This window comes from Pseudomonas sp. UV AK001 (genome assembly GCF_046097675.1).
GTDB lineage: Bacteria > Pseudomonadota > Gammaproteobacteria > Pseudomonadales > Pseudomonadaceae > Aquipseudomonas > Aquipseudomonas kribbensis.
Genome location: NZ_JBJUVZ010000012.1, coordinates 54,988 through 109,477, shown reverse-complemented (window position 1 = coordinate 109,477; position 54,490 = coordinate 54,988). Strand labels below are relative to the sequence as shown.

The 54,490-nt window shown below is 60.6% G+C and carries 57 protein-coding genes and 1 pseudogene (2 of these 58 running past the window's edge); 29 read left to right on the top strand and 29 right to left on the bottom strand.

Features of this window, described 5'->3' with window-relative positions; all coding sequences use genetic code 11:
- Positions 1 to 904 carry the 5' portion of an NnrS family protein gene (locus tag ACKLNA_RS26600; protein WP_408987613.1) on the bottom strand. The gene continues 251 nt to the left of window position 1, outside the view, so 904 of the gene's 1,155 nt are visible here — the first part of the coding sequence; it begins with the start codon at positions 902 to 904; its stop codon lies off the left edge, out of view.
- Between the two features lies 1 nt (position 905).
- On the bottom strand, positions 906 to 1,154 hold the full coding sequence (locus ACKLNA_RS26595) for a transmembrane sensor/regulator PpyR (protein ID WP_408987612.1): 249 nt from the start codon (positions 1,152 to 1,154) through the stop codon (positions 906 to 908).
- Positions 1,155 to 1,416: 262 nt separating this feature from the next.
- Here ACKLNA_RS26595 and ACKLNA_RS26590 point away from each other — a divergent pair, with 262 nt between their 5' ends.
- Together ACKLNA_RS26590 and ACKLNA_RS26585 are read left to right on the top strand one after the other, a co-directional pair.
- On the top strand, positions 1,417 to 1,920 hold the full coding sequence (locus ACKLNA_RS26590) for a VOC family protein (RefSeq protein WP_408987611.1): 504 nt from the start codon (positions 1,417 to 1,419) through the stop codon (positions 1,918 to 1,920).
- A 35-nt stretch (positions 1,921 to 1,955) separates the two neighbouring features.
- Positions 1,956 to 2,786: a helix-turn-helix domain-containing protein gene (locus ACKLNA_RS26585; RefSeq protein ID WP_408987610.1), complete on the top strand. Its 831-nt coding sequence runs from the start codon at positions 1,956 to 1,958 to the stop codon at positions 2,784 to 2,786.
- Between the two features lie 142 nt (positions 2,787 to 2,928).
- Here the strand turns inward: ACKLNA_RS26585 and ACKLNA_RS26580 are convergent, their stop codons facing one another.
- The 3 genes from ACKLNA_RS26580 to ACKLNA_RS26570 all read right to left on the bottom strand — a co-directional run bounded on the left by ACKLNA_RS26580 (position 2,929) and on the right by ACKLNA_RS26570 (position 6,713).
- Positions 2,929 to 5,214 carry an Ig-like domain-containing protein gene (locus ACKLNA_RS26580; RefSeq protein ID WP_408987609.1) on the bottom strand — a complete coding sequence of 762 codons (2,286 nt, stop codon included), beginning with the start codon at positions 5,212 to 5,214 and terminating at the stop codon, positions 2,929 to 2,931.
- Between the two features lie 185 nt (positions 5,215 to 5,399).
- The gene (locus ACKLNA_RS26575; protein ID WP_408987608.1) at positions 5,400 to 5,771 is read right to left on the bottom strand and encodes a DUF6124 family protein; all 372 of its coding nucleotides are present in this window, start codon (positions 5,769 to 5,771) and stop codon (positions 5,400 to 5,402) included.
- Between the two features lie 354 nt (positions 5,772 to 6,125).
- The gene (locus ACKLNA_RS26570) at positions 6,126 to 6,713 is read right to left on the bottom strand and encodes a LysE family translocator (RefSeq protein WP_408987607.1); all 588 of its coding nucleotides are present in this window, start codon (positions 6,711 to 6,713) and stop codon (positions 6,126 to 6,128) included.
- 141 nt (positions 6,714 to 6,854) lie between these two features.
- Here ACKLNA_RS26570 and ACKLNA_RS26565 point away from each other — a divergent pair, with 141 nt between their 5' ends.
- On the top strand, positions 6,855 to 7,640 hold the full coding sequence (locus ACKLNA_RS26565; RefSeq protein ID WP_408987606.1) for a type 1 glutamine amidotransferase domain-containing protein: 786 nt from the start codon (positions 6,855 to 6,857) through the stop codon (positions 7,638 to 7,640).
- Here ACKLNA_RS26565 and ACKLNA_RS26560 read toward each other — a convergent pair.
- The gene (locus ACKLNA_RS26560) at positions 7,618 to 9,855 is read right to left on the bottom strand and encodes an ATP-binding protein (protein ID WP_408987605.1); all 2,238 of its coding nucleotides are present in this window, start codon (positions 9,853 to 9,855) and stop codon (positions 7,618 to 7,620) included. The genes ACKLNA_RS26565 and ACKLNA_RS26560 overlap by 23 nt on opposite strands.
- Positions 9,852 to 10,457: a biliverdin-producing heme oxygenase gene (locus ACKLNA_RS26555; protein ID WP_408987604.1), complete on the bottom strand. Its 606-nt coding sequence runs from the start codon at positions 10,455 to 10,457 to the stop codon at positions 9,852 to 9,854. Before ACKLNA_RS26555 ends, ACKLNA_RS26560 begins: the two co-directional genes overlap by 4 nt.
- A 273-nt stretch (positions 10,458 to 10,730) precedes the next feature.
- Between ACKLNA_RS26555 and ACKLNA_RS26550 the strand changes: the two genes are divergently transcribed.
- The gene (locus ACKLNA_RS26550; protein ID WP_134022866.1) at positions 10,731 to 11,351 is read left to right on the top strand and encodes a LysE family translocator; all 621 of its coding nucleotides are present in this window, start codon (positions 10,731 to 10,733) and stop codon (positions 11,349 to 11,351) included.
- On the opposite strand, the gene ACKLNA_RS26545 is transcribed toward ACKLNA_RS26550, so the two are convergent.
- Positions 11,348 to 11,761: a VOC family protein gene (locus tag ACKLNA_RS26545; RefSeq protein ID WP_085733099.1), complete on the bottom strand. Its 414-nt coding sequence runs from the start codon at positions 11,759 to 11,761 to the stop codon at positions 11,348 to 11,350. The two genes, ACKLNA_RS26550 and ACKLNA_RS26545, sit on opposite strands and share 4 nt — an antisense overlap.
- A gap of 109 nt (positions 11,762 to 11,870) precedes the next feature.
- Between ACKLNA_RS26545 and ACKLNA_RS26540 the strand changes: the two genes are divergently transcribed.
- Together ACKLNA_RS26540 and ACKLNA_RS26535 are read left to right on the top strand one after the other, a co-directional pair.
- Positions 11,871 to 12,953 (top strand): bifunctional transcriptional activator/DNA repair enzyme AdaA, encoded by a 1,083-nt coding sequence (locus ACKLNA_RS26540; RefSeq protein ID WP_408987603.1) that lies wholly within the window; start codon positions 11,871 to 11,873, stop codon positions 12,951 to 12,953.
- Between the two features lie 56 nt (positions 12,954 to 13,009).
- Positions 13,010 to 13,627 (top strand): DNA-3-methyladenine glycosylase family protein, encoded by a 618-nt coding sequence (locus tag ACKLNA_RS26535; protein ID WP_408987602.1) that lies wholly within the window; start codon positions 13,010 to 13,012, stop codon positions 13,625 to 13,627.
- A gap of 105 nt (positions 13,628 to 13,732) precedes the next feature.
- On the opposite strand, the gene ACKLNA_RS26530 is transcribed toward ACKLNA_RS26535, so the two are convergent.
- The 3 genes from ACKLNA_RS26530 to ACKLNA_RS26520 all read right to left on the bottom strand — a co-directional run bounded on the left by ACKLNA_RS26530 (position 13,733) and on the right by ACKLNA_RS26520 (position 16,932).
- Entirely contained in the window at positions 13,733 to 14,830 is a 1,098-nt protein-coding gene (locus tag ACKLNA_RS26530) for an extracellular solute-binding protein (protein WP_102687391.1), read from the bottom strand.
- A 2-nt stretch (positions 14,831 to 14,832) separates the two neighbouring features.
- On the bottom strand, positions 14,833 to 15,948 hold the full coding sequence (aguA, locus tag ACKLNA_RS26525; protein WP_273537208.1) for an agmatine deiminase: 1,116 nt from the start codon (positions 15,946 to 15,948) through the stop codon (positions 14,833 to 14,835).
- 99 nt (positions 15,949 to 16,047) lie between these two features.
- On the bottom strand, positions 16,048 to 16,932 hold the full coding sequence (locus ACKLNA_RS26520; protein ID WP_408987601.1) for a LysR substrate-binding domain-containing protein: 885 nt from the start codon (positions 16,930 to 16,932) through the stop codon (positions 16,048 to 16,050).
- Positions 16,933 to 17,071: 139 nt separating this feature from the next.
- On the opposite strand from ACKLNA_RS26520, the gene ACKLNA_RS26515 reads away from it, so the two are divergent.
- Complete coding sequence (locus ACKLNA_RS26515; protein WP_408987600.1) at positions 17,072 to 17,560, top strand: GFA family protein; 489 nt, start codon at positions 17,072 to 17,074, stop codon at positions 17,558 to 17,560.
- A gap of 99 nt (positions 17,561 to 17,659) precedes the next feature.
- Positions 17,660 to 18,457, top strand: coding sequence for a MipA/OmpV family protein (locus ACKLNA_RS26510; protein ID WP_408987599.1), 798 nt, complete (start codon positions 17,660 to 17,662; stop codon positions 18,455 to 18,457).
- 6 nt (positions 18,458 to 18,463) lie between these two features.
- On the opposite strand, the gene glp is transcribed toward ACKLNA_RS26510, so the two are convergent.
- Both glp and moaB read right to left on the bottom strand, forming a co-directional pair.
- Positions 18,464 to 19,669 carry a gephyrin-like molybdotransferase Glp gene (gene glp, locus ACKLNA_RS26505; protein WP_408987598.1) on the bottom strand — a complete coding sequence of 402 codons (1,206 nt, stop codon included), beginning with the start codon at positions 19,667 to 19,669 and terminating at the stop codon, positions 18,464 to 18,466.
- Positions 19,666 to 20,205 (bottom strand): molybdenum cofactor biosynthesis protein B, encoded by a 540-nt coding sequence (gene moaB, locus ACKLNA_RS26500; protein ID WP_085733108.1) that lies wholly within the window; start codon positions 20,203 to 20,205, stop codon positions 19,666 to 19,668. The genes glp and moaB overlap by 4 nt, the downstream gene beginning before the upstream one ends.
- 298 nt (positions 20,206 to 20,503) lie before the next feature.
- Here moaB and ACKLNA_RS26495 point away from each other — a divergent pair, with 298 nt between their 5' ends.
- The 8 genes from ACKLNA_RS26495 to ACKLNA_RS26460 all read left to right on the top strand — a co-directional run bounded on the left by ACKLNA_RS26495 (position 20,504) and on the right by ACKLNA_RS26460 (position 28,073).
- A complete protein-coding gene (locus ACKLNA_RS26495) occupies positions 20,504 to 21,403 on the top strand; it encodes a LysR family transcriptional regulator (protein ID WP_085708636.1) in 900 nt (299 codons plus the stop codon).
- 108 nt (positions 21,404 to 21,511) lie between these two features.
- Complete coding sequence (gene fdhD, locus ACKLNA_RS26490) at positions 21,512 to 22,354, top strand: formate dehydrogenase accessory sulfurtransferase FdhD (protein ID WP_408987597.1); 843 nt, start codon at positions 21,512 to 21,514, stop codon at positions 22,352 to 22,354.
- Positions 22,351 to 22,836 (top strand): cyclic pyranopterin monophosphate synthase MoaC, encoded by a 486-nt coding sequence (gene moaC / locus ACKLNA_RS26485; RefSeq protein ID WP_408987596.1) that lies wholly within the window; start codon positions 22,351 to 22,353, stop codon positions 22,834 to 22,836. Before fdhD ends, moaC begins: the two co-directional genes overlap by 4 nt.
- Complete coding sequence (locus tag ACKLNA_RS26480) at positions 22,833 to 23,084, top strand: MoaD/ThiS family protein (protein WP_408987595.1); 252 nt, start codon at positions 22,833 to 22,835, stop codon at positions 23,082 to 23,084. Before moaC ends, ACKLNA_RS26480 begins: the two co-directional genes overlap by 4 nt.
- A gap of 3 nt (positions 23,085 to 23,087) precedes the next feature.
- A complete protein-coding gene (gene moaE / locus ACKLNA_RS26475) occupies positions 23,088 to 23,549 on the top strand; it encodes a molybdopterin synthase catalytic subunit MoaE (RefSeq protein WP_408987594.1) in 462 nt (153 codons plus the stop codon).
- Positions 23,550 to 23,620: 71 nt separating this feature from the next.
- Positions 23,621 to 24,967: a chromate efflux transporter gene (gene chrA / locus ACKLNA_RS26470; RefSeq protein WP_408987593.1), complete on the top strand. Its 1,347-nt coding sequence runs from the start codon at positions 23,621 to 23,623 to the stop codon at positions 24,965 to 24,967.
- A 423-nt stretch (positions 24,968 to 25,390) separates the two neighbouring features.
- Complete coding sequence (locus ACKLNA_RS26465; protein WP_408987592.1) at positions 25,391 to 26,755, top strand: glutamine synthetase family protein; 1,365 nt, start codon at positions 25,391 to 25,393, stop codon at positions 26,753 to 26,755.
- Positions 26,756 to 26,789: 34 nt separating this feature from the next.
- Entirely contained in the window at positions 26,790 to 28,073 is a 1,284-nt protein-coding gene (locus ACKLNA_RS26460; RefSeq protein WP_408987591.1) for an NAD(P)/FAD-dependent oxidoreductase, read from the top strand.
- Between the two features lie 59 nt (positions 28,074 to 28,132).
- Here ACKLNA_RS26460 and ACKLNA_RS26455 read toward each other — a convergent pair whose 3' ends face one another.
- From ACKLNA_RS26455 to ACKLNA_RS26435, 5 genes are all read right to left on the bottom strand, one after another.
- Positions 28,133 to 28,918 (bottom strand): DeoR/GlpR family DNA-binding transcription regulator, encoded by a 786-nt coding sequence (locus ACKLNA_RS26455; protein WP_408987590.1) that lies wholly within the window; start codon positions 28,916 to 28,918, stop codon positions 28,133 to 28,135.
- Between the two features lie 292 nt (positions 28,919 to 29,210).
- On the bottom strand, positions 29,211 to 30,230 hold the full coding sequence (locus tag ACKLNA_RS26450; protein WP_408987589.1) for an AbrB family transcriptional regulator: 1,020 nt from the start codon (positions 30,228 to 30,230) through the stop codon (positions 29,211 to 29,213).
- Positions 30,231 to 30,258: 28 nt separating this feature from the next.
- Positions 30,259 to 30,681 carry an HD domain-containing protein gene (locus ACKLNA_RS26445; RefSeq protein WP_408987588.1) on the bottom strand — a complete coding sequence of 141 codons (423 nt, stop codon included), beginning with the start codon at positions 30,679 to 30,681 and terminating at the stop codon, positions 30,259 to 30,261.
- 15 nt (positions 30,682 to 30,696) lie between these two features.
- Positions 30,697 to 31,086, bottom strand: a complete 390-nt coding sequence (locus ACKLNA_RS26440; protein WP_408987587.1) for a hypothetical protein — start codon at positions 31,084 to 31,086, stop codon at positions 30,697 to 30,699.
- Between the two features lie 200 nt (positions 31,087 to 31,286).
- The gene (locus ACKLNA_RS26435; RefSeq protein WP_408987586.1) at positions 31,287 to 31,712 is read right to left on the bottom strand and encodes a hypothetical protein; all 426 of its coding nucleotides are present in this window, start codon (positions 31,710 to 31,712) and stop codon (positions 31,287 to 31,289) included.
- Positions 31,713 to 32,300: 588 nt separating this feature from the next.
- Between ACKLNA_RS26435 and ACKLNA_RS26430 the strand changes: the two genes are divergently transcribed.
- Positions 32,301 to 32,588 carry a fructose-bisphosphate aldolase gene (locus ACKLNA_RS26430; RefSeq protein WP_408987585.1) on the top strand — a complete coding sequence of 96 codons (288 nt, stop codon included), beginning with the start codon at positions 32,301 to 32,303 and terminating at the stop codon, positions 32,586 to 32,588.
- Between the two features lie 176 nt (positions 32,589 to 32,764).
- Here ACKLNA_RS26430 and ACKLNA_RS26425 read toward each other — a convergent pair whose 3' ends face one another.
- Entirely contained in the window at positions 32,765 to 33,691 is a 927-nt protein-coding gene (locus ACKLNA_RS26425) for a hypothetical protein (RefSeq protein WP_408987584.1), read from the bottom strand.
- A gap of 191 nt (positions 33,692 to 33,882) precedes the next feature.
- On the opposite strand from ACKLNA_RS26425, the pseudogene ACKLNA_RS26420 reads away from it, so the two are divergent.
- A pseudogene (locus ACKLNA_RS26420) lies at positions 33,883 to 34,137 on the top strand (hypothetical protein); the annotation flags it as partial.
- Between the two features lie 189 nt (positions 34,138 to 34,326).
- Here the strand turns inward: ACKLNA_RS26420 and ACKLNA_RS26415 are convergent.
- The 5 genes from ACKLNA_RS26415 to ACKLNA_RS26395 all read right to left on the bottom strand — a co-directional run bounded on the left by ACKLNA_RS26415 (position 34,327) and on the right by ACKLNA_RS26395 (position 40,336).
- Positions 34,327 to 34,644, bottom strand: a complete 318-nt coding sequence (locus tag ACKLNA_RS26415) for a hypothetical protein (protein ID WP_408987583.1) — start codon at positions 34,642 to 34,644, stop codon at positions 34,327 to 34,329.
- Between the two features lie 656 nt (positions 34,645 to 35,300).
- Positions 35,301 to 35,849: a cupin domain-containing protein gene (locus tag ACKLNA_RS26410; RefSeq protein ID WP_011333561.1), complete on the bottom strand. Its 549-nt coding sequence runs from the start codon at positions 35,847 to 35,849 to the stop codon at positions 35,301 to 35,303.
- 205 nt (positions 35,850 to 36,054) lie between these two features.
- Positions 36,055 to 37,338: an FAD-binding oxidoreductase gene (locus tag ACKLNA_RS26405; protein WP_096822853.1), complete on the bottom strand. Its 1,284-nt coding sequence runs from the start codon at positions 37,336 to 37,338 to the stop codon at positions 36,055 to 36,057.
- A gap of 52 nt (positions 37,339 to 37,390) precedes the next feature.
- A complete protein-coding gene (locus ACKLNA_RS26400; RefSeq protein ID WP_408987582.1) occupies positions 37,391 to 38,881 on the bottom strand; it encodes an aldehyde dehydrogenase in 1,491 nt (496 codons plus the stop codon).
- A 78-nt stretch (positions 38,882 to 38,959) separates the two neighbouring features.
- Positions 38,960 to 40,336 (bottom strand): glutamine synthetase family protein, encoded by a 1,377-nt coding sequence (locus ACKLNA_RS26395; protein WP_085708652.1) that lies wholly within the window; start codon positions 40,334 to 40,336, stop codon positions 38,960 to 38,962.
- A gap of 282 nt (positions 40,337 to 40,618) precedes the next feature.
- On the opposite strand from ACKLNA_RS26395, the gene ACKLNA_RS26390 reads away from it, so the two are divergent.
- From ACKLNA_RS26390 to ACKLNA_RS26370, 5 genes are all read left to right on the top strand, one after another.
- Positions 40,619 to 41,380: a gamma-glutamyl-gamma-aminobutyrate hydrolase family protein gene (locus ACKLNA_RS26390; RefSeq protein WP_114882239.1), complete on the top strand. Its 762-nt coding sequence runs from the start codon at positions 40,619 to 40,621 to the stop codon at positions 41,378 to 41,380.
- Between the two features lie 219 nt (positions 41,381 to 41,599).
- On the top strand, positions 41,600 to 42,742 hold the full coding sequence (gene potA, locus ACKLNA_RS26385) for a polyamine ABC transporter ATP-binding protein (protein ID WP_007957110.1): 1,143 nt from the start codon (positions 41,600 to 41,602) through the stop codon (positions 42,740 to 42,742).
- A 29-nt stretch (positions 42,743 to 42,771) separates the two neighbouring features.
- The gene (locus tag ACKLNA_RS26380) at positions 42,772 to 43,653 is read left to right on the top strand and encodes an ABC transporter permease subunit (RefSeq protein WP_371321054.1); all 882 of its coding nucleotides are present in this window, start codon (positions 42,772 to 42,774) and stop codon (positions 43,651 to 43,653) included.
- Entirely contained in the window at positions 43,650 to 44,534 is an 885-nt protein-coding gene (locus ACKLNA_RS26375; RefSeq protein ID WP_085708655.1) for an ABC transporter permease subunit, read from the top strand. Before ACKLNA_RS26380 ends, ACKLNA_RS26375 begins: the two co-directional genes overlap by 4 nt.
- A 101-nt stretch (positions 44,535 to 44,635) precedes the next feature.
- The gene (locus ACKLNA_RS26370) at positions 44,636 to 45,733 is read left to right on the top strand and encodes a polyamine ABC transporter substrate-binding protein (protein WP_085708656.1); all 1,098 of its coding nucleotides are present in this window, start codon (positions 44,636 to 44,638) and stop codon (positions 45,731 to 45,733) included.
- A 124-nt stretch (positions 45,734 to 45,857) separates the two neighbouring features.
- Here the strand turns inward: ACKLNA_RS26370 and thpR are convergent, their stop codons facing one another.
- Positions 45,858 to 46,397 (bottom strand): RNA 2',3'-cyclic phosphodiesterase, encoded by a 540-nt coding sequence (thpR, locus tag ACKLNA_RS26365; protein ID WP_408987581.1) that lies wholly within the window; start codon positions 46,395 to 46,397, stop codon positions 45,858 to 45,860.
- Between the two features lie 107 nt (positions 46,398 to 46,504).
- On the opposite strand from thpR, the gene ACKLNA_RS26360 reads away from it, so the two are divergent.
- Entirely contained in the window at positions 46,505 to 46,699 is a 195-nt protein-coding gene (locus ACKLNA_RS26360) for a hypothetical protein (protein WP_007957125.1), read from the top strand.
- Between the two features lie 15 nt (positions 46,700 to 46,714).
- Here ACKLNA_RS26360 and ACKLNA_RS26355 read toward each other — a convergent pair whose 3' ends face one another.
- Both ACKLNA_RS26355 and ACKLNA_RS26350 read right to left on the bottom strand, forming a co-directional pair.
- Positions 46,715 to 47,068: a DUF1428 domain-containing protein gene (locus ACKLNA_RS26355; protein ID WP_408987580.1), complete on the bottom strand. Its 354-nt coding sequence runs from the start codon at positions 47,066 to 47,068 to the stop codon at positions 46,715 to 46,717.
- An 18-nt stretch (positions 47,069 to 47,086) separates the two neighbouring features.
- The gene (locus ACKLNA_RS26350) at positions 47,087 to 48,151 is read right to left on the bottom strand and encodes a hypothetical protein (protein WP_408987579.1); all 1,065 of its coding nucleotides are present in this window, start codon (positions 48,149 to 48,151) and stop codon (positions 47,087 to 47,089) included.
- A gap of 230 nt (positions 48,152 to 48,381) precedes the next feature.
- On the opposite strand from ACKLNA_RS26350, the gene ACKLNA_RS26345 reads away from it, so the two are divergent.
- Positions 48,382 to 48,654 (top strand): hypothetical protein, encoded by a 273-nt coding sequence (locus ACKLNA_RS26345; RefSeq protein ID WP_096822863.1) that lies wholly within the window; start codon positions 48,382 to 48,384, stop codon positions 48,652 to 48,654.
- A 42-nt stretch (positions 48,655 to 48,696) separates the two neighbouring features.
- Here ACKLNA_RS26345 and ACKLNA_RS26340 read toward each other — a convergent pair whose 3' ends face one another.
- Positions 48,697 to 48,906 carry a hypothetical protein gene (locus ACKLNA_RS26340; RefSeq protein ID WP_085708661.1) on the bottom strand — a complete coding sequence of 70 codons (210 nt, stop codon included), beginning with the start codon at positions 48,904 to 48,906 and terminating at the stop codon, positions 48,697 to 48,699.
- A 281-nt stretch (positions 48,907 to 49,187) separates the two neighbouring features.
- Between ACKLNA_RS26340 and paoA the strand changes: the two genes are divergently transcribed.
- From paoA to paoC, 3 genes are read left to right on the top strand one after another with little or no spacing between them, the layout of a single operon-like run.
- Positions 49,188 to 49,829 (top strand): aldehyde dehydrogenase iron-sulfur subunit PaoA, encoded by a 642-nt coding sequence (gene paoA / locus ACKLNA_RS26335; protein ID WP_085708662.1) that lies wholly within the window; start codon positions 49,188 to 49,190, stop codon positions 49,827 to 49,829.
- Complete coding sequence (locus tag ACKLNA_RS26330) at positions 49,826 to 50,782, top strand: FAD binding domain-containing protein (RefSeq protein WP_408987578.1); 957 nt, start codon at positions 49,826 to 49,828, stop codon at positions 50,780 to 50,782. Before paoA ends, ACKLNA_RS26330 begins: the two co-directional genes overlap by 4 nt.
- Positions 50,779 to 52,977 (top strand): aldehyde oxidoreductase molybdenum-binding subunit PaoC, encoded by a 2,199-nt coding sequence (gene paoC, locus ACKLNA_RS26325; RefSeq protein ID WP_408987577.1) that lies wholly within the window; start codon positions 50,779 to 50,781, stop codon positions 52,975 to 52,977. The genes ACKLNA_RS26330 and paoC overlap by 4 nt, the downstream gene beginning before the upstream one ends.
- A gap of 56 nt (positions 52,978 to 53,033) precedes the next feature.
- On the opposite strand, the gene ACKLNA_RS26320 is transcribed toward paoC, so the two are convergent.
- Entirely contained in the window at positions 53,034 to 53,978 is a 945-nt protein-coding gene (locus ACKLNA_RS26320; protein WP_408987576.1) for an aldo/keto reductase, read from the bottom strand.
- Between the two features lie 112 nt (positions 53,979 to 54,090).
- On the opposite strand from ACKLNA_RS26320, the gene ACKLNA_RS26315 reads away from it, so the two are divergent.
- Positions 54,091 to 54,490, top strand: partial view of an alpha/beta hydrolase gene (locus ACKLNA_RS26315; RefSeq protein ID WP_408987575.1) — the 5' portion only. 371 nt of this gene lie beyond the right edge of the window; only the first 400 of its 771 coding nucleotides appear in the window; its start codon is at positions 54,091 to 54,093; the stop codon falls past the right edge of the window.

Here is a 54,490-nt window from a genome sequence, read left to right as displayed (position 1 = left end):
CCAGCGCATGGGTCGCCAGACTTTGCTGTCCAATCAAACCCAGATGCCACAGCGCCATGGCCCAGATCGCCAGCGCCATCCAGGCGTAAGCCAGGTACAACGACCAGAGCAGCGGCACCCGCCACATCCCGCGATCATGCCAGCGAATCAGCCGCAGTATTTGCAAACTGCCGGTGAGCGCAAACAGCGCTGCCAGCCACAGCCGGGGTGAATCGTTGAGACCCGCCGCAAACGTGATCGCCGTCAGCAGGCTGCCGATCAACAGCAACCGCGTGGGCAACGGATGGGCGGCCGGTGCCGGTGGACGGTTCAAGCCGCGCTGGATGAAGAACGGAATCACCCGCCCGCCAATCACGGTCATCAGCGCCGCAATCAGCCACAACGCGCCCAGCACGCCTTGGCGCTGCAAACCGACGTCATTGTTGAACAGGCCAATCAAGGTCAGTGCCTGACAACCCGCCATCAGCGCGAGCACCAGCACAATCGGGTAGTTGTCGCGTTTGCGCGCGGCGATCAGATCCCGCGCCAGCATCACTGCCAGCAGCGGCAGAAAACCCCATTGCAGCGCGAGAATCAGCCCTGTCGGCAACGGCATCCACCAAGCCACTCGCCCGAGCAGCCAGACCGACACCAACGCAATCAACGCCCCGCCGCGCACGCCGGGAATCCCGGTCCAGTTGGGCACCGCCGTCAGCAGAAACCCGGCAACGATCGCCGCCGCGAAACCGAACGGCATTTCATGCCGATGCCAGGCGAGCATGCCGCCCGCCGGTTGCAGGTCGAACCAGTGGCCGTAAAGCCACAAACCCCAGATCAGGATCGCCAGCGCGGCGAATCCGGCACCGGCCAGAAACAGCGGTCGAAAGCCCAGGCTGAACACGGGCGCTGCAGCGAGTCTGCGCATTTCAGGCCACCGCCATGACAGGGAATCGAGCCAGTCGATACTGCGACAACAGACGCATGACGTAACCGATCTTGATCAGCGTCGGGCCGACGATGGTCATGGCATGCATCCCCACCAGCAACGCAATCGGCATGTGGCCCTGATACAGATAAGCGCCATAGATCCCGGCCAGCAACATGACCAGGCCGGCGACGAGCATTTTGCTCGACAGGTGCAGAACGTTCAGCGGACTCTCGAAGCAAGTGAACATGTTTCGTACTCCTGAGCGGATCGGTTTGTACGTAAGGCATTTCAACTTGCGTGCCAGATTACTCGCCCAGCAATATCAGTCAGTTGCGGAAGTGCGAGTCAATTTGACACAAACACAACAGAGTCATTTTGACAAACCGAAAAGTCAATACGACTACACTCCATCTTCATTGCATCCAACCATCGATCCGCGACACCGCCAGCCGAGCACAGACTGGCTACGCTATTAATCCAGCGTGTCCAACCTGCCGAGGAAGACTGCCATGCAACGCTTTCAAAAACTGACCCCATGCCTGTGGTTCGACGATCAGGCCGAAGCGGCGGCCAAGTTTTACTGCTCGATCTTCGACCACTCGAAAATCACCGCCCTCACCCACTACAGCAAGGTCGGCCAGGAATTCCACGGCCGCCCGGAAGGCTCGGTGATGACCGTCAGTTTCGAACTCGACGGCCACACCTTCACCGGCCTCAATGGCGGGCCGATGTTCAAATTCAATGAGGCGATTTCGTTTCAGGTCAACTGCCAGAACCAGGAAGAGGTCGACCACTTCTGGGGCAACCTGTCCGCAGGCGGCCCGGTGGAAGCGCAGCAATGTGGCTGGCTCAAGGACAAGTTCGGCGTGTCCTGGCAGATCGTGCCGGTGGCGTTCATGCACATGATGACCGATGCCGACCAGACCAAGGCCCAACGGGCGATGCAGGCCATGCTCGGGATGAAAAAACTCGACATCGCCGAACTGGAGCGAGCCTTCGCCGGCCAGAGCTAATACACTCGGGCACTGGCCTGCCGAGAACCCCGACAATGAAAGCCGCCACCAGGAACCCCGAACAAGCCCCGCGCTTCTGGCGCGACGGCGCCCTGCCCTTCATCGAAGCCCGGGCCATCGCCGATGGGCGCGAGGTCTGTTATTCCCGACATTCTCACGCGCATTTTTCCATCGGCGCGATCACCGCCGGGCGCAGCACTTACGTGCATGAGCAATCCTCGTTTGAAGTGGCGGCCGGCACGGTAGTGCTGATGAATCCGGGGGATGTGCACGCGTGCAACCCGATCGACGATCAGCCATGGTCGTATTTGATGTTGTATGTGGAAACGCCGTGGCTGACGGATCTGCAGCATCAACTGGGGTTCAGTGCTGAGCTTGAGTTTCGGCGATTTTCCGATACCCATTTGAATGATGCCCGCCTGTTTTGCGACTTGAATGCGTTGTACGCGGTATTGGTCGACAAGCAGCAAGACGTGCTGCGCAAACAGAGCACAGCCGTGGAGTTCTTCAGTGACCTGCAACTGCGTCTGAACCCTATCGAACCACCGCTGCGCGAACAGAACTTAAAACTCGAACGCGCCGCCGACTTCATCCGCCAGCACTGCACCGACCTGCTCAGCCTCGACGACATCTGCGCCGCTGCCGAACTGTCACCGTCCTACCTGATCCGCGCGTTCAAACAGCACATCGGCATGACGCCTCATGCGTTTTTGGTCAACCAGCGTATTCAGTTTGCCCGCGAGCGTCTGCGTCGCGGGCAGTTGATTGCGGATGTGGCGCTTGAAGCCGGGTTTGCTGATCAGGCGCATTTTCAGCGAGCGTTCAAACAGCATCTGGCGGCGACGCCGGGGCAATATAGGGGTTAAAGCAAAAACGGCCCGCATCGCTGCGGGCCGTGAGGGTAGCGGGTGAAGTTATTGGTCATGACTTTGCCGCAGGTAAATAAATGCGTCCCCTTTTGCACCTTTTACTCTTTTGCATTTTGCACCTTTTACTCTAAAAAACGGATTACCCAATCAAACAAAGTGTAGGGCGAGCTCCGGTGGTTTCCGGGCCACCACCTCCGGGATGTTTTGTAAGTACCGCGTGGTAAATTCCATTTTGGCCATTGAGCCAGACGCCGAACCAAATATGAGGGTGCGATTGAATATTTGGCCAGCCCAATAGCACAGCGACATCTTTATTTTCTCTCGCGTAAATTACATAAAAAGCCACAAGTTCGGAGTACGAAGGCAAGCGGCCACCGCGCGCTATGCAATGGTTGTGTCCGTCTGTCCATGATCTCAACGCTGTATCATTTCGAAGAAGGGTTTTGATTCCCCGCACTGTAAGCGTGTATGAAGCAGTTGCCCCCCTCGCATCAGTGGCGACGATCTGCGTAGTTCCATTGGCTCTACAGGTAACTGTCCCTCCCTGAGGCGTGACCGTGGCAATTGCCGTATTTTGCGAGTGATATGTAATGGGTTGCACCCCTCCGGTTGCAGGCTGCGTATAAATCGCTGACGCAGGAAAATAAGCGGGTGGGCGCCCTTCGGCAACGATGAAGTCAGTCAGATTCAGGGTTTTATTGGCACCGGGGTTAAGCGCTGTCACTACGGTCAGCGTCCAGACATTGGAGTACACCGTCCCGGGGTGATACAGCGAATGAATGTAGAACCGATGGGCGCCCTGCGCGACCGTGATGGTGCGCGAATAGTCTCCCGCCGGATTGGCGGTCACCTTGCCCAATGGCTTCGCGCTCGCGCCGCTGCCATCGTACAACTCGCCCTGTTGACCGGGGCTCAACTTGCCGCTGATCACCAGCGTGGTTGCCGTGGTGGTTCCTGCGTTCGCAACAGGTTTACCGGTGGCGGTGTTCTCGTTCACGTTGACGATGGTTGGCACAATGAGCGCCACAGCCTTGATCGTATAGACCCGATCCGGAAACTCCACAGCCGTCGCCCTGTCATTGCTCATGTCCATCGACACTGCAAATTTGATGCGCAGTGAGGTGCCATCTCCCAGTTGCTTCAAATAACTGTTCACCAGTGCGGCAGGCCAGAAACCCTGACTGACCCAAGTCGGATTGACCCGTGCCGGCAGTCCATTCCACAAGGCCAGATTATGTGCCGTACCGTCTGCTTTCTTGCCCTCCAGCGAAAGCCAGCACGGCATGCCATCTGCAATAAGCGTCCAGAGCAAGGCATGAATCGTGGCGTTCTTCGTGCCCAGCGCGATAACGTCAAGTACGTTGTTCGCATCCGCTTCCAGAATTTTCGGCGGGATCAGCGCCGTGGCGGGCAATGGCAGGATATTCAGTGGCAAGACTTGCGATGGGGTCGAGACACCATTGCGCTCGATGACATAGGTAACCTTGACCGCTTTGCCCAGGCTGTAGGCCAGCACCGAGCGTGGTACCGGAAACTTCAGGCCGGCACTGACCAGACGTTGCGCACTTTTGAATGACGCCCCCGGCGCACTGATTGCGCCCTCCCATTCGACGTGGACCTTGTCGCTGGGCAGCAAAGCGCCCGCAGGCACCACTACCTCGACATTCTGCAAGGTCGGGTTGAAGTTGTTGCCTGTCTGCCCCGTGACGGAGGGGGGCGGTAAAACGAGGGAGTTGGCGGTGATGACGATGGTGGTATCCGGCGACACTCTGAAGTTACTCAGTTGATCTTTTATGGTGGCGCTCACCGTATGAGTCCCGTCACCGATCTGCTGGAGGTCAAGAGTCGTCAGGGTGTAGGTGATCGGGTCGGCGGGATGAACATAGGGAACGGTTTTACGCCACTGGCCTATGGTCAGTTCCACTTCGTCAAATTGGCGTGGGTTGCTGCGCGTTAAAGTGAATGTGGCCGGCTGCCCCGGTCCAATGCTGGCCGGATGGCTGACCGTGATACCGGAAGCCGGGTTGTTGAACAGCACGTTCAGTATCGGATCGGATTTATCTTTATTACCGCTGCCGACTCGGGTGACTTCGTAGTACAGGGTATTGAGGCCATCCTTCAACACCCCCCAAGGCAACTCCATAAAAATGCGGTCGTTCTCTTCGCCCGGCTTGATAGGCTTGATCACGGATGTCGCCTGGCTGTTGACCCACAGCCTTACGGAGTCACCTGCTTGAGAGGGAGTGGAAAACAACATGAACGGGTCGATCACCATGAAGAGTTGGGTTGATGGCGAATAAATGCTTTCGGAAATGCCGAGATGGTAGGCCCCTGGCGGTTGCAGGTTCTCTTCTGCGCCCGGGATGGCCATCGGATACAGCTGGAGCAAGGCGCTGATCTGTGTCGAATTGACGTTGATGCTCATGTTGTTCTCCTGGCGCGCAGTGAATAGCAATCTTCGGGGCGAAGCTCATGACACCGCGAAAGGAGAGAACCGTCACCTGTCAGATCTGACAGGTGAGCGTGGTTTCAAGACGAATGGTCATCAATGAACAGTTTCCCTGCAGACGCAAAAACGACCCCGCAAAGGGGCCGTTTCAGTTTCAGCCCTCAGGACCGAGGCTCTGCCGCCACATCCAGATTATCCAGCACCCGATTCACCGCCAGCTCCGCCAGCATGATCAGTTGCCCGATGCCCAGCAGCACATGCCGCTGCGGCGCATCGATCATTCCGGCGAAATCGCTGGCCATGGTTTTGGCCGAGGTCAGGGTTTCGCAGGCGTCGGCCAGCAGTTCTTCGTTCGGGATGCCGGGGGCGATGAGATAGCGGGTGTTGGGTTTGAGCAGGGGTTTTCTGGGGTGAAACGGATTGAGGTAGTGATCGAGGGCGCGTTCGGCGGCTTCGTGGAATTTCTTGGAATCGAGGGTTTCGTAGGGCGAGGTCGGGTCGGTTTCGGGTGGGTTTGGCGTTGGTTTGATCATGGTGAAGCTCCTTGATAGGCGGAGCTGCAACCGTTCGCGGTCAATCGAAACAGGTGGCAGCTGTACGCGGGTTGACCGACCGGGAATCAAGGAACCCGGCATACCCGAAGGTATCCCGCGCACAACCGCCATAAAACGAACAGCCACGAGAGCTGAACGGGACGGCACGCTGGCGCCTTGATTGAGTCGGACGGTCAAGCCCGATCGCTGATTCGTCAGCGACCGACACACGATAGAACCCGGCCCCAAGGCCCACAAGCCGGCGGATTCTGGCGGATGCGTAGGCATTGGCGCAAGGTGTTGTGGCTTGCCGGACGCATCCTTAAACACCTTTAAACCCAAGGGCCGCCCCGCTCACGGCAGCAACAAATACCCCGCACTAATCGCCAATAACGCTGCCATCACCCGATTGAACAGGCGCATCCCCGCCGGGTTGCCGAGATAGCCGCGCAAGAACGTCCCGGCATACACCCAGCACCCCACCGACAGATAACAGATCACCAGATACACCGCCGCAAACTGCCACACCAGTCGCGCCTCACCGTCGGCCACAAACGCGCCCATCCCCGCCACGCAGGCCAGCCACGCCTTGGGATTGAGCCATTGCATCACCGCGCCGTAGAGCATCGACGGCGCCCTGCCCGACTCTCCCGCATTCAACTGACCGTTATCGGTAGCCAGTTTCCAGGCCATGAACAGCAGAAACGCCACCCCGGCCAGTTGCACCACACGGGTCAGCGCGGGCCAAAGCATCAACACTTCGTGAAGTCCGAGCCCCATCAACACCAGCAACAACACAAACCCCAGCGTCGCCCCGGCCACATGCCGCTGACTGGCGCGAAAGCCGAACTGCGCACCGGAACTCAACGCCACGATATTCACCGGCCCCGGGGTTATGGACGCGGCCAGGGCAAACGCCGCCATCGACACAATCAGACTCATCGCACACCTGCTTCAGATCGAGGAACAAGGCACTCACGGTAACCAGCGCCCTGCCCTGAGTATTGAATGAAATTACCCCCGCACGCGCAGACCCACTACGCTCTACTTCAGTGACCACTCTCGACCAGGAAGTCGCCCTCCATGATTCTGATTCTGCTGCCAGCCGCCGATTACGACCCCACCGAAAGCAGCGTGCCGTGGCAGGCCATGCGCGATGCGGGCATCGAAGTGCGTTTTGCCACGCCACAAGGCTTGCCCGCCCACGCCGACTCACGACTGGTGGCCATCGGCTTTGGCCTGCTGAGCTCGATGCTGATGACGCGCAAGGCCGATCTGGACAGTTACGCGAAAATGATCGAGTCCGAAGCGTTCAGGAAGCCGCTGGCGTATGCCGATGTCGACACGAAGCAGTTTGACGGTTTGCTGATCCCCGGCGGTCATGCCAAAGGGATGCGCACATTGCTGGAATCCAAGCAGGCCCAGCAGATCGCCCTGCAGTTTTTCAAGGCCGAAAAGCCCGTGGCGGCGGTGTGTCATGGCGTGTTGTTGCTGGCCCGCTCGCTCGACCCCGACACCGGGCGTTCGGTGTTGTTCGGGCGCAAGGTTACGGCACTGCTGGCGGCAACCATGGAATTGCCGGCGTGGCTGATGACCGCCGCGTGGCTGGGGCGCTACTACCGCACCTACAAGCAAACCGTCGAGGCAGAAGTGAAAACCGCACTGGCCAGCAAGGCTGATTTCATACGCGGCCCGCTCATCGCAAAGCGAGATAGCGCGCAGGCACCACACGCGGGATTTGTGGTGCGCGACGGCCAACTGCTAACGGCGCGCTGGCCCGGCGACTGTCATCGATTCGCCGCCGAATGGGTGGCCCTGTTGCAGGCCACCCGACGCGAGCCGGTATTCAGTCCAGACGTGGCACGGTGAAGCGGAATTCGCTGCCCTGCCCCGGCTCGCTCTCGGCCACGATTCGCCCGCCGTGGGCCTCGACGATGCCTTGCGTGATGTAAAGACCAAGCCCGGTGCCGTTCGGATTGCCTTCCTTCACCGTCCAGTAGCGGTCGAAGACGTGTGGCAAGTGATCCTTGGGAATGCCTTCGCCGCTGTCGCGCACCGTGAAGACGATGTCGTCGCCGACCGATTTGGCAAACACATCGACCGTGCCCAGACGCGGTGTGAACTTGATCGCGTTGCCGACCAGATTCGACAGCACCTGAAACAGCCGCTCCGGGTCGGCATGGATGCTCAGGTCGGGATCGGCCTCGAACGAGATGCTGATGTCCTTGTCCAGCGCCAGCGGTGCGAGCAGTGATTGCGCCTCTTCGAACATCTGCGCGACATCGAGTTTCTGCGGCGCGATGGTGTAGCGGCCGGCGTCGATTTTCGAGGTATCGAGCAAGTCTTCCAGCAGCGTGTTCATGCGCCCGGCAGCTTGCTGCATGGTATCGATGGCTGTGGAGATGCGCCGCGAAGTGTGCGGCCCGTCTGAGCTGAAAGCCTTTTGCATCATGCCGCACAGCATCGAAATCACGGTCATCGGGTTGCGCAGATCGTGGGAAACCACTGCCACCAACTCATCGCGAGCGCGCACCGCTTCCTGCTCGCGGCGCACCTGGCGGGCCAGGTCGTTTTCCAGTGCAGAGCGACGCAGGTCGTTGGCGGCGAACAGATCGCCGTGGCTCCACTTGGTGGAGATCCCGGCCATTTCGACTTTCCAGATCTCGAACGAAGTACGCGGCCGCAGACGCAGGCCGGCGTCGGAATTTTCCAGATCAAGCGGCTTGCGCGGGTCACCGCTCCAGTTGATGTTCTCTTTGACTTCCGGGCGGAACCACAGCACGCCGTTGTCCACCGGTTTGGGCAGGCTCATGGCGAGCACGCCGCTGGCGACTTGCTGATACTGCGCGGCCGGCGGATAGACGCTGGCCAGGTGATGACTGGCAAACACCGGCTCGCCACGCTCCTGCAACCATTTGTGCAGGGCGCGAATTTCTTCCGGTTCCGGGCAGTTGCCGTAACGGTGCAATTGCTTGTCTTCGATGATCGCGATGCCGCCGGCATTGGCTAGCGCCATCAGGACCTGCGGCTGGTTGGCCAGCCCATCGAAAACGTTCTGTGGCGAATCGATCATCGCCTGATTGAGCAATGCCAGTGCCTCGACCTTTTCTTCACGCTGACGGCTGACTTCCAGCGCTTCCATCGCGCTGATCTGCAACGACAGCACCTGGCCGATGGTCTGGCATGCTGTGCGCAACTCATGGGGTACGTGCAGCGGCTGACGGTTGCCGCAACTGATCAGGCCCCAGAGCCGGTCGCCCTTGAGCAGGGAAATACTCATGGAAGACAGCACGCCCATGTTCTTCATGTACTGGCAGTGGATCGGCGACACGCTGCGCAATGTGGCGAAGCTCAGGTCCAGCGGGGTCTGGGTGTCCGGGCGCAACTTGGGCACCAGCGGCACCGGTTGGTAGTCGGCATTGGGGATGATCCGCAGCCAGTTGGTGCGGTACAGCTCCCGGGCCTGCTCGGGGATGTCCGAGGCCGGGAAAAACAAGCCGTTGAAGACCTCCATCGACGGGTCGGACGCTTCGGCGATGACCTGACCGTGGCCCTCCTCTTCGAAGCGATAGATCAGCACCCGGTCGTAACCGGTCATGGCCTGGATTTCCTTGACGCTGATGTCGTACAGCGCCTGCAGGCTCTGGGCCTTTTGCAGGCGCGCGAGCATCCGCCCCAGGTGGGTTTCGGTGCCGGCGACGTTGCGCGGCTGGAAGTTTTCGACGTGGATTTCCAGCTCCAGGATCAGCACATCCTGATGCCGGTGCAGCAAGCCTTCGAACGCCGTGCCGTTGAGGCGAAAGTGCAGCGGCGGCGCGTCGGACAGGGTCGGTTGCTGCAAGGCCTCGCGAACCTGCGCGGCGTGGGCATCGCCGATCAGGCTGTGCAGCGGCTGGCCGATCAGATCCTGTGCCGGGCGCGCGAGCAAGGTCTCGACGTTGGCGCTGATCTGGATGATCGAAAGCTCCGGCTCGCTCAGGGTCAACAGCAGACCGTGGGGCTGGATCGCGCCGGGAAAGCGGATCGGCTCGTCGGCGCAGTTGGCCAGCAACTCTTCAAAGGCTTCTTTGTCTTGCGGGGTCATACCAGAACCTCCTGGCTTTCGAGCCAGCGCTCGAAACAGCTGAATGTGGTGTGAGCGGCCGCCACGACGGCTTCACGCTCGTCGGCGTCCATCGGGCGGCTGCACAGGTATTCGATGAAGTCGCGCCAGCGCCGGCCGGTGGCGGCACCGTAGATGTCAAGAAACGCCGCGCCGTTGTCCGCGCCCAGGCTCAGCCGCGTGGCGATTTCCCGGCGCAGGATCTGCCCGCCGAGGGTTGCGCCTTCGAGCACGTACAGCACGCCCAGGCAGGCGGCGGCTGAATCGATGGCGGGCAACTGACGGCAGAGTGAAAAGCCCCCGCCATTTGCGCCCAACGCGTGCAGATCCCGTTTCAGGGTCGGCGCCTTGAGGCGTGAAACCAGATCAAAATCGGCGGGGATCGCGCCGCTATCCTGCAACGCGGCTTCCAGTGGCTGATAGAAGCCGTAATAGGCGCGCATCAATCGCTCGAAAGCATGCAGATCAAGGGTGTCGGAGAAAAAAGGAAGGCGTTTTTCCAGTGCGATGTGCAGTTCGGCGGTGCCGGCGCGCAAGTCCTGCAACACCGGTGGCACATGAACCTCTCGGGCCTTTGCTTGCATGTAGTCGCTCGTACAGTGGGCCGCCTGGGGCCATTGGGGAATGAAAACGCATGGCGCGAAAGCTTACACGGCAATTGTCCTTTCTGACCCGGCAGATAATTTTTTCTGGCGGATTCATCACCCTGTGACGGTTTCAGAGTTGACGGAGCGGCGGAAAGTTCGAACGGATTCACGCCCGACAATCGCTGTACCGCGACTCCGCAGCCTGACTGTACGGTTCCGGCCTGCCGCCAGCGTGATAAAAATAGCCGTCCCGCCACCGGAGCCCGCGCCATGGATCTCGCCACCCTTTCCCTGTTTCTGCCCGCCTGTTTCGCCTTGAACATGGCGCCCGGCCCGAACAACCTGCTGTCGGTCAGCAACGCCACCCGTTACGGCTATCGTCGCGCCTGCGTGGCCGGGGTCGGTCGGCTGCTGGCGTTCGCCGGGATGATCGCCCTCGCGGCGGCGGGGCTGGCGGTGGTGTTGCAGACGTCCGAGCTGTTGTTCTACGGGATCAAGATTGTCGGTGCGGGGTATCTGTTGTATCTGGCGTGGCAGCTGTGGCGGGCCAATCCGGCTGCCGAAGACGCCGTTACGGCGCCGGCAAACGGGCTTCTGGCGCTGGCGCGTCAGGAGTTTTTAGTGGCAGCAGGAAATCCAAAAGCAATTCTTATATTCACTGCATTCCTGCCGCAGTTCGTCGACCCGAACCGCGCCATCACCCCGCAGTTCATGTTGCTGGGGGTGCTGTTCCTGCTGCTGGAATGGATCGCCATCAGCGCCTACGCCTACATGGGCCTGCACATGCGCCGCTGGTTCGCCGAACCGCGCGGCAAGCGGATCTTCAACCGTTGCTGCGCGGGGCTGTTGTCGGCGGCGGCTTCGGTATTGCTGATGGCCAAGCGCGCCTAAGCTTCGGACGGGCCTTTGAGCTCGACCTGATTACCGTCCGGATCGAAGCAGTACAGCGACAGGCCGTTGCCCTCGGCGCCGAAACGGGTGGCAGCCTTGTCGACGGTCAGGCCACAGGATTGCAGGTGGCTGATCAGCGCCGCTTCATCGAACGGCTCGATGCGCAGGCAGAAGTGATCGACATTGCGCCGTTCGCTGCCGGCAGCGGCGCCGCCCTTGCGGCCGATTTCGCCGTCGAGGTCGACCAGATCGATCATCGACGTGCCGGCGCGCAGGTGCACCAGACCGAACTTTTCGTTGCGCTTGACCACTTCGGCACCGAAGACCCGGTCGTAGAAATCAATGCTGCGTTGCAGATCCGCGACGCGCAGCACGATGTGATCGATGTGGTGAATCGTGAACGGTGGCATACCTTCATTTCCCGAGTTGTAGCGACCCGATCACTGTAGTGCAGCGGCCCGAAAATTCACTGTCGATTTTTCGGTGGAGCCATCGAATAACTGGTTTTATCCTCGGCCCATGAACATACAGACCGCTGTCCTGCCCCCTCACGCCGAAATGGTTCGCGCCATGCTCGCAAGCGACACTGCCTATGAAGGCGTGTTCTTCACGGCCGTGAAAACCACCGGGATCTTCTGCCGCCCGACCTGCACGGCGCGCAAACCGAAACCGGAAAACGTCGAATTCTTCGCCCACGCTGACGACTGCCTGTCCGCCGGTTATCGCGCCTGTTTGCGCTGCAAGCCGCTGGACGCCGCGGCCATCGCCCCGGACTGGGTGCAACGACTATTGAAAGCCGTGGACGCCGATCCGGAGCTGCGCTGGAGCGATGCGCAATTGCTCGCCGAAGGCATCGAACCGCTGAAGCTGCGGCGCTGGTTCAAGCAGCATTTCGGCATGACCTTCCATGCGTGGCTGCGCACACGCCGACTCGGCGTGGCGCTGGGCGGAATCAAGCAAGGCACCTCCATCGACCACGCGGCGTTCGACTCCGGTTATGAATCCCTCAGTGGCTTTCGCGATGCATTCCAGAAGTCGTTTCACATCACGCCGGGCCGTGCGGCGGCCAGCGAGCCGCTGCTGTTCACCCGCCTGACCACGCCGCTGGGGCCGATGATCGCCATGGCCGAGCGGCGTGGGTTGGTGTTGCTGGAGTTTCTCGACCGCCCGGCGCTGACCCGGGAAGTCGAAGAACTGCAAAACCGCTACGGCTACGTCGTAGCGCCGGGACACAACGCGCATTTGCAGCAGATTGAAAACGAACTGGCGCTGTACTTTGCCGGCAAGCTGAGTGAATTCAGTGTGCCGCTGCACCTGCCCGGCAGCGAGTTTGCCCGTCAGGTCTGGACCGAACTGCGGCAAATCCCCTACGGCCACACCAGCACTTACGGCACCATCGCCGCACGGCTGGGCAAACCCGGCGCCAGTCGCGCGGTGGGCCTGGCCAACGGGCACAATCGGCTGTCGATTGTCGTGCCATGCCATCGGGTGATCGGTGCGGACGGCTCGCTGACCGGCTATGGTGGTGGGCAACCGCGCAAGGCGTTTCTGCTCAGGCTGGAAAACGCTGCCGTGCAACTGACGCAACCGTTGGCGTTCTGACAAACCAACCCCAACGCCCTCCCGGCGTTCAAATCAACGTATCACTGAAGTTGCTGATGCCCGATCCCTACCAACCGGCCAGCGAGTTTCTGGCCAGCCTCGACGCCGACTGGCAGCGCCACATCGCTGCGGTCGGCCCTTGCCTGCATCAGCCGCATCCGGCGCGCGATCCTTATGAATCGCTGGTACGGGCGATTGCCTATCAGCAACTGCATGCCAAGGCGGGCGACGCGATTGTCGGGCGACTGGTGGGGTTGTTTCCCGGGCAGGCGTTTCCGCGTCCGGAGCAGGTTCTGGCGACGGGGTTCGATCAGATGCGCAGTTGCGGGTTTTCCGCCGGCAAGATTGCGACGATTCAGGGGATTGCTCAGGCGACCCTTGACGGCGTGGTGCCGGATTACGCCACGGCACTGGCGATGGAGGATGAAGCGCTGATCGAGCGGTTGGTCAGTTTGCGCGGGGTTGGGCGCTGGACTGTCGAAATGCTGTTGATCTATAGCCTGGAGCGGCCGGATATTCTGCCGGCGGATGACTTTGGTGTGCGCGAAGGATATCGGCGTCTGAAGGGGCTGGAGGTGCAGCCTTCGCGTAAGCAGATGATTGAGATCGGGTTGGATTGGAAGCCGTTTCGGACGGTGGCGGCGTGGTATTTGTGGCGAGTAGCCAAGCCATAGACCGCGTTATCGTTCATCGCGAGCAAGCTCGCTCCCACAGTTGGATCGCATTTCAAGTGTGGGAGCGAGCTTGCTCGCGATTGCGTCAGACTGTTCAATGTTGCATCAAAGGCCGGACTTCAACCGACTGAACGCCCGAATCAAAGCCCGGTTGAACGCCTTGCCATTATCATTCTTGCTGTACAAAGAAGCCCTCACCGCCTCCGGCGGATAAGTCCCCGGATCATTACGGATAGCCGGATCAATCAACCCGTCCGCCGCCGTAATCGCATTGGCGTAGTGAATGGTGTCAGTAATCGGCGCGATTACCTCAGGCGTCATCAAATAATCCATCAACGCCAGTCCAGCCTCGGGATGCGGTGCATCCTTGGGAATGACCATCGCATCGAACCAGATCAGCGTGCCCTCCTTCGGGATCCGGTAATTCAACTTGAACGGCTTTTTCGCCGCCTCTGCCTGCCCCGCCGCGATGGCAACGTTGCCGTTCCACGACATCGCCACGCAGGTGTTGCCGTTGGCCAGGTCGCTGATGTTCAGGTCGTTGTCGAAGTAGCGGATGTACGGGCGGATCTTCGCCAGTTGCTGTTCGGCGAGTTTCAGGTCATCGAGGCTCTGGCGATTGATGTCCAGGCCCATGTACTTCATGACCGCCGCGAACACTTCGTTCGGGTCGTTGAGCAGGCTCACCCCGCAATCGGCGAATTTCGACACCACCGCCGGATCGAACAGCATCGCCCAACTGTCCCGTGGTGCGTCCGGCAGGCGCTGCTTCACGGCCTCCTCCTGATAGCCGACGCCGGTGGTGCCCCAGGCGTAAATCCCGGCGTAGCGGTTGCCCGGATCGAACACCGCCATGTGCTGACGGAACTCTTCACCGACGCCGGCGAAGTGCGGGAGTTGCTGCTTGTTCAGGGTCTGGATCGCGCCGCTCTCGATGGCCCGCGACAAGTGCTGGCCGGCGGTCAGCACCAGGTCGTAGCCGCTGCGGCCGGTGAGCAGTTTGGTCTCAACGGTTTCCAGCGAATCGAAGTGATCGGCGACCACCCTAATCCCGGTTTTCGCCTCGAAATTCTTCAGGGTATCCGGGGCCAGGTACTCGCCCCAGATGTACAGGTTGACCACCGGTTTCGCCGTTTCGGCAGCCTGCACACACAGGGGTGCAAGCACCAGCAATAACGCTTTACTCAGTTTGTGCAGGCCCATGCTCAGGCTCCTTTTTTCTGGCCGGCGTACTGCGGCATGGTGATGCACGCGACGTTGCCGCCACCGAGCAGGATTTCCCGGGAGTTTTCGATGCCGACGATCTTGTGCTGCGGGAACAGTTCGGCGAGGGTCGCCAGCGCCACCTGATCGTTGCGATCACCGAACAGCGGCACCACGATCGAGCTGTTGCCGGCGTAGTAGTTGATGTACGACGCGCAGATTTTGGTGCCGGCCTGACGGGTGTGAGTGCTGTCCTGCTGATCGAGGCCTTCGGCTTCTTCGGCGGTCCACTCCAGTACGTCCGGTTGCGGCAATTTGTGCACGATCAGTTCGCGGCCACGGCTGTCGCGGGTGCTGCGCAGGATGTCGTAGGCCTCCTGATAGATTTCCCACTGCGGATCGTCGCGGTTGTCGGTCCATTGCAGCACCACTTCGCCGGGCCGCACGAAGCACGCGAGGTCATCGACATGACCGTCGGTTTCGTCGAACTTGCAACCGCGCGGCAACCAGATTACTTGCTCGGCGCCGAGGTAATCGGTGAGTCGGCGGGTGACTTCGTCCTTGCCCAGGTGCTGGTTGCGATTGCGGTTGAGCAGGCATTGCTCGGTGGTGAGGATGCTGCCCTGGCCGTCGCTCTGGATGCCGCCGAGTTCGGCGATCAACGGCGCGCGATAACGGTCGAAACGCTCGATTTCGAGGATCTTGCTGGCGATCTGGTCGTCCTTGTCCCATGGATAGTAGAGCCCGCCATCAAGGCCGCCGTAGGCATTGAATTCAAAGTCGACACCACGCACTTCACCGCTCTGGTCGTTGACCACGAAGCACGGGCCGCTGTCGCGGAACCAGGTGTCGTTGCAGGTCATCTCCACCACGCGCACTTGCGGCGGCAACTGGCGACGGGCAGTGGCGAACTGGGCCGCCGAAGCGCAGACCGTCACCGGTTCGCTATGGGAGATCGCGGTGACGATCTGCACCCAGACTTTCTGCGCAGGCTTGGCGCCGTTGCGCCAGACATCGGTGCGCTCCGGCCAGCCGAGCCAGCAACCGGACTTGGCTTCGAATTCGCCGGGCAGACGGAAGCCGTCCTGTTTCGGGGTGGTGTCGAGCAAACGTGCCATGGTCAAACCTCGTCATCGGGATGGGAATGACCTCAGGCTACGGTCGCGGGCCGTCATGCCGCCAACGATGATTATTTCGGAACAGTTGAATTCAACTCATCAATCCGCCAGCTGATCGTTGAACCATTCCAGCATCTGCGCCACCGCCGGACGCTCCAGGCGCACCCGCTCGCAAACCAGCGCATATTGACCCAGCGCGGTCATGCTGGAGGTGAACGGGCGCACCAGACGCCCGTTCTGCAAGTCCTCCTGCGCCGTGAGGTTGTCCCCCATCGCCACGCCCTGCCCTTGTGCCGCCGCTTCCAGCGCCAGGCCGGCGTGGGCGAAATACAACTGACGTTCCGGGCGCAAATCGCCGGCATGGCTGGTCAGCCACGCGGTCCAGGTCTTGCCGTCCTGATCGTCGTGCAGCAGGCAATGGCGGGCCAGGTCCTTCGGGGATTTCAGGTTGCCCTGGTTGAACAGGCCGGGGCTGCACACTGGGAAGAACTGCAGCGCCGGCAACGGGCGGACGAAATACGCGCTGCTGTCCACCGGGCCGGTGCCGTAGGTGATCGCTAGGTCGATGTCTTCGCCGGGTGCGGCGGCGTCGATCGGTTGTTCGTAGAGGTGCAAGGTGATGTGCGGATAACGCGCGTAGAAATCGGTGAGGCGGTTCATCAGCCACTTCTGCGCCAGCTCCGCCGTCACCGCCAGCCGCAACACCGCAAGCGAGGATGGATCGCGTAATTCATCGCAGGCATCGCCGATCAGTTCGAAGGCCTGTTGCAGGCTCTGCATCAGGCGTCCGGCGGCGATGGTCGGGCGAATCTGCCGGCCTTCGCGGATGAACAGCGACACGCCCAGTTGCTCTTCGAGCTGGCGGATCTGATGGCTGACGGCACTGTCGGTGACGCACAGCTCGGCGGCGGCCCGGCCGAAATGCGCGTGGCGGGCGGCGCATTCGAAGGTTCGCAGGGCGGCCAGGGAAGGTAGTCGGCGCATGGGTTTGGGTCCCTTTTTTTTGCGGACATGCTGACCTTCGGATTCGTGGGCGTCCAGTTTTACCGCGATAGCGGCGGCACAGGTGGCACATCTCTTCTAGGCTGAACCGAATCGACAAAAAACCACCGGAGGCCCACTCATGCACCTCGAAGGCTCCTGCCACTGCGGCGCGGTTTCATTCTCTCTCGACAGCGCCCACCCCTACCCTTATCAGCGCTGCTACTGCTCGATCTGTCGCAAGACCCAGGGCGGTGGCGGCTATGCGATCAACCTCGGTGGCGAAGCGGCCAGCCTCAAGGTGCGCGGGCGCAAACACATCACGATCTACCACGCGAAAATGAAAGGCGAAGGCGATGCCCGCGCCCACCGCAGCACCGCCGAACGGCATTTCTGCTCGCTGTGCGGCAGCGGTCTGTGGCTGTTCAGCCCGGAATGGCCGGAGCTGATCCATCCGTTCGCCTCGGCCATCGACACGCCGCTGCCGGGGCCGCCGGAACACACCCACCTGATGCTCGGCTCGAAAGCCCCGTGGGTCGAAGTGCAGGCGAGCGCGAAGGACCGGCAATTCGAGGTCTACCCCGAAGAGTCCATCGCGCAATGGCACGAACGACTGGGATTGACCCGGTAGCCGCCTTCACAGTCTTTGACAGTTTCCCGACAAAGCTGCCAAAGATTGCCGGACGGCCCCCGCCTAGCATGGCGCATCCACATTTCTCTCGGGTGCCCCATGCCGGTTTCGTTGCGTACGTTTTCGCTGTCCCTGACCTCCCTTTGTCTGTTGCTGCCCGGCGACTCGCTGCGCGCCGAAGACTGGCACACCACCCTGCGCGCCGGGGCGGCCAGTGCGCCGCGCTACAGCGGCAGTGACGAGCGGGTGGTGGCGCCGTTGGTGGGTGTCGAAATCGTCAGCCCTTACGGTGTGTTTCTCGACAGCAGCCGAGGCCTCGGCTGGGGCTTCGACGAAGAGGACTTCGGCCTCAGCGTCTACGTCGGCGCCAGTGACGTGCGCAAGGATCGCAAGACCGGCTACAAGGGCTCGGACGAACTCAACGGCATGGGTTCGATCAAGTCGCGCCCGGTGATCGGGCTCGACGGGACGTATCACCTGGGCCCGCTCATTCTCGGCGCGAGTTTCGAGCATGCGCTGGAAAAGGACGACGATGACCGCGACACCGGCTCGGCCTGGAACCGCCTCAAGCTGAGCATCAGCGCGCCACTCTACGAAGGACGTTTCGGCAAGGTTTCCGGCGGCCTCAACAGCCAGTTCGGCGACAGCAACTACATGCGCACCTGGTACGGCGTCAGCGATGCCCAGGCCTCGCGCAGCCGGTTCCGGGCGTACAAGGCCCGGGCCGGGTTGATCAGCCGTGGTGCAGACCTGACGTGGTCATTGCCGCTGGACAAACAGTGGAGCGTATCGACGGTGCTGGCGGTGCAGTACCTGAATCACGAAGCCGCCGACAGCCCGATTGTCGAGCGTCGTCTGCAAACGTCCCTTGCCGGGCAAGTGATCTACACCTTTTGAACGTGCTTAAAACAGCTCGCTGAACGGAATGAAGCGCAGCGGATCGCCCATTCGCAACGTGCTGTTCTCCGGAATTTCCACCAGCCCGTCGGCCCAGGTCGCGCCGAGCAGAACCCCGGAGCTCTGGTTCGGATACAGCGCCGCCTGCCCGCCTTCCAGACGCACCCGCAGGTACTCGCGGCGGCTGCCGGGTTTCGGCCAGTCGAACCCGGCGTTGACGGTGAAGCTCAGCGGCATCACCTCCTCCACGCCTTGAATGTGCAGCAGATACGGGCGCGCCAAGAGGCCGAAGGTCACCAGCGCCGAGGTCGGATTGCCCGGCAGACCGATCACCGGCACCGTGCCGAAATGGCCGACCGTCAGCGGTTTGCCGGGTTTGATCGCGAGCTTCCACAGCAGCGGTTTGCCGTTGTCGCGCAGCACCTGGCCGAGGCAATCGGCATCGCCGGCAGACACGCCGCCCGTAGTCAGAATCAGGTCGGCCGCCACTTGCAGTTGCTCAAGCTTCAGCCGGGTCTGTGCCGGGCGATCGGGAAGAATCCCGGCGTCGATCACCTCGCAACCCAGTTCGCGCAACCAGTGGTCGAGCAAAGTGCGGTTGCTGTTGTAGATGCTGCCGGGACGCAGCGGCTGCCCCGGTTCCACCAGCTCATCACCGGTCGACAGCAACGCCACACGCGGACGACGGACCACCGGTAAATGGGTCATGCCCTGCCCCGCAGCCACCGCCAGCTCGAACGGGCCGAGGCGTTTACCTGCGCGCAGCAAAGTGTCGCCGACGCGGTTCTCCTGGCCTTGGGCGCGGATGTTCTGGCCGACTTTCAGCGGTTGCAGAAACCGCACGCGACCGTCCTCCAGCACCTCGGTGTTTTCCTGCATTTCCACGCAGTTGGCGCCATTGGGCAATGGCGCGCCAGTGAAGATTCGCGCGCAGGTGCCGGGCAGCAACGCATCCGGCGCCAGTCCGGCGTAGACCCGCTGTGACACGCTCAGCGGCTTGCGGTGCAGATCGGCGAGGTTCAACGCGTAACCGTCCATGGCGCTGTTCGGCCACGGCGGCAGGTCGAGGGTGGCGACCAGATCGCTGGCCAGCACTCGTCCCCGCGCTTCATTGAGCGGCACCGATTCACTGTCCGGCAGACGTTGTTCATCAGCCATCGCCAACAGTTGGTCGAGGGCGTCCTCGACCGGCATCAATCCAGGCTTGCTCATCCCCGTGGCCCGCAGGCTTGCACCGGTTTGAGGTGCGGGACGAAGTTGCACGGGCGGTGACGGTTATCCAGTTGCTCGGCAAGGATGCCTTCCCACGCCGTGCGGCACGCGCCGGTGGAACCCGGCAGGCAGCACACCAGCGTGCCGTTGGACAGGCCCGCCAGTGCGCGGCTCTGTACGGTGGAAGTGCCAATATCGAGAATCGAGATGGCGCGGAACAGCTCGCCAAAGCCATCGATCTGCTTGTCCAGCAGGCAGGCCACGGCTTCAGGGGTGCTGTCGCGGCCAGTGAAACCGGTGCCGCCGGTGATCAGCACCACTTGAATGCCGTCGTCGGCAATCCACTGCGCGACCTGGGCGCGGATCTTGTACAGGTCGTCCTTGAGCAGGTTGCGTTCACTCAAGGTGTGGCCCGCTTCGAGCAAGCGGCTGACCAGCAACTGGCCGGAGGTATCGCTGGCGTAATCGCGGGTATCGCTGACCGTCAGCACGGCAATATTCAAGGGAACAAACAGGGCATCCGCTTTAACACTCATGGCACTCTCCGGCCTTCGCCAATTCAATTGGGCCAGAGCCTAAGTGCCACTTATCAGGACTGTCTAATCACTCTAACCAACCACATTATCGAGCCGCTCTATCGGCCGTTTTTTATCGGGCGGCGCTCACTGATCCAGCCAATGAAACCGGCCATGATTGAATCCCTCGATAGCCTCTTCAACGCTTCCGATTGGACGTAAAACGCGATCAGTGGGATCGTCGCCACCTGCGCTTTTCGTGCGCCGTACGCATCTGCGTCAATACTCAATCCAAATTTCCCTTCGAGCAGGTGCCATCGTGGACATCAAACAACTCAAGTTCCTGATTGCGCTGGACGAAACCCGCCACTTCGGCCAGGCCGCCGCGCGCTGCCACATCACCCAGCCGACCCTGTCGATGCGCCTGCGCAATCTGGAAGACGAGCTGGATCTGGTGCTGGTCAATCGCGGCCAGCGCTTCGAGGGTTTCACTCAGGCCGGCGAGCGCGTACTGGCCTGGGCCCGCACCCTGCTGGCCGCCCACGATGGGCTGTTCGCCGAAGCTGCCGCCTGCCGCGGGCAACTGGTCGGCAGTCTGCGTCTGGGACTAGTGCCGCTGAGCAACTTCAATCCGGTCAATTACATTCAGGGTTTATCGGGGATATTTCCCGAGCTGAAATACAGCCTGTCGTCCCTGAGTTCGGACGAGATCATCGAGGGTCTGGGCAACAATCAGCTGGACCTGGGCGTGTGTTATCTGGACCACGTCAACCCGAACTATTTCGAGTTTTTCGAGATTGGCGAGACCCGCGTCGGCCTGCTTTACGACACCCGCCACTTCCATTTCGAAGGCCCGGAAATGAGCTGGGAAGACGCCGCCGAACTGCCGCTGGGGATGATCACCACCGGCATGCATTACCGAAAATCCATCGACCTGAGTTTCCGCAGTCGCGGGCTCAATCCGCAGCCGATCATGGAAAGCGATTCGACCTATCAACTGCTGCAGGCGATTCACCAGGGCTTCTGCTGCTCGATCATGCCGCTGGACAGCGGTCTGGAAGAGCCGATCGAACATCTGGCTTTCATCAATTTGCCGGACGCCAGCGTGCTCGCGCCGCTGGGACTGGTGATGCGCAAGACTGAACCGCGCTCGGCGATTGCCGAGAAGTGTTTTGCCGAGGCGCGGAAGATGTTCGGAATAGAGGCGCCTGCTGTTTAACGCCTTCAGTGATCGACCAATCCAATCACTGCATCGGAACAAGCGATTGGACGCACTTTTCCCTGCCCCGTAGCCTGAACCCACTTCAGCGCTTCGGGGATTTTCAGGATGCTGTGCCAAGTTGAACAACTCATCGAATCGGGCGACGCCAACGCCCCCGCGCCACAACCTTCGCAAGTGGCTTATCGCGAATACCTCGACGACGCGCCGATGTCCCACGCGGCACTGGCGGCGGAAATCGCACTGGCCATCAGCTACAACGGCTTGAACCAGGCGGTGATGATGGTCTCGCCGGGCAACATCGAAGACTTCATTCGCGGCTTCAGCCTGAGCAACGCCATCGTCGACAGCCTCGATGATATCCATGACATCCGCCTGACCCATTTCGACCAGGCCTGCCAGGCCGACGTACAGATTTCCAGCCGTGCGTTCTGGGCCCTGAAGGATCATCGCCGGCAGATGGCGGGCACCAGCGGTTGCGGCCTCTGCGGCGTGGAGGCTCTTGAGCAGGCGCTGCCGCAACTGGAGATTCTGACGCCGACACCGTTGCCACCCGCCGCGCATTTCGACGGCATCCGCCAGCGCATCGAACAGGCCCAGCAACTGGCCCGCAGCAGCGGCGCCCTGCACGCGGCGTTGTACTTCGACGCCGACGGCGAAGCGCTGTTGTGCCGCGAAGACATCGGCCGCCACAACGCCCTCGACAAGCTGATCGGCGCCCTGCAGTTCGAAGGCCTCGATGCGCGTCAGGGCTTCGTCGTGGTCACCAGCCGTTGCAGCCTCGAACTGATTCACAAAGCCGTGCGCGCCCGCCTCGGCACCCTCGTCAGCCTGTCCGCCCCCACTGCGTTGACCGTGCGCTGGGCGCTCAAGCACCGCTTGAACCTCATCCACGTTCCGCACCGCAACGCCCCGCGAATCTACAGCCCGATCCAGGAGCCAACCGAATGAGCGACACCCTCACCCACCTCGACGATCAGGGCCGCGCCAACATGGTCGACGTCAGCGACAAAGCCGCGACCCGCCGCGAAGCCACCGCGCAAGCCTGGGTGCAGATGCGTCCTGAAACCCTGCAAATGATCCAGTCCAACGGCCACCCCAAGGGCGACGTGTTCGCCGTGGCGCGGATCGCCGGCATTCAGGCGGCCAAGCGTACCCACGAACTGATTCCGTTGTGTCATGCGCTGCTGCTCAGTTCGATCCACGTCGAACTCAAGGCCTGCGAGCCGGACCGCGTGCAGATCACCAGCACCTGCCGCCTCACCGGCCAGACCGGGGTCGAACTCGAAGCCCTGACCGCCGCCAGCGTCGCCGCGCTGACGATCTATGACATGTGCAAAGCGGTGGACCGGGCGATGGTCATCGGCGACATCCGCCTGATGAGTAAACAGGGCGGCCGCTCGGGCCACTTTCAATGGGAGAACCCGCAATGATTCTGATCAACTACTTCGCCAGCTACCGTGACCGGCTCAATCTGGGCGGTGAAAAGATTCCGGCCAGCAGCGCCCTCGCCTGTGTCGAGGATGTGCGGCAGATGCTGATGGCCCGGGGTGATCTGTGGCGTGAAGTGCTCGGCGCCGGCAACCTGATGTGTGCGGTGAATCAGGAGCTGTGTCAGCCGGATCAGGCGATCGAGGATTTCGACGAGATCGCGTTTTTCCCGCCGGTCACGGGAGGTTGAACCATGGGCGTTCGAGTCCAGCGTAAAGGCTTCGATGCCGGTCAGTTGATTGCGGATCTGCATGCGCGCAATCCACGGGTGGGCGCGGTGGTGAATTTCATTGGTTATGTGCGGGACCTGAACGTCGGGCAGTCGGTGACGGAGCTGTTTCTGGAACACTATCCGGGCATGACCGAAAAGGCACTGGTGCAGATCGCCGAACAGGCCCGCGAGCGCTGGCCGCTGCTGGCGGTGGAGATTGTGCATCGGGTCGGCGCGCTGTCGGTGAGCGAGCCGATCGTGTTTGTCGGCGTCAGCAGCAAACATCGGCATGCGGCATTCGAGGCCTGCGCGTTCATCATGGATGTGCTGAAGACGCGTGCGCCGTTCTGGAAGCGTGAGTCCACGCCTGAGGGTTCGCATTGGGTTGAGGCGCGGGAGAGTGATCAGAATGCGGCGTTTCGCTGGAGTCTGGCGCATGCCTGACAGAGCACTGTCGGCTGCAACAAAAGCCTGATTAGATAGCGGCTCGCACCGATTGGACCGTGGAGCCGCACTTGAGCACGACGCCCCCCGAGGACTTGCCCCGCCCCAAGCCTGTCAGCCTGCGCCAGGCCTGGCCCTTCTGGCTCAAACTCGGCTGCATAGGCTTCGGCGGCCCCGCCGGGCAGATCGCGATCATGCATCAGGAACTGGTGGAGCGCCGGCGCTGGATTTCCGAACGGCGCTTCCTGCACGCGCTCAACTACTGCATGTTGCTGCCCGGCCCCGAGGCTCAGCAACTGGCGACCTACATCGGCTGGTTGCTGCATCGCACTGGCGGCGGCGTGCTGGCCGGGGCGCTGTTTGTGCTGCCGTCGCTGCTGATTCTGATTGCCCTGTCCTGGGTGTACATCGCGTTTGGCGACGTACCGGTGGTGGCCGGGGTGTTTTACGGAATCAAACCGGCGGTGACCGCGATTGTGTTGCACGCGGCTCATCGCATCGGCTCCCGGGCTTTGAAAAATGGCTGGTTGTGGGCAATTGCCGGAGCGGCGTTCGTGGCGATTTTCGCCTTTAACGTGCCGTTTCCGCTGATCGTGCTTGGCGCGGCAGTGATCGGCTATTTCGGCGGGCGCTGGGCGCCGCAGCGGTTCAACAATGGCGGTCATCGAGGCAGCGAAAAGTCCTTCGGCCCGGCGCTGATCGATGACGACACCCCACCACCCGAACATGCGCGGTTCAGCCTGCCGAGGCTGTTGCGTCTGGTACTGATCGGCGCGTTGCTGTGGTGTCTGCCAATGGCGCTGCTGATGGCGCTGTTCGGCTGGGAAGGCACCTTCACCCAGATGGGCTGGTTCTTCACCAAAGCGGCGCTGCTCACGTTCGGCGGCGCTTATGCGGTGCTGCCCTACGTGTATCAGGGCGCTGTCGGGCATTACGGCTGGCTGACGCCGACGCAGATGATCGACGGCCTGGCCCTGGGCGAAACCACGCCAGGGCCACTGATCATGGTGGTGGCATTCGTCGGCTTCGTCGGGGCTTACGTGCAACCGACGTTCGGCCCGGAACACGCGTTTGCCGCCGGTGCGCTGGCTGCGACGTTGGTGACCTGGTTCACCTTCCTGCCCTCGTTCCTGTTCATCCTTGCCGGCGGGCCGCTGGTGGAGTCGACCCACAACGAACTGAAGTTCACCGCTCCGCTGACGGCGATCACCGCTGCCGTGGTCGGGGTGATCCTCAATTTGGCGTGTTTCTTTGCTTACCACGTGTTCTGGCCCAAGGGTTTTGCCGCACAGCCTGATTTTTTTGCGCTGTTGCTCGCCCTCGCCGCCACCCTCGGGCTGTTTGTTTTCAAGCGCGGGGTGATCGAGGTGTTGATCGTTTGCGCCCTCGTCGGGCTGGGGTTTCATCTGTTGCGCTGAGCCGGTGGCTTGCCGCACGCATCGGAATCAGGCGTTTACTTATCCCGGACTTCCCCCTTACTATCCAGCCACACCGGCATGGCGGGACACTCCCGCCGCCGACGTTTTCCGCCAACGGAAACACGCGTCATGAGCACGTCACTACAACAATCAGAATCGTTGAACGTCTCTGCACTGTGCGCCCTCCTTCACAGGGGCCGCGCATGAATCGCATCGTCAATCTCCCCATGGCCCTGAGCCGTTCCAAGCTGCGTCACTCCGCACGCCCGCCGGATATCTGCCTGTCCGTCTGATCGCGCCGCTAAAAATCGCGACAGCTCCCCCTCTTTTTTCGATATCCCTGCCAGGACGCCCGCGCCTTTTGCCGAGCTGCGTCCGGCCTGAATCTGCGCGCCTGTGCGGCGCCATCGTGAGTGATTGATTATGAAATTCGCAGCCATTGAAGACGCACGCAATTTTCTGGATCAGAACCCCGACATCGACATGATCGAGCTGTTCATCCTCGACGCCAACGGCGTGCCGCGCGGCAAGCTGTTGCATCGCGAAGAACTGCTCGCCGTGTACGAAAGCGGTCGCCCGCTGCCGAGCACCATCCTCGGCCTGACCGTGCATGGCGAGGACGTGGAAAACTCCGGTCTGGTGTGGGACGTCGGCGACATCGACTGCCGCGCTTACCCGCTGCAAGGCAGCCTGGTGCGCCTGCCGTGGCGGCAGATTCCGACTGCGGCGGTACAGGTCAGCATGCACCCGGAACAAGGTATGCCGGCGAGCATTGCCGATCCTCGTCACCTGCTGATCAAGGTCATCGACGCCCTCAAGGCCGAGGGCTATTACCCGGTGATGGCCTGCGAGCTGGAGTTCTATCTGCTCGATGCCAAGCGCGATCACAACGGTCGCCCGCAACCAGCGCTGGATGCCGACGGCGGTCGACCGAGGCACACCCAGGTCTACGGTTTGCGTGAACTGGAACAGATCGAACCGTTCCTCGCCGACCTCTACAGCGCCTGCAAACTGCACGGCATTCCGGCGCGCACGGCGATCTCGGAATACGCGCCGGGCCAGGTAGAAATCACCCTTGAACACGGCGATGCGCTGGCGGCGATGGACCAGGCCGTACGCTACAAACGGCTGGTCAAAGCCGTGGCACACAAGCACGGGATGCAGGCAACGTTCATGGCCAAACCCTTCGATGATCTGGCGGGCACCGGCATGCACATGCACGTCAGCCTCGCCGATGCCGAGGGGCGCAATCTGTTTGCCTCCGAAGACCCGGCCGGCACCCCGCTGCTGCGCACGGCGATTGGCGGGATGCTCGCCTCGTTGCTCGATTCGCTGCTGCTGTTCTGCCCCAACGCCAACTCCTACCGCCGCTTCCAGGCCAACAGCTACGCGCCATTGGCGCCGACCTGGGGCGTCGACAACCGCACCGTCAGCCTGCGCGTGCCCGGCGGCCCGGCCAACACCCGACACATCGAACACCGCATCTGCGGCGCCGATGCCAACCCGTATCTGGCGGCTGCGGCAATTCTCGCGGGCATTCATCGCGGGATAAAAGAAGACATCGATCCGGGCGAACCGGTGCAAGGCAATGGCTATGCGCAGGCGAAGGAATTGCTGCCGACCGACTGGCTGACTTCGCTCACGGCGCTGGAAAAGTCGGCCTGGGCACGGGATGCGCTGGGGCAGGAATTTCTCGGGGTGTATCTGGCAGTGAAACGTGCGGAATACCGGCAGTTCATGGCCGAAGTGGGTGAGCAGGACTGGCGCTGGTACCTGACCGAAGCCTGATCCTTTTTTCCTCTTTATTGCCTTGGATACCGACATGACTGAACGCAGCAACTCCTACTACACCGCGACCCTCAACCGCGACACCGACTACCCGACCCTGCAAGGCCGGCACAAAGTCGATGTGGTGATCATCGGCGGCGGTTTCACCGGCGTCGCCACGGCCGTCGAACTGGCGGAAAAAGGCCTGAAAGTCGCCATCGTCGAAAGCCACAAGATCGGCTGGGGCGCCACCGGGCGCAATGGCGGACAGGTGACCGGCAGCCTGTCCGGCGACGGCGCGATGCGCAAACAGATGCGCAACACCTTGGGCGATGAGGTCGACGACTTCATCTGGCACCTGCGCTGGCGCGGCCACGAAATCATCAAACAGCGCGTCGAAAAATACGGGATCGAATGCGACCTCAAACACGGCCACCTGCACGCCGCCTACAAGCCGAGCCACATGGCTGGTTTGCGCAGCGATTACGACGAAGCCGTGCGTCGCGGCATGGGCGATGAAGTCAGCCTGCTCGACCGCAGCCAGGTGCGCGACCTGCTGCAAAGCGACCTCTATCACGGCGCAATCAAGAACACCCGCAACATGCATCTGCACCCGCTCAACCTGTGTATCGGTGAAGCACGGGCGGCGGAAAGCCTCGGCACGCTGATCTTCGAAAACAGCGAAGTGCTGGAGATCATCCACGGCGACAGCCCGGGCGTACGCACGGCCCATGGCCGGATCGACGCCAATCAGGTGCTGCTGGCCGGCGATGTCTACCACAAGCTCGAACCTGGCCAGCTCAAGGGCAAGATCTTCCCGGCCATGGGCGGCATCGTCACCACTGAACCGCTGGGCGATCTGGCCCGGCAGATCAACCCCGAAGACCTTGCCGTTTACGACTGCCGCTTCGTCCTCGACTACTACCGCCTCACCGCCGACGGCCGCCTGCTGTTCGGCGGCGGCGCCAACTACAGCGGCAAGGACTCACGGGACATCGCCGGCGAACTGCGGCCGTGCATCGAACAGACCTTCCCGGCGCTCAAAGGGGTGAAGATCGATTACCAGTGGAGCTGCGCAATGGGCATCGTCATCAACCGCATCCCGCAACTGGGCAAGCTCTCGGACAATGTCTGGTATTGCCAGGGCTACTCGGGCCACGGCATCGCGACGACCCACATCATGGGCGAAATCATGAGCCGGGCGATCACCGGGCAGATGCAGCAGTTCGACACGTTCGCCGCGTGCTCGCACATTCGCGTGCCGATGGGGGATCTGCTGGGGAATCCGATGCTGGCCGCTGGCATGTGGTACTACCAGATGCTGGAAAAATTGCGCTGATCGAACGGGCCCCATCGCGAGCAAGCTCGCGAAGGGGCCATCAGCATCACCACAAAAATTCAGTCCTGCAACTGTTCAACCTCAATCCCCAACCGCCGATAATCCTCGGCACTGCCCGACGCCAGATGCCGCTCGGTAATCAACGTTTGCACCCGGCTGCACGGCGCCACCACAAACGGCTCCACCGCCCCCAGCTTGTCGGCGGTGGTCACGGCAATCACCTGCGCCGCACTGTCGAACAACGCCTGCTTCACCGGCACTTCATCGAAATACAGCGAACTCAGGCCCACCTCCGGATGAATCGCACACACTCCGGTAAACAACAGGTCAGCCTTGATACTTTGCAGCAGTCGCACGGTCTCGTGACCGCTGACTGACATCGTCGCCAGATTCAACTGCCCGCCCGCCAGAATCACTTTGACTCCCTTGTATTCGGCCAGGGTGATCGCCGTCATCGGTGACGTGGTCACGGCGGTGATCGAAATATCGGAGGGCAACGAACGGGCGATCTGCAACGTGGTGGTGCCGGAATCGAACAGCACGATCTGACCGTCCTTCACCCTTCCCGCCGCCAGCTGCGCAAGGCTGGTTTTCACCTCGTCGGTTTCACTGATCCGCGTGAAGTAATCCTTGCCGGTATCCTTCGGTCGCGGCAACGCCCCGCCGTGCACCCGCTGCACCAGCCCGGCATTGTCCAGTTCCGCCAGATCGCGGCGGATGGTGTCTTCGGACACCGCAAAGTGCTGGCTCAACTCGGACGCCATAACCTTGCCGTCACGTTCGAGGATCAGCAGGATTTTCTGCCGACGCAGGGAGGGAAGCTCGGAAGCGGAATGATCGTGCATGGTTTTGCCTGTTTGTGCTTGTAATTGCAGGTTTGGCGAGCCTAACCAATGCATCTGCCAAACACAAACCGGCTGATATCAATTGTTTCGATCTTTGAAATCATGAAGCCGAATTTTTTCTTTGCATCCGGCCTGTTCACAATGGCACCACTTCAACAAGGCTCAGGATGAACAGCTCATGAATCTCAATTTTGCGTTTGCGTGCATGATCGTCGTGTCGTTTGCGATTGCCCTCGGACACGCGTGATTCAGTGGCACGCTCCCGCACAGCAGGTTCGGGAGCACAAACGGATCAAACCTCTTCCCGCGCTCTACGCACCTGCACCAACAACGCCGGCGCAAAGTGCAACAGCACCATCCGCACCAGATGGTGAGTGAGGATAAACACCACGTTCAACCCGCCACCAAACGCCACGATGGCAATCGTCTCAATGGCCCCTGGCATGTAGGCCAGCCACAGCGATAACGCATCACTGCCCAGCAACCGCGCCGCCACTTCGGCGAATCCTGCGGCGACCAGAATCATCAAACCCACCGAGACCAGTGCCGTACGGCCATGACGTCCCAGTTCCGCAAGACCAAGGCCCTGGAAGCGTGAGCCGATCCGCACCCCGAGAATCAGCGCCGCCAGATTCAGGCTCCAGTCCGGCATGTGAAAACCGTGCAGCCATCCCGATTTCAGGAACACGGCCGTCAGGATAATCGCCGTCAACATGAACGGCGCCGGTACGCCAATCGCCAGCAGCAATCGCCCGACAACGATGCTCGAAATAATCAGCGAGAACACGGTCAACGCCATACCCGTGGACAGCGGATCGACCTCGGCCACCGCGACCGCTGCCTGACCGGGAATCAGCAAACTGACCAGCACCGTGATCAGCAGCAAACGCATCAGGTGCACGATGATGACTTTGCTCGACGCTTGATGTGATTCCAGCAAATCAAACACCGCCGCCAGCGCCCCCGGATACACCGCCAGCAGGGCGTCGGTGCGGTTCCATCCGGCTCCGCGCGCCAGCCACCAGGCGGACAGCGCCACTTGTAATGTCAGGCACAGCAGCAACAGGCCGAGGCTTGGCAACATCGTCGAGACAGTCGCACTGTCCCAGGCCTCGAACATCAAGCCTGTGGCGATGCCGAGGGTGACCTGGATGTAACCCAAGCCATAAGGGGTCCTGGGCGCGAAACCAAATTTGGTGGCAGCCAGTGCGGTGACGAGAATCGAGCCCAGCAGCAAGCCGTGGGGCACGCCTTCGAACTGCAACAGCGCGCCGAAAACGGCAGCGATCAACAGACACAGAATGGATTTCATGGTCGCCTTCCTGGCTATTCAAATGACGTCAGGCGCGCAACCGTCCAATCGCCCGCCGATACTTTTCGACCCGCTCCAGATCCTCCCAGCTCGGCGAGGCAATCCGCGACAGGTCGCTGTTTTCTTCCAGATCCGCGAGTTTCACCACCCGCCCGATCGGGTTCTGCGCCGCACGCTCGACGAAGTCCTCGTAGGACTCGCCCGGCACTTTGGTGACCGATTCGATAGCCGACAAAACCTCTTCGCTGAAGCCCTCCTTGCGCAAATCATCCAGGCTGATGCCACAGTCCTCGACCACATCGTGCAGCACCGCGACGATGCGCTCTTCCAGGCTGCTCATGCGCAACATGACCTTCAGCGGATGCAAAATGTACGGCGCACCCCCCTTGTCTACCTGCCCTGCGTGGGCTGTGGCGGCAATGGCGATGGCGCGTTCCAGAGTCTGAGTCATGAGTGTTTCCTCGGGTCAGACGCCATATCGGCCGCCAATATAGAAATGACGCTTGAACCAGCGGCCAATCGCCTGCAAGCGCCCGGTCGGTTGCGCCGGCTCGGCGTAGCGCTGGAGAATCAGCGAGACCAGATCAGGCTGACTCTCCCCCGGATGCGAGTCCAGCAACTCGGCCACCCAGGCGCAATTGGCCTTCTTCAAATGCTCGCGCCACTCCCCGGGCCAGCCCTCCAGCTCATCCAGCGCCAGCCACCGCGCACCACCCTGCTCCACATGCCCGCCGCCAATCGATTGCTCGAAACAGAAAGGCGTCGCCGGTCGGGACAGGTCGATGCTGAAGATGTAGATATCCTGGGTCTTGTGCTGCGGCGTGGGGGCGTTGTTGCGATGGCCGATCTGAATCATGCGCGGTTCCGTCCGTGGGAGAGGCATTACAACTTGTTTCGCAGTCTACGACGTGGTGCGGATGGGGGGAACCTTTGGCGATGAGCCGGGTTGTGGCAAGTGAAAAGATTGACTGGGTGGTCCGGGGATTCCGTTTCCGGCGCCCACGAAAAAGGGACACCGTTGGGTGTCCCTTTTTGCGTTTGGCATTGACCGATGGATCAGCGTTTCATCGCCTCACACCGCGCGCGCAAATCATGGTTGTCGATATTCCCGCAACTACTGCCGCCCGTCGTGGCATTGCAGTAGGCACGCTGGTCGTGGTCATCAATGTTGCCGCAGGAACTGCCACCCTGCTCTGCGTTGCACCGTGCACGCAGGTCATGATCATCGATGTTGCCGCAACTGCTGCCGCTCTGTTTGGCATTGCAGTAGGCGCGCTGGTCATGGTCGTCGATGTTGCCGCAGGAACTGCCGCCCATCTCCGCGTTACACGCCGCCCGCAGATCGTGATTTTCGATGTTGCCGCAACTGCTGCCGCTCTCCCTTGCATTGCAATAGGCACGCTGATCGTGGTCATCAATGTTGCCGCAACTGGCAAAGCTGTAGCCGCTAAACATCAACAACATTGCGAGTAATAGTCTCATCACACACTTCCATGGTTGACCAGGAATCAGCCTGGCACTGCTTGAGCCGATGAATGAGCGTCGCGACACGCCATCAAATTGACATCGGTTTTGTGGAAAGTTCCGGGGGTGGAATGTGTGGGGAATTTTTTGATCTGAAAACGCCGTAGGAAATTGCTCCGCGTGGTGAGGGAGCTTGTTCTTGCGGGGCTGCGAAGCGGGCCGAAATCTGGCAAGTCGTTTTCCCCTGTTACTCCGCAGCCCTTGATTTACGCCGGTTGCGCCGCCGAACGCGAGGTAACTCTCTGGCCAGACGTGGTGATTTAGAGTCCTACAGGCTGATTGCGGCAGTGGGGATGGGTGCCTAGAGTGGGTCTGTCGCTGAACGAATTTGGCGATAGGGTTTCGCAGCCCTCAGAAGTGACGCGCACCGCTCAATAACAACTGTGGCAAAATTCGCTGCAGTTTCATTTTATGGCGGCTGTGTGTGGGAGACCTTCAGGTCTGCCGGTTTAGCTCTTCTCCGGTCTGCGAACCCGCATACAGCTGCCACCCATTTGTTTCGCAGCAGAAAGGTGGCGCTCCTTAATCAATTGAAGAGTGCTCCAAATGACCAGCAAAACTCCGCTCCGCCACTGCGTGAACATGTCCCATCCAGCCACCGACCACCCGGTGCTGCTCATCGACGCCGACATCCCCCTGCGCGATTTACACACCTGCCTCAGTGAACGCCTGAATGCCGTCCTCAAATTTCTCGATCTCATGGCTTGCATTCACTTACCTGACCACGCAGAACATGACATAAACACAGTCACCACCATCGCCAGAATCATGGTGCAAGACGTGAGTGATATATTTCGAGTTATAGAGCAACGAGGATTTGATGTTCCTGGCTAGAAATTTTCAAGGTGACAGGTTCACATTATTAAATCTGTCACCTTTTCTCGTCACCTTTCTCCTTTTCTTTCGTCACCTTTTCTTTCGTTTTCCTTGGATAGGGCACTGGAAGATGGCGGACTTACACAAGAAAACTTGTCACCTTCTAAATTCCAAAAATAAAAAGCATTTCTAGCTTAAATCTCTATAACCACTACTCCGCTACACCCTGTTGCTGCTTCCATTCTTTCCGGGTACAGGGCAGTTAAAACCAAGAGCTGAAAAAATGGTGTCCTTTTATAACTCCAACTGACATTAAGGGAAGAAAACTTCGCCAACAGCAACTGCATACCCCTCGATGGAGTCATTGGACTCAGCCGAAGATCACGATATTTTTTATATATCACTGGAGCCAAGACAAACATTGCAACAAGTCTACAGACCAGCAAAAAACCTCGAACAAACTTCCCCCCGCTTCGACTACGCCACAAAACAACAGAAGAGTACGTTCCCTTGACCGCCTCTATTCCTATTGGCGGAATAGCATCTTTGGCCAAAAGCCAAGACTCCATGACCAACACGAATCCAGAGTGTTCCTTTATAAGTTTATTAATGGAGTTTCGTGCATAAACGTATGCCATTGACACCGGTTCAATTTTGCCATTTAGATGCAGGTGATATTCTCGAGGGGTACTGGTTGTCAGCGATGTGAATTTACCAAGCGGAATGTGGAAACGCTGAGCTTTTGTCGCAAAATAAAGCAGAAAACCAAGCGCCATTCCAGTGAGACACATTTTCCACCCATACAGAAAGTACACTGTTGTGCACTCTTCAAAGGGGCCGAATCTCAATGATAAGAGGTAATCCAGTGCCAATATCATCCAACCACAGATAGCCATTCCGACAGATACGCAAACAGCGACCCAAATGCATCGACGAGCGGCAAAAGTCACCAGAGACACAAAAAACCTATTACTGACCAGACGATTTAGATCACGCCTCAGCGTCTTCAGAACTACCATAGCGCCTAAATAAATTACGTAAGCCGCCGTCGTCAAACCACCTACAAATAGAAAGACGGATTTAACCTCCGTCAACATTGAGTATTGCTCACAAGAAAACATCTACTGCACCACCGCAATCGATAGAAAATAATAAAAAACTATTGTGCCGCACGGACCAGACAGGCGGAGAAGTATTTATCCTGGAAACCGGTAACAGCACGTCGTTTCAGCTCTTCGGCATCCTGCCACATAAATAAATCTGTCACCTTTTCAGATGTTTCAGATGCTGAGCGAATAAATCTGTCACCTTTTCAGATGCCCCACTGAGCGATCTTCACACCTGCCTCAGGGAGCGGCTCAATGCTGTTCTGAAATACTTGGATCTGATGGCCTGCATCCACTTGTCCGATGACGCCGAACAAGACATCAGTACCATCAGTACCATCAGTACCATCAGTACCATCAGTACCATCAGTACCATCAGTACCATCGCCAGAATCTTGGCTCAGGATGTGAGTAAAGTGTGCCGAGTTATGGAGCAACGAGAATTTGATGTTCTTGGCTAGAACGTTTGAAGATAACGGATTTACACAAATAAATCCGCCATCTTTCAAGCCACTTTTCAGTTTACATTCTTGAGAAAACCAAGTGCAGTTATAACACCGGACATCATCGCCAAAATTGTACTTCCATAGATCACAAAAATAATGATCACAACTTCAGCAACCAAAAGACGATGATTATCAAAAGTATACTTAAAGGACGTCCATGCCAACTCCCCCCCCCTTTAACCCGCTTTTTTCCAGCATATTCTTATGTTCTTCAATATCAGAGCGACTGGCTAATGCCTTGTCATACAAAAGTGACCCATTGGCAGCGAATGCAAGAATCCACATAATTGCAAACAGCACCAGCACAAAGATCCCAATGCCATACCACACGCACGACTCAGGGGGCTGCCTCATCATTTTCTCGCCAATAATCATGATGGCGGCGAATAGCAGGATCTGCGGAGTTAAATTCCTCAAGAACTCAAGATATGTAGCACGACCTTCCTTTTTAAAAAACCACATCTGCAATATCCTTATCTGCTCAAATCAAAAAAGCCTGGCTCGCTACCGATCTTTACAATCGAATTGCCGAGAACAATAAAGCCTCGAAGAAAAATCTCATTTTTAAATATTCTGCGACTAGCTTTATTCAATCATCAAGAAGTTTACGGCCGACTTTATAAGCCCCCCAGCCTACCAACCCTAACACCGCAGCTCCGGCAACAGCGCACCCAACAATAGGTAAGACGGCAGCGCCAGCAGCACTTCCCGCAATCGCCGTTACCCCACCCACCATCCCGGTTCCGCCTGCTGCCAAGCTGCCGCCTCCTGCTGCAGCCAGCGTTGCAGTGGTTGCTGCGGCTGACCCAGCGGTTGCAAGTGCAGCCGCAGCAGCCGTTTCAGCTGCGGCAACCCCGATAGCTGTCACACCGTAGGCCGCACCTAGGCCCGCTCCCGTCGCTGCGCCGACTCCTGCGGCGACAGTCCCACCCAGCATTTCGTCCTTCTTGTCGGCCATGAGCCATCTCCTCTTTTTGGATCCACATGATGGCACATAAGCATCACTCAAAAATACTCAGAAAACGAGCTAGGAAAAAATTTCGGGTCGTAAAAAAACCGCATCTCTGCGGTTCTTTTTTATTTAGGCTCCATGCGAAGCGAGCGCTTTAACATTTTCGTCAAAAATTCGCCGGCGTATTCGCACTAATAATCTCCGCCTCATCCGCCCCGATATTCCGGAACTTATGCGGCAGCGTCGTCGGAAAGTAATACCCATCCCCCGCACTCAACACACTCACCTGCCCATCCACCGTCAACTCGACCGTGCCACGGGTGACAAGCCCACACTCCTCACCTTCCGCGTGAACGATCGGCTCTTCCCCCGAACTCGCGCCCGGCGCGTATTGCTCGCGCAGTAGGCGCATCTGGCGGCTTGGGACCGAGGCGCCGATCAGCAGCAGGCGCAGGCCGTGGCGGCCGAGGTCGGGTTGTTCGTTGGCGCGGAAGACGTATTGGTGTTCGCGGGGGGGCTGGTCGAAGGTGAAGAAGTCGGCCAGGGACATCGGGATGCCTTCGAGCAGCTTTTTCAGTGAGCTGACGGAAGGACTGACACGATTCTGTTCGATCAGGGAGATGGTGGCATTGGTCACGCCGCTACGCCGGGCCAGCTCGCGCTGGGAGAGTTTGTAGCTTTCGCGTACTAGTTTGAGTCGAGAACCCGTATCCATGACAGCCTTATGTGAGAACGACTTAAGGGTAATGGGGGTGGGTGGCGGGTGCCGCGCAAGGCGCGCGGATCACGTTGCTCCCGTGTCCCGGAACCGTGAAAGGCGGCTATTAAATCACGTTTGTCGGTGTTGCTCAGCAGGTTCGATGGACGGCACATGAAAAAGCCGGCAGCGCCCTTTTTGGGGGCGCCGCCGGCGAGGTAAATCAGATGCCGAAACGGTCGCGCAGCGAGTAATACACCGCGCCGAGGGCGGTCAGCGGGGCCGAGAAGGTGCGGCCGCCGATCATCGGCATGTGTGGCAGCGAGGCGAAGGCATCAAAACGTTCGGCGTCGCCACGGATCATTTCCGAGATCAGTTTGCCGGCCAGGTGCGAGCACGTGACGCCGTGGCCGCTGTAGCCCTGCATGTAGTAGGCGTTTTTCTCGATGCGGCCGAATTGCGGCATGCGGGACATGGTCAGCAGGAAGTTACCGGTCCAGCGGTAGTCGATTTTCACGTCCTTGAGCTGCGGGAAGGTCTTGAGGATCTTCGGGCGGATCAGGGTTTCGATGTCGTCCGGTTCACGGGCGCCGTAGACCACGCCGCCGCCGTAGAGCAGACGGTTGTCGGCGGTGAGGCGGTAGTAGTCGAGCAGGTAGTTGCAGTCTTCGACGCAGTAGTTGTTGGTGATCAGGCTGCGGGCCTGCTTCTCGGTCAGCGGTTCGGTGACGCAGATCTGCGAGCCGCACGGCATGCTCTTGGCGGTCACGCGGTTGTCGAGGCCTTGCGGCAGGTAGGCGTTGCCGGCGATCAGCAGGTACTTGGCGCGGACCTGGCCTTTGGCGGTGCGCACGACGTTGGGCTCGCCGTATTTGATTTCCACCGCAGCGGACTGCTCGTAGATCTTGCCACCCAGACGCACGATGGCCGCGGCTTCACCGAGGGCCAGGTTCAGCGGATGGATGTGGCCGCCCTGCATGTCCAGCAGACCGCCGACGTAGGCATCGGAGCCGACTTCGCGGCGGATGTCCGCAGCATCGAGCATCTTCAGGTTTTTATTGCCGTAACGTTCCCAGCTACGCTTTTGCTCGGCGAGGCCCTTGAGCTGTTTGTTGTTCATCGCCGCGAAAATGCCGCCCGGGCGGTAGTCGCACTTGATGTCGTATTCCTTGATGCGCGAACGGATGATGTCGGCGCCTTCGAAGATCATGCTGCCGAGGATTTCAGCAGTCTTGTCGCCGTAGCGCTCTTCGATCACGTCGACGTCACGGCTGTAGGAGTTGACCAGTTGACCGCCGTTGCGACCGCTGGCGCCGTAGCCGACTTTTGCCGCTTCCAGCACCGTCACCTTATAACCGGCTTCGCTCAGGAACAGCGCTGAGGACAGGCCGGTGTAGCCGGCGCCGATGATGCAGACATCGCACTCCACCGATTCTTCGAGGATTGGGAAATCAATCACTTCGTTGCGGGTGGCGGCGTAGTAGCTGTTCACGTGTTGTTGTTTCATTTTTTTATTCTCCGAGGGTCGCCGGTTGCAGGCGACCACCGCTGTAAAAGAGTCAGAGCTTGATCCAGGTCGCTTTCAGCTCGGTGTACTTGTCGAACGCGTGCAGCGATTTGTCGCGACCGTTGCCCGACTGCTTGAAGCCACCGAACGGCGCAGTCATGTCGCCACCGTCGTACTGGTTGACCCACACGCTGCCGGCGCGCAGGCCACGGGCAAAGGTGTGGGCCTTGCTCAGGTTGCTGGTCCAGACTCCGGCGGCGAGGCCGAAGATGCTGTCGTTGGCGATCTGCAGCGCTTCCTCGACGGTGTCGAAGGTGATCAGCGACAGCACCGGGCCGAAGATTTCTTCCTTGGCGATGGTCATCGCGTTGGTCACGCCGTCGAAAATCGTCGGCTCGACATAGGTGCCGCCGGTTTCTTCGAGGGTGCGGCGGCCGCCGGCGATCAGCTCGGCGCCCTGCTCCCGGCCGATGCTGATGTAGCGCAGCACGTTGTCCAGTTGACGCTGATCGACCACGGCGCCGACGGTGGTGGCCGGATCGAGGGCGTGACCCGGTTTCCATGCCTGCAAAGCTTCCACCAGCAGCGGGATGAATTGCTCGCGGATCGAACGCTCCACCAGCAGACGCGAGCCGGCGGTGCAGACTTCGCCCTGGTTGAACGCAATGGCGCCGGCCGCCGCTTGTGCTGCCGCGCGCAAGTCCGGTGCGTCGGCAAACACCACGTTCGGGCTCTTGCCCCCAGCTTCGAGCCAGACGCGTTTCATGTTGCTTTGGCCGGCATAAATCATCAGTTGCTTGGCAATCGCGGTGGAGCCGGTGAAGGCCAGCACGTCGACGTCCATGTGCAGCGCCAGCGCCTTGCCGACGGTGTGGCCGAAGCCTGGCAGGACGTTGAACACGCCTTTCGGAATGCCGGCATCCAGTGCGAGCTGCGCAATGCGGATCGCGGTCAGCGGGGATTTTTCCGAAGGCTTGAGAATGAACGAGTTACCCGCCGCCAGCGCCGGGGCGAATTTCCAGCTGGCCATGATCAGCGGGAAGTTCCACGGCACGATGGCCGCGACTACGCCCGCTGGCTCGCGGGTTACCAGGCCGAGCTGGTCGTGCGGGGTGGCGGCGACTTCGTCGTAGATCTTGTCGATGGCCTCGGCGCTCCAGCGGATCGCGTTGGCGGTCGCCGGGACGTCGATGCTCATCGAGTCGCTGATAGGCTTGCCCATGTCGAGGGTTTCGAGCAGCGCCAGTTCTTCCTGGTGTTGCAGGATCAGGTCGGCGAAGCGGATCAGGATACGCTTGCGCTCGGCCGGGGCCTTGTTGGCCCACACGCCGGAGTTGAAGGATTGGCGCGCGACTTCGACGGCGAGGTTGGCGTCGGCTTCATCGGTGCTGGCGACGGAGGCCAGGAAACGGCCGTCGACGGGGCTCAGGCATTCGAAGGTGTCGCCGCTGATGGCCGGGCGGTATTCGCCATTGATGAAGGCGCGGGATTCGATGGTCAGGGACTGGAAGCGTTGTTCCCAGTCGTTGCGGGTCATGGTCATGGGGGTGACTCACACAGAGAAAGAGGTGACCGCCGCTCACATGGGAGCGGCGGTGCTTGCGAGGTAAACGCTTGAGCGTCAAACGGTATGCAGATACCAGTTGTACTCAAGGTCAGAGATCGAGTTTTCGAACTCGGCCAGCTCGCTTTCCTTGCACGCGACGAACACGTCGATGTACATCGGGTCGATGTAGCGGGCCATGACTTCGCTGTCGTCCAGCTCACGCAATGCGTCGCGCAGGTTGTTCGGCAGGCTCTGTTCGTTCTGCTCGTAGCTGTTGCCTTCGACCGGGGCGCCCGGTTCGATCTGGTTGGTCAGGCCGTGGTGAATACCGGCCAGCACCGAAGCCATCAGCAGGTACGGGTTGGCGTCGGCACCGGCGACACGGTGCTCGATGCGCACGGCGTCTGCCGAACCGGTTGGCACACGGACGGCCACGGTGCGGTTGTCGATGCCCCAGCTCGGCGAGTTCGGTACATAGAACTGCGCGCCGAAGCGACGGTACGAGTTGACGTTCGGGCACAGGAACGCCATTTGCGCAGGCAGGGTCTCCAGCACACCGCCGATCGCGTGGCGCAGCGCGGCGTTCTGCTCGGGATCCTCGCTGGCGAAGATGTTGTTGCCTTCCTTGTCCAGAATCGAAATGTGTACGTGCAGACCGTTGCCCGCCTGGCCCGGATACGGCTTGGCCATGAAGGTGGTGTCCATTTCGTGGTCGTAGGCGATGTTCTTCACCAGACGCTTGAGCAGGACGGCGTAGTCGCACGCTTTAACAGGATCGGAAACATGGTGCAGGTTGACTTCGAACTGCGCCGGGGCGCTTTCCTTGACGATGGCGTCGGCAGGAATGCCCTGCTCTTTCGCGCCTTCGAGGATGTCTTGCAGGCAGTCGACGTATTCGTCGAGATCGTCGATCAGATAAACCTGAGTCGATACCGGACGCTTGCCGGAGACTGGCGAACGCGGCGATTGCGGACGGCCGTTCACGTTGTCCTGGTCGATCAGGTAGAACTCGAGTTCGAACGCGGCGCAGATGGTCAGGCCCAGTTCGTCGAATTTGCGCACCACGTTGGCCAGCACTTCACGCGGGTCGGCGAAGAACGGCTCGCCTTCCAGTTCGTGCATGGTCATCAGCAGTTGAGCGGTCGGACGCTTCTGCCAAGGCTCGATGCTCAGGGTGCCCGGGATCGGGTAGCAGATACGGTCGGCGTCGCCGATGTCCAGGCCCAGACCGGTGCTTTCCACCGTGGAGCCATTGATGTCGAGGGCGAAAAGCGAGGCCGGCAGGTTGATGCCTTTTTCGTACACCTTATGAAGACTGGTGCGCTCGATGCGCTTGCCGCGCACCACACCGTTCATGTCTGCAATCAGAAGGTCGACGTACAAAACCTCAGGATGTTTCTTAAGGAATGCGTTTGCTTCGTTGAGTTGAACGGCACGCAGAGGGACCGACATGATGCACCTATTTAGCTGTTAATTATTATGTTCACTGCTGTTTCGCGGAGCCAGTCAACCCGAACGGCAAAGTGAAGTCAATAGCGAACACCTGGCCGTTCAGCGTTTATTTTTCGGGCTTTTTTTAACACTCTCGTGCCAACGCAGGCGCCAGAGCCCCGGTCTTGATGACGATTTGATGAACGGCGTTTAGAATTTTTTACATGGGAGTTGTTAATTAAAATCAACGAGGCTAAGCTCCGGAAAAGCTCGTTCAAGTGTCAAACTTCGAGGTGAATAAAAATGGCATTCAAGCCATTGATCGGCGTTACTGCGTGCGTCAAACAGATTGGCCTGCACCCCTATCACATCAGCGGCGACAAGTACGTTCGCGCTGTCAGCGTTGCGGCGCTAGGGTTGCCCGTCGTCATTCCTTCCCTTGGCAAACTGACTGAAATCGAAGACCTGCTGGGTCAGCTCGACGGTCTGTTGCTGACCGGCTCGCCGTCCAATGTGGAACCCTTCCACTATCAGGGCCCGGCCAGCGCTCCCGGCACGGATCACGATCCGGCGCGGGATGCCACTACCCTTCCTCTATTGCGTGCAGCCATCGCGGCGGGCGTTCCGGTACTCGGCATCTGCCGGGGTTTCCAGGAAATGAACGTGGCGTTCGGCGGCAGCCTGCACCAGAAGGTGCATGAGCTGCCGGGCATGCTCGATCACCGCGAAGCCGACAGCCCGGATGTCGCCGTGCAATACGCCCCGGCTCATGCCGTGTCGGTGCTGCCCGGCGGCGTGTTCGAAGCGCTGGAGCTGCCGGGTGAATTCCAGGTCAACTCGATTCACAGTCAGGGCATCGACCGCCTCGCTCCCGGCCTGCGTGCCGAAGCCGTGGCGCCGGACGGCCTGATCGAGGCGGTCTCGGTGGAGCACAGCCCGACCTTCGCCCTTGGCGTGCAATGGCACCCGGAATGGCAGGTACTGGACAACCCGAACTACCTGCGGATTTTCCAGGCGTTCGGCGAGGCCTGCCGCCAGCGTGCGGCGCGACGCAACCAGCGCTGACGCCACCCAACGATTGCAAAACCATTTACTGCCCCCGCGGGGTCGGCGGCTGCGCGCTTGCGCATCCGTCATCCGCGATCAGCAACACACCGCGAAAACAAAAAGCACCACCCGGCAGCCAGGACGGCGGCGCCGAACAACCCGCACGGTGCGGGTCTGCAATCCACTCTTAAGCCAGGCCGCGTTGGCCCGGCGACTGAAACCTGTTGGGAGTTTCACATGGCAAACGCCTCCAGCACTTACAGGAAGGCTCTTGAAGGTCATCAGCAACCGAAAAAGGTTCTGGTGAAAGTCGATCGAGTCACCAAGAAGTTCGACGAAACCACTGCGGTGGACGATGTGTCCCTGGAGATCCATCAGGGCGAAATCTTCGCCCTGCTCGGCGGCTCCGGCTCGGGCAAATCGACCCTGCTGCGCATGCTCGCCGGTTTCGAGCGGCCGACTGAAGGACGCATTCTGCTCGACGGTGTCGACATCACCGACATGCCGCCGTACGAGCGGCCGATCAACATGATGTTCCAGTCCTACGCCCTGTTTCCGCACATGACTGTTGCGCAGAACATCGCCTTCGGCCTCAAGCAGGACCGTTTGCCGGCCAGCGAAATCGACGCCCGCGTCGAAGAAATGCTGCGCCTCGTCCACATGACCCAATACGCCAAGCGCCGCCCGCATCAACTGTCCGGCGGCCAGCGTCAGCGCGTGGCCCTCGCCCGCTCCCTGGCCAAGCGGCCGAAGCTGTTGCTGCTCGACGAACCGATGGGCGCACTGGATAAAAAGCTGCGTTCGCAGATGCAGCTGGAACTGGTGGAAATCATCGAGCGCGTCGGCGTGACCTGCGTGATGGTGACCCACGACCAGGAAGAGGCCATGACCATGGCCGAGCGCATCGCGATCATGCACCTGGGATGGATCGCCCAGATCGGCAGCCCGGTCGACATCTATGAAGCGCCGGTCAGCCGCATGGTCTGCGAATTCATCGGCAACGTGAACGCCTTCGACGGCACCGTGGTCGAGGACCTTGAGGGTCACGCGATCATTCACAGCCCGGACTTGCAGCAAAAGATCTACGTCGGTCATGGCGTCAGCACTTCAGTGCAGGACAAGTCGATCACTTACGCGATCCGCCCGGAAAAAATGCTGGTCAGCACGATCAAGCCGGAGACCCGCTACAACTGGTCCGAAGGCAAGGTGCATGACATCGCCTACCTCGGCGGCCACTCGGTGTTCTACGTCGAATTGCCGAGCGGCAAGATCGTCCAGTCGTTCATGGCCAACGCCGAACGCCGTGGCGCGCGTCCGACCTGGGACGACAAGGTCTACGTCTGGTGGGAAGACGACAGCGGCGTGGTACTGCGCTCATGAGAACCTTCAATCAGCAATTCCTGCGCCTGGTGCCCAGCGGGCGAAAGTTCGTCATCGGCATCCCGTTCATCTGGCTGTTCCTGTTCTTCATGTTGCCGTTTTTCCTGGTGATGAAGATCAGCTTCTCGGAAGCCGCGTTGTCGATCCCGCCGTACTCGGAGATCTACACCTACGCCGAACAGAAATTCCAGCTGTTCCTGAACATCGGCAACTACACCATGCTCGGCGAAGACGAGCTGTACCTGTCGGCGTACCTCGGTTCGCTGAAGGTCGCGGCACTGAGCACGATGATGTGCCTGGTGATCGGTTTCCCGATGGCTTACGCAATCACCAAGGCCAGCAAGGAAGCGCAAAACGTCCTGCTGCTGTTGATCATGATGCCGACCTGGACCGCGATCCTGATCCGCGTTTACGCGTGGATGGGCATCCTCAGCAACAACGGTCTGCTCAACGCGTTTCTGATGTGGACCGGGCTCACCGATCACCCGATCGAGATCCTCAACACCAACACGGCCGTGTATATCGGCGTGGTTTACGCCTATCTGCCATTCATGGTGCTGCCGCTCTACGCCAACCTGGTGAAGCACGACGGCAGCCTGCTGGAAGCCGCGCAGGATCTGGGTTCGAGCAACTTCAACAACTTCTGGAAAATCACCGTGCCGCTGGCCAAGAACGGCATCATCGCCGGCTGCATGCTGGTGTTCATTCCGGTGGTGGGCGAGTTCGTGATTCCGGAGCTGCTGGGTGGCCCGGAGACCCTGATGATCGGTCGCGTGCTGTGGCAAGAGTTCTTCAATAACCGCGACTGGCCGGTGGCGTCTGCTCTGGCGGTGGTGATGCTGTTGATCCTGATTGTGCCGATCCTGCTGTTCAACCGCAGCCAGGCCAAAGAGATGGAGGGACGGGGATGAAACGCTTCGGATTTTCAAAGTTCATGCTGATCTTCGGCCTGATGTTCATCTATCTGCCGATGCTGATTCTGGTGATCTACTCGTTCAACGCCTCGAAACTGGTGACGGTCTGGGGTGGCTGGTCGGTGAAGTGGTACGTCGGCCTGCTCGACAACACTCAGTTGATGGGCTCGGTGGTGCGCTCGCTGGAAATCGCCTGCTACACCGCTGTCGCCGCAGTGGCACTGGGCACCCTCGCCGCGTTCGTGCTGACCCGCGTGACGCGCTTCAAGGGTCGCACGCTGTTCGGTGGCCTGGTGACCGCGCCGCTGGTGATGCCTGAGGTGATTACCGGTCTGTCGCTGTTGCTGCTGTTCGTGGCGATGGCCCAACTGATCGGCTGGCCGCAGGAGCGTGGCATCGTCACGATCTGGATCGCCCACACCACGTTTTGTGCCGCTTATGTGGCGGTGGTAGTCTCCGCCCGCTTGCGTGAGCTGGACCTGTCGATCGAAGAAGCGGCGATGGATCTGGGCGCGAAACCGTTCAAGGTGTTTTTCCTGATCACCATCCCGATGATCGCGCCGTCGCTGGCGGCGGGCGGCATGATGTCGTTCGCCCTGTCGCTGGATGACCTGGTGCTGGCGAGCTTCGTCTCCGGTCCTGGTTCAACCACTCTGCCGATGGAAGTGTTCTCGGCCGTGCGTCTGGGTGTGAAGCCCGAGATCAACGCCGTGGCCAGCCTGATTCTGCTGGCGGTGTCGCTGGTGACCTTCCTCGTCTGGTACTTCGGCCGCAAGGCAGAAGCCAACCGCAAGCGTGCGATTCAGGAAGCGATGGATCAGACCGCCAACGAATCGTGGCAGCAGCCGCAACCTCAACGAGTGGCAGCGACAGCCTGAGTACCGGGTGGCGAGGGAGGCTCTCCCCCGCCACCGATTCACTGAAATTCTGCTTTGTGTTTTGAATAAAGCTTTTGAATAAAAAGAATGGAGTTGTACCGATGAAAATGTTTGGCAGGACTCTGCTGACACTGTCCTTATTGGGCGCAATCGCCACGGGCGCCCAGGCCAACGACAAGGTGCTGCGCGTTTACAACTGGTCGGACTACATCGCCCCGGACACCGTCAAGAAGTTCGAGGACGAGACCGGCATCCGCGTGACCTACGATGTGTTCGACAGCAACGAAACCCTCGAGGCGCGCCTGCTAGCGGGTAAATCCGGCTACGACATCGTGGTGCCGTCCAACAGTTTCCTGGCCAAGCAGATCAAGGCCGGGGTCTACCAGACCCTGGACAAATCGAAGCTGCCAAACTGGAAGAATCTCAACCCGGTGCTGCTGAAAAACGCCTCCGCCAGCGATCCGGGCAACGCCCATGCGTTCCCGTACATGTGGGGCTCGATCGGCATCGGTTTCAACCCGGCCAAGGTCAAGGAAGTGCTCGGCAAGAACGCGCCGACCAATTCCTGGGACCTATTGTTCAAACCGGAAAACGCCGAGAAGCTCAAGGCTTGCGGCATCAGTTTCCTCGACTCGCCGACCGAAATGATCCCGGCGGCCCTGCACTATCTGGGCTATCCGGTGAACGACAAGGACACCGCGCACATCAAGGAAGCCGAAGCGCTGTTCATGAAGATTCGCCCGAACGTGGCGTACTTCCATTCGTCGAAATACATCTCGGACCTGGCCAACGGCAACATCTGCGTGGCGGTCGGTTACTCCGGTGACGTGCTGCAGGCCAAGGCCCGCGCGGTGGAATCGGGCAACAACGTGGTGATCGACTACAGCATTCCCAAGGAAGGTGCCGGCAGCTTCTACGACATGGTCGCCATCCCGCGCGATGCGGCGAACGTCGAGAACGCTTACCTGTTCATGGACTTCCTGATGCGTCCGGACATCATCGCCGAGATCACCAACAGCAACGGCTACAGCAACGCCAACGCCGCCGCCACGCCACTGGTGGACGAAGCGATCCGCAACGACCCGGGCTCGTACCCGTCGCAGGAAGTGATGGCCACGCTGTACGCGGTGCCGGACCAGCCGATTGCCACGCAACGGATCATGACCCGGGGCTGGACCCGGGTAAAACTCGGCAAATAAACACACATCGATTTCCCGTTCACGCAGCGCCTTACCACCGCTGCACCCTCGCTCTGAACGGCCTCACCTGGCCTCCCTCGGTTCAGGTGAATTCAGGCGCCCTCGGGCGCCTTTTTTTGTGGGCTCAGGTCAGCGGCCAATCCTGAACAATTCGATAACGGCCCTTGTGGGATTCGAACAGCGCAAAGCGTTCGGCCCGCAGGAAGAACTCCGGCGGCGTGGCGGACTCCGGTTCCGGAGCGCGATAGTCCCGGGCCAGCGTCAGGTGCGGACGATACTCCCGCGTCGCCTCTTCAAATCCGAACGGCAGCATCGCCTGCTCCAGTCCGTAAACCAGTCGCAATAAACCCGCAGGTGCCTGCTCCGGTGCCAGCGACAACACCCCGGCGCGATGCCAGACCTGCAACCGGTCCAGTGAAATCCTCAACGCCTCGCCCGGCGTGCGCACTTTGGACGCCGCCTCACAGACTTCGCCAATCTGCGCCAACGGCACTGCGCCGAGAAACAGCAACGTCAGGTGAAAGTTGTCCGCTGGCACCGGTTTGCCGGCACGCAAACCCAGTTCGCTGCGCCACTGGGCAATCGCCTTGCGCTGTGCCGGCGGGCAGTCCAGGGCAAAGAACAGCCGCTTGAACGGTTGATCCCCGCGTGTTTCGTACGTCATGGCCACGCTCCTTCGTTCGTCGAGACCCCTGGATTCTACACGCCCGTTTCTGGCGACTCTCGGCATGGGGTTTATAGTTCAACGATTGCCATCAACCGGAGGACGTCATGCGCGAGATCCTCAGCAAAGAACCCTGGTGGGCTCGGCCACCGAATCCCGGACAGGATGAAAGCGAACTGGAATGGGGCTGGCTAGTGCATTACAGCGAGGGAGAACCGCGTTTCGAATTCGTGCGCGAGCGGCCGACGGACGAGCAGATTCGTAACCGCAAAGGCTGCCGGATCACCCCGTCGGCGGAGTGATCCGGCTGTTCTGCCTCAAGACTCGAGAACGTTCTTGAAGCCACCGAAAATCATCCGCATCCCATCGAACGGCATCGGATTGACGTCCGGCTGCATACGCGGGTCTTCCATCATTTTGCCCATACCGGCGTCGCGGGTGGCCTTGTCCGGCCAGACCAGCCAGCCGGCCGACACGGTTTCGCCTTCCTTGAGTTTCACCGCCATCGGGAATGAGGTGACCTTGCCGTCCGGCACGTCATCACCCCAGCCTTGAACCACCTCCAGAGCGCCGTATTCCTTGAACAGCTTCTCGGCGATTTCGCAGTGTTTTTTGTACTGTTCGCGATTGGCGTTCGGAACGGGTGCGACAAAAACATCGATGTAAGCCATGGTCGTGCTCCTGCGGGTTTAGGGATTGATCTGCTGAGTAGTCGACTCAGGCGGATGCCATTCGACAGGTGTGGCGCCCAATCCGACCGACGGTTCCTCTGCTCCCCCGAGATTGCCTTCGACCTGCGCCGCCATGTGCAGCGTGCCGGCCATCACGCCGGTCGTCGGGTTCTGTACCAGTTTCAGCCAGGCCTTGTCGAACGTGTTGCCCAGGCTGCTGCGGATCAGTGCTTCGCTGTCCGGGCGATCATTGGCCTGAAGGATGGCGCGGATGCCCGCCACGCCGACCGAGATCACTCCGCCGACAAGTTTGCCGGCCGCCGCCGCCACCGCGCTGGCCGCGCCCCGGGGTGCCATCTCCGCCTCCATGCGCTGGCTGGCACGCTTGGCCACCGGGGCCATGCCGGCATCGGTCGAGGCGATGCCCTTGGCCCCGCCTTCGGTGTGGATCTTGTCGATCAGCGCGGCATAGGCCGGCAAGGTGTTCAACGGCTCGGTGCTGACGACCTGATACAGCGAGGCATCGCGGGCCGGTGGCGGGCCGAGGGCGATGGCGGGGATTTTCTGCAAATGCCCGTTGAGCTGCGCGACCGGCACGCCGTAGCGCTGGGCGATGACCGGCATCTGCTGCGCCATCAGTTGCGCGTAGAACGCGGTGGACTGGGCGAGGATCGCGTCCGGGTCGATCTCCTGAGCCACCGGCGCCAGCACTCGCTCCTGATATTGCTCCAGCAAATAGGCAGCCAGGCGCTTGGACGAAGCATCCTGCTCCCCCCCGGCGCTGAGGGTGTACCAGCTGACCTTCATCGACAGCCATTCCTGGGTCCAGTAGCTGCTGAACCACGGGATGAATTTTTCTTCAGTTTGCTCATAGACCCGAATGCGCCAATGTTCCATCGAACCGCGGGCAAAAGCCTTGACCTGTTCGGTGGACTGCCGGGAAGCCACAACGATATCCCGGTCGATCTGCTGCCAGGTGGCCGGCGAAACCACCACCGCTGGCGCGCTTGCCGGGCCCCGCGCCGAACTCGCGCAACCGGCCAGCAACATCAGTGCGGCGACGATCAGCGCACGCAGGTTCACGGTGGCGGTGTCCTTTGGTGGGTCAGATCTGGAGGTAACGACTTGAGTATAGGTGCGGGTTTCAGCCGTTTGTCCGGTTGTATCGATCCTCGATCCGGGCGCGGGATTTCAGCTTTTGTTCCAACCATCACTGACGTCGATGATCACCATTACGACGATTGCCTTCCGCATCAGACGCGTCCGGCGCAGGATTCACCCATCCGAGACACACACCACGAGGAGTTCACATCATGAGTCATACCGTCACCCTCGCCGTGAGCTTCCCGGTCTTCGGCAACAACTATTACGACCAGCACGTGGTGTCGCTGAAGACACAGCCGCTGGTGTTCAACGAAGATTTCGAAGATCTGCTGATGCCCGCCGCGAGCAATCACTTCAGCAATGAAGTGGTGGGCCTCAACGATCAGTTCCGTTTTCTGAGCGACATACTCGCCACCCATTTGCTGGACATCGAGGCCTCCGTGCCTGCGCGATCCAGCGTCCGGGCGAACGCTCATTTTTAATGCCAAGGGGCGTTCCCGTGAGGGAACGCCCCTTTTTGCTCATTACTGGTCGTCGTTATCGCCGCGATGGTAGCGACGCCCGTCTCGACGGTCATAGTCGCGATCATCCCAACGCCGGTCATGGTCGTAATAACGGCCATGATCGCGGTCGTAATGCCGGCCATGGCGGTAGTCATCATCAAAGTCCGCCACACAACCGCCCAGCAGTACGGCGGCAGAAACAGTCAGCAACAGGCTTGTTGCACGCATCATTCAGAATTTCCCTAAAACCAAGGTCTTGACGACGGAAGTGGTCAGCGCGGTGCGCGCAGCCGCGTTTTCGACCGGGGAAAACACCGATGATTCACTGACGCTCCATGACCGTTGATCGTCTTGTTTGCCTCTGTTCGGGACGCGGGGTGCGAGAGCAAACATCCGACAAAACCTTTTCCTCTCCCCCGCGGTCACTCCTAGAACAGACCAAGACTGGCAACCACGCCGGCATGCGTGCGGGTCATTCGCGACCCGCCGACCTGATCAGAGGAAGCCCAGCCATGAACGATCATCCGCCATCGGGGATGTCCCGACGCCGGTTCCTGATTCTCGGCGCCGTGACAGCGACAGCCTTTGCGCTGCCGCCCTTCATCAGCCTCAAGGCCTATGCGGCCAGTCTGGAGCAACCGGCCATGAGCAAAGTGACGCTTGAAGTCAACGGCACGCCGCAGGCCCTTGATATCGACACCCGCACCACGCTGCTCGACGCCCTGCGCGAACACCTGCACCTGACCGGCAGCAAAAAAGGCTGCGACCACGGCCAGTGCGGCGCCTGCACGGTGATCGTCGATGGCCGGCGGATCAATTCGTGTCTGACCCTGGCGGTGATGCAGGACGGCGCCAAGGTCACCACCATCGAAGGCCTCGGCATGCCGGACCACCTGCATCCGATGCAAGCGGCGTTCATCAAGCATGACGGTTATCAGTGCGGTTATTGCACGCCGGGGCAGATCTGCTCGGCGGTGGCGGTGCTCAAGGAAATCCGCGACGGCATTCCCAGCCACGCCAGCCCCAGTCTGACCGAACCGCCGCAACTGATCGCCAGCGAGTTGCAGGAGCGCATGAGCGGCAACATCTGCCGTTGCGGCGCCTACTCCAACATCATCGAAGCCATCAGCGAAGTCGCGGAGGTCTCGGCATGAGAGCGTTCAATTACAGTCGCGCCGATTCCCCCGCCGCAGCCGCTGCCCAAGCGGCGCAAACGCAAGGCGCGCGATTCATCGCCGGCGGCACCAACTTGCTGGACTTGATGAAGCTCGATATCGAAACGCCGCCGCAGTTGATCGACGTCAATCATCTGGGACTCGACAGGATCGAAGCGACCGACGACGGCGGCTTGCGCATCGGCGCGCTGGTACGTAACACCGACCTGGCCGCCGACCCGCGTGTGCGCAAAGACTACGCCCTGCTTTCGCGGGCCCTGCTTGCCGGGGCCTCTGGGCAGTTGCGCAACATGGCAACCACCGCCGGCAACCTGCTGCAACGCACCCGCTGCCCGTACTTCTACGACACCAATCAGGCCTGCAACAAACGCAATCCCGGCAGTGGTTGCGCAGCGATTGGCGGGGTCACCCGACAGCTGGGGATCATCGGCGTCAGCGACGCGTGCATCGCCACTCACCCCAGCGACATGGCGATTGCCCTACGGGCGCTGGATGCGCAGATCGAAACCCTCAAACCCGATGGCAGCCCCCGGCGCATCGCCATGGCCGATTTCCACTCATTGCCCGGCAGCACGCCGCATATCGAAACCGCGCTTACGCCCGGCGAATTGATCACCGGCGTTACCCTGCCCGCCCCGGTTGGCGGCACCCACGTCTATCACAAGGTGCGGGATCGCTCGTCCTATGCCTTCGCGCTGATGTCTGTCGGATTGATTCTGCAAAAGGACGGCAGCGGCCGCGTCGCCGTCGGTGGAGTTGCCCCGAAACCCTGGCGGGTCGAGGCCGCAGAAGCGCTGCTGCCCCAAGGTGCGAAAGCCGTCAGTGCACGCCTGCTCGACGGTGCCACGCCTACCCATGACAACCAGTTCAAGGTAACGCTGGTGGAGCGCACGCTCGCCTCGGTGCTGGCCCAAGCGAGGGACGAAGCATGAAATTCGACACGCCCGCCGCGACCAATCCGATTGACCAGTTGAAGGTCATCGGCAAACCCACCGACCGCATCGAAGGCCCGCTGAAAACCAGCGGTCAGGCGCCTTACGCCTACGAACAACATGAAGCAGTGAAAAATCAGGCTTACGGCGTCATGGTCGGTGCGGCCATCGCCAAGGGTCGCATCACCCGCATGGATCTGGACGAGGCCCACGCCGCCCCCGGCGTGCTGGCCATCGTCACCGCCGCCAATGCCGGCAAACTCGGCAAGGGCAAATACAACGCCGCGCACCTGCTGGCCGGCCCCGAGGTGCAGCACTATCACCAGGCTGTGGCGCTGGTGGTCGCAGAAACCTTCGAACAGGCACGGGCCGCCGCGCAGCTTGTGCACGTCGAGTACGCGACGGATAAAGGCCAGTTCGATCTGGCCGCCGTACGCGATCAGGGCAAGGAGCCGAAGGCAGAACTGCCGGACGTCAAACACGGCGATTTCGCCACGGCATTCGCTGCCGCCCCGGTGCAGTTCGACCAGACCTACAGCACCCCGGACCAATCCCACGCGATGATGGAACCCCACGCGACACTCGCCGCGTGGCAAGGCGATCATCTGACCCTGTGGACCTCGAATCAGATGATCGCCTGGAGCGTCGGCGACGTCGCCACCACCCTCGGCCTGCCCAAAGAGAAAGTGCGATTGATTTCGCCCTACATCGGCGGCGGTTTCGGCGGCAAGCTGTTCATCCGCGCCGACTCGATCCTCGCCGCCCTCGGCGCGCGCCTGGCCAACCGCCCGGTGAAAGTCGCCCTCGCCCGCCCGCAAATTGCCAACAACACCACCCACCGCCCGGCCACCATCCAGCGCATCCGCATGGGCGCCACGGCGGACGGCAAACTCACCGCCATCGCCCATGAAGGCTGGTCGGGCAACCTGGCCGAGGGCAAGGTCGAAGTCGCCGCGCAGCCGAGCCAACTGCTCTACGCCGGGGAAAACCGACTGGTGAGCATGCGCCTCGCACCGCTGGATCTGCCAGAAGGCAACGCCATGCGCGCCCCCGGCGAAACCCCGGGGTTGATGGTGCTGGAGATCGCCATGGACGAGATGGCGGAAAAGCTCAAGCTCGACCCGATCCAGTTCCGCATCCTCAACGACACCCAGGTCGATCCGGTGAAAACCGAGCGACCCTTCTCCCAGCGACGCCTGATCGAATGCCTGCAAACCGGCGCCGAACACTTCGGCTGGGACAAGCGCAATGCAACGCCCGGCACCCGTCGCGAAGGTCGCTGGCTGATCGGCATGGGCGTGGCGGCGGCGATTCGCAACAACCTGCTGGTGAAATCCGGCGCCCGCGTGCGGCTGGAGCGCGACGGCAAGATCACCGTGGAAACCGACATGACCGATATCGGCACCGGCAGCTACACCATCATCGCCCAGACTGCCGCCGAGATGATGGGCGTGGGCCTGGAGGATGTGGTGGTGCATCTGGGGGATTCGAGTTTTCCGGTGTCGTCCGGCTCCGGTGGCCAGTTCGGCGCCAATTGCTCGACCGCCGGGGTCTACGGCGCGTGCATGAAACTGCGCGAAGCGGTGACGGCAAAACTGGGCATGACCGAGGGTGACGCAGTGTTCGCCGATGGCCAGGTGCAGCTCGGCAACAAACAGGTGCCGTTGCGCAACGCCGCGCAAAACGGGGCGGTTGAAGCCGAGGACAGCATCGAATTCGCCGACCTCGCCAAGCAGTATCAGCAGTCGACGTTCGGTGCGCATTTCGTTGAAGTCGCGGTCGATGCCGCGACCGGTGAAGTACGTGTGCGACGCATGCTCGCGGTCTGCGCTGCCGGGCGGATTCTCAACCCGAAATCCGCCCGCAGCCAGGTGATCGGCGCGATGACCATGGGCGTAGGGGCAGCGCTGATGGAAGAGCTGTCGGTGGACAAACGCCTGGGCTTTTTCGTCAATCACGACCTGGCCGGCTATGAAGTGCCGGTGCACGCCGACATCCCGCATCAGGAGGTGATTTTCCTCGATGAAACCGACCCGATCTCTTCGCCGATGAAGGCCAAGGGCGTGGGCGAACTGGGCATCTGCGGGGTCAGCGCGGCGGTGGCGAATGCGATCTACAACGCCACTGGTGCGCGGGTGCGGGAGTATCCGATTACCTTGGACAAAATTCTCGATTCGCTGCCGCCGATGATCTGAATCCGCTCGCGCACCAGCATGGGGTGCTAGTGCGCTATTCACTCCTCCGAGAGAAATTACCCGACCAACGCAATCAACTGCTGCCGCTGCGCATCCGTCAGCATCGGCCCGAATCCGGCGCCGGCGTTGTCGGCCATATAACGCGGATTGCCGGTGCCGGGGATTACGCAGGTCACTGCCGTGTTCGAGAGCAAAAACTTCAGCGCCAGTTGCGGCCAGCTGTTGACCTGCACGTCCGACACCCAGCCCGGCAGGGGTTTGCCCTTGAGCCGGGCCAGCAAACCGCCGCCGCCAAACGGTCGATTGCAGATCACCGCCACACCCCGTTCACGACACAACGGCAGGATGCGTTTTTCCACGCCACGGTCATCGAGGGCGTAATTGATTTGCAGGAAGTCGAGCGGTTCGGCCTTCAACACGGCTTCCACTTCCTCGTAGGCCGAAGGCGTGTAATGGGTGATGCCGATGTAGCGGATGCGGCCCTGTTCCTTCCATTCGCGCAGGGTCGGCAGATGAGTTTGCCAGTCCAGCAGGTTATGGATCTGCATCAGGTCGATGCGATCGGTGCGCAGCAGGCGAAAGGAGTTTTCCATCTGCGCGATGCCCTCCTCGCGCCCGCGAGTCCACACCTTGGTCGCCAGAAACGCCGGTGAACGGGGTTCGTGGATCGACAGCAGTTCGCCGGTGGTTTCTTCGGCGCGGCCATACATGGGGGAACTGTCGATCAGCGTGCCGCCCTTTCTGAACAGCTCGTCGAGCACCGCCGGCAATTGCTTATAGGCCGGTTCGCCGGGCGCGACGTCGAAGCCGCGATAGGTGCCCAGCCCTACCAACGGCAGCAGCTCGGAGCTGGAAGGGATGGCGCGGGTCTGCATGGTCTGGCCTCCTGGGGCACTCGACGACGTGGCGGCAGCCAACGCCCGGTCAAACGTGAAAACGGTCGCTACCCCCGCCGCCAGCTCGAGCAGACGGCGGCGGGAATAGCCCTCAGTGTGGCTCATGCTGGCTTCTCTGTCGGGTGGATCTGTTGCACCTTGTGTGCGGCGGCGGTCACCGGGGAAGGCTCAACTACACTGCATGGGCGAACCCTCACGCCCCGTTAAAGTTAGTCGAATGTCCAGAATCCTGATGTCACTCGTCGCTTTGCTGCTGGCCCTGTACCTGATCCTGTGTGCAGCGCTGTTCGTGTTCCAGCGCTCGCTGATCTATTTTCCGCGGTCGGGCTCAATGGATTCGGCGGAATCGCGGATGACCCTGACCATGCCCGATGCGGACATCCGCGTCAGTGCCCGCGAACATTCCGGGGCGCGGGCGTTGATCTATTTCGGTGGCAATGCCGAGGACGTCTCGCGCAATCTGCCGGCCTTTGCCGAGGCATTTCCCGACTACGCGATCTACCTGCTGCACTATCGCGGTTTTGGCGGCAGCGGCGGTTCGCCGTCCGAAGAGGCGATTGCCCGGGACGCCCTGGGGTTGTTCGATCAGGTGTTTTCCAGGCATCCGCAGATCGCCC

Bases quoted from the DNA above. Each gene is read 5' to 3' on its own strand.
- thpR (WP_408987581.1), bottom strand. From the start codon at position 46,397: ATGACGTACGAAACACGCGGGGATCAACCGTTCAAGCGGCTGTTCTTT.
- paoC (WP_408987577.1), top strand. From the start codon at position 50,779: ATGAAATTCGACACGCCCGCCGCGACCAATCCGATTGACCAGTTGAAG.
- ACKLNA_RS26480 (WP_408987595.1), top strand. From the start codon at position 22,833: ATGATTCTGATCAACTACTTCGCCAGCTACCGTGACCGGCTCAATCTG.
- ACKLNA_RS26345 (WP_096822863.1), top strand. From the start codon at position 48,382: ATGAGTCATACCGTCACCCTCGCCGTGAGCTTCCCGGTCTTCGGCAAC.
- ACKLNA_RS26400 (WP_408987582.1), bottom strand. From the start codon at position 38,881: ATGACCATGACCCGCAACGACTGGGAACAACGCTTCCAGTCCCTGACC.
- ACKLNA_RS26320 (WP_408987576.1), bottom strand. From the start codon at position 53,978: ATGAGCCACACTGAGGGCTATTCCCGCCGCCGTCTGCTCGAGCTGGCG.
- ACKLNA_RS26370 (WP_085708656.1), top strand. From the start codon at position 44,636: ATGAAAATGTTTGGCAGGACTCTGCTGACACTGTCCTTATTGGGCGCA.
- ACKLNA_RS26590 (WP_408987611.1), top strand. From the start codon at position 1,417: ATGCAACGCTTTCAAAAACTGACCCCATGCCTGTGGTTCGACGATCAG.
- ACKLNA_RS26460 (WP_408987591.1), top strand. From the start codon at position 26,790: ATGACTGAACGCAGCAACTCCTACTACACCGCGACCCTCAACCGCGAC.
- paoA (WP_085708662.1), top strand. From the start codon at position 49,188: ATGAACGATCATCCGCCATCGGGGATGTCCCGACGCCGGTTCCTGATT.
- ACKLNA_RS26565 (WP_408987606.1), top strand. From the start codon at position 6,855: ATGATTCTGATTCTGCTGCCAGCCGCCGATTACGACCCCACCGAAAGC.
- ACKLNA_RS26395 (WP_085708652.1), bottom strand. From the start codon at position 40,336: ATGTCGGTCCCTCTGCGTGCCGTTCAACTCAACGAAGCAAACGCATTC.
- ACKLNA_RS26550 (WP_134022866.1), top strand. From the start codon at position 10,731: ATGGATCTCGCCACCCTTTCCCTGTTTCTGCCCGCCTGTTTCGCCTTG.
- ACKLNA_RS26540 (WP_408987603.1), top strand. From the start codon at position 11,871: ATGAACATACAGACCGCTGTCCTGCCCCCTCACGCCGAAATGGTTCGC.
- ACKLNA_RS26510 (WP_408987599.1), top strand. From the start codon at position 17,660: ATGCCGGTTTCGTTGCGTACGTTTTCGCTGTCCCTGACCTCCCTTTGT.
- moaB (WP_085733108.1), bottom strand. From the start codon at position 20,205: ATGAGTGTTAAAGCGGATGCCCTGTTTGTTCCCTTGAATATTGCCGTG.
- ACKLNA_RS26340 (WP_085708661.1), bottom strand. From the start codon at position 48,906: ATGATGCGTGCAACAAGCCTGTTGCTGACTGTTTCTGCCGCCGTACTG.
- ACKLNA_RS26585 (WP_408987610.1), top strand. From the start codon at position 1,956: ATGAAAGCCGCCACCAGGAACCCCGAACAAGCCCCGCGCTTCTGGCGC.
- ACKLNA_RS26465 (WP_408987592.1), top strand. From the start codon at position 25,391: ATGAAATTCGCAGCCATTGAAGACGCACGCAATTTTCTGGATCAGAAC.
- ACKLNA_RS26555 (WP_408987604.1), bottom strand. From the start codon at position 10,457: ATGCAAGCAAAGGCCCGAGAGGTTCATGTGCCACCGGTGTTGCAGGAC.
- ACKLNA_RS26530 (WP_102687391.1), bottom strand. From the start codon at position 14,830: ATGGGCCTGCACAAACTGAGTAAAGCGTTATTGCTGGTGCTTGCACCC.
- ACKLNA_RS26570 (WP_408987607.1), bottom strand. From the start codon at position 6,713: ATGAGTCTGATTGTGTCGATGGCGGCGTTTGCCCTGGCCGCGTCCATA.
- ACKLNA_RS26545 (WP_085733099.1), bottom strand. From the start codon at position 11,761: ATGCCACCGTTCACGATTCACCACATCGATCACATCGTGCTGCGCGTC.
- moaC (WP_408987596.1), top strand. From the start codon at position 22,351: ATGAGCGACACCCTCACCCACCTCGACGATCAGGGCCGCGCCAACATG.
- ACKLNA_RS26445 (WP_408987588.1), bottom strand. From the start codon at position 30,681: ATGACTCAGACTCTGGAACGCGCCATCGCCATTGCCGCCACAGCCCAC.
- ACKLNA_RS26450 (WP_408987589.1), bottom strand. From the start codon at position 30,230: ATGAAATCCATTCTGTGTCTGTTGATCGCTGCCGTTTTCGGCGCGCTG.
- moaE (WP_408987594.1), top strand. From the start codon at position 23,088: ATGGGCGTTCGAGTCCAGCGTAAAGGCTTCGATGCCGGTCAGTTGATT.
- ACKLNA_RS26415 (WP_408987583.1), bottom strand. From the start codon at position 34,644: ATGTGGTTTTTTAAAAAGGAAGGTCGTGCTACATATCTTGAGTTCTTG.
- ACKLNA_RS26595 (WP_408987612.1), bottom strand. From the start codon at position 1,154: ATGTTCACTTGCTTCGAGAGTCCGCTGAACGTTCTGCACCTGTCGAGC.
- ACKLNA_RS26390 (WP_114882239.1), top strand. From the start codon at position 40,619: ATGGCATTCAAGCCATTGATCGGCGTTACTGCGTGCGTCAAACAGATT.
- ACKLNA_RS26375 (WP_085708655.1), top strand. From the start codon at position 43,650: ATGAAACGCTTCGGATTTTCAAAGTTCATGCTGATCTTCGGCCTGATG.
- potA (WP_007957110.1), top strand. From the start codon at position 41,600: ATGGCAAACGCCTCCAGCACTTACAGGAAGGCTCTTGAAGGTCATCAG.
- ACKLNA_RS26360 (WP_007957125.1), top strand. From the start codon at position 46,505: ATGCGCGAGATCCTCAGCAAAGAACCCTGGTGGGCTCGGCCACCGAAT.
- ACKLNA_RS26455 (WP_408987590.1), bottom strand. From the start codon at position 28,918: ATGCACGATCATTCCGCTTCCGAGCTTCCCTCCCTGCGTCGGCAGAAA.
- ACKLNA_RS26330 (WP_408987578.1), top strand. From the start codon at position 49,826: ATGAGAGCGTTCAATTACAGTCGCGCCGATTCCCCCGCCGCAGCCGCT.
- ACKLNA_RS26425 (WP_408987584.1), bottom strand. From the start codon at position 33,691: ATGTTTTCTTGTGAGCAATACTCAATGTTGACGGAGGTTAAATCCGTC.
- ACKLNA_RS26435 (WP_408987586.1), bottom strand. From the start codon at position 31,712: ATGAGACTATTACTCGCAATGTTGTTGATGTTTAGCGGCTACAGCTTT.
- ACKLNA_RS26410 (WP_011333561.1), bottom strand. From the start codon at position 35,849: ATGGATACGGGTTCTCGACTCAAACTAGTACGCGAAAGCTACAAACTC.
- ACKLNA_RS26355 (WP_408987580.1), bottom strand. From the start codon at position 47,068: ATGGCTTACATCGATGTTTTTGTCGCACCCGTTCCGAACGCCAATCGC.
- ACKLNA_RS26560 (WP_408987605.1), bottom strand. From the start codon at position 9,855: ATGACCCCGCAAGACAAAGAAGCCTTTGAAGAGTTGCTGGCCAACTGC.
- ACKLNA_RS26520 (WP_408987601.1), bottom strand. From the start codon at position 16,932: ATGCGCCGACTACCTTCCCTGGCCGCCCTGCGAACCTTCGAATGCGCC.
- ACKLNA_RS26535 (WP_408987602.1), top strand. From the start codon at position 13,010: ATGCCCGATCCCTACCAACCGGCCAGCGAGTTTCTGGCCAGCCTCGAC.
- ACKLNA_RS26580 (WP_408987609.1), bottom strand. From the start codon at position 5,214: ATGAGCATCAACGTCAATTCGACACAGATCAGCGCCTTGCTCCAGCTG.
- ACKLNA_RS26575 (WP_408987608.1), bottom strand. From the start codon at position 5,771: ATGATCAAACCAACGCCAAACCCACCCGAAACCGACCCGACCTCGCCC.
- aguA (WP_273537208.1), bottom strand. From the start codon at position 15,948: ATGGCACGTTTGCTCGACACCACCCCGAAACAGGACGGCTTCCGTCTG.
- glp (WP_408987598.1), bottom strand. From the start codon at position 19,669: ATGAGCAAGCCTGGATTGATGCCGGTCGAGGACGCCCTCGACCAACTG.
- ACKLNA_RS26430 (WP_408987585.1), top strand. From the start codon at position 32,301: ATGACCAGCAAAACTCCGCTCCGCCACTGCGTGAACATGTCCCATCCA.
- ACKLNA_RS26515 (WP_408987600.1), top strand. From the start codon at position 17,072: ATGCACCTCGAAGGCTCCTGCCACTGCGGCGCGGTTTCATTCTCTCTC.
- ACKLNA_RS26405 (WP_096822853.1), bottom strand. From the start codon at position 37,338: ATGAAACAACAACACGTGAACAGCTACTACGCCGCCACCCGCAACGAA.
- ACKLNA_RS26440 (WP_408987587.1), bottom strand. From the start codon at position 31,086: ATGATTCAGATCGGCCATCGCAACAACGCCCCCACGCCGCAGCACAAG.
- fdhD (WP_408987597.1), top strand. From the start codon at position 21,512: ATGCTGTGCCAAGTTGAACAACTCATCGAATCGGGCGACGCCAACGCC.